Source organism: Desulfosarcina cetonica JCM 12296, assembly GCF_001311845.1.
Taxonomy (GTDB): Bacteria; Desulfobacterota; Desulfobacteria; order Desulfobacterales; family Desulfosarcinaceae; genus Desulfosarcina; species Desulfosarcina cetonica.
This window is the reverse complement of the sequence record NZ_BBCC01000022.1, coordinates 1-54,153: the sequence shown is the minus strand read 5'-3', so window position 1 is coordinate 54,153 and position 54,153 is coordinate 1. Positions and strand designations below refer to the sequence as shown.

At 56.0% G+C, this 54,153-nt stretch carries 45 protein-coding genes and 5 pseudogenes; 24 read left to right on the top strand and 26 right to left on the bottom strand.

All coding sequences use genetic code 11. The annotated features are described in order from the left end of the window. Together nuoB and JCM12296_RS07540 are read right to left on the bottom strand one after the other, a co-directional pair. Positions 1 to 617: NADH-quinone oxidoreductase subunit NuoB (gene nuoB, locus JCM12296_RS07545; protein WP_157067441.1), on the bottom strand; the 617-nt coding region annotated here is incomplete at its 3' end. Beyond that, a pseudogene (locus tag JCM12296_RS07540) lies at positions 596 to 951 on the bottom strand (NADH-quinone oxidoreductase subunit A). The gene nuoB and the pseudogene JCM12296_RS07540, both read right to left, overlap by 22 nt. 569 nt (positions 952 to 1,520) lie before the next feature. Between JCM12296_RS07540 and JCM12296_RS07535 the strand changes: the two are divergent. The 3 genes from JCM12296_RS07535 (at position 1,521) to JCM12296_RS07525 (ending at position 4,730) form a co-directional block, all read left to right on the top strand. Continuing rightward, positions 1,521 to 2,804, top strand: a complete 1,284-nt coding sequence (locus JCM12296_RS07535; RefSeq protein WP_054691347.1) for a sigma-54 interaction domain-containing protein — start codon at positions 1,521 to 1,523, stop codon at positions 2,802 to 2,804. Between the two features lie 164 nt (positions 2,805 to 2,968). Then, on the top strand, positions 2,969 to 3,274 hold the full coding sequence (locus JCM12296_RS07530; protein WP_054691346.1) for a hypothetical protein: 306 nt from the start codon (positions 2,969 to 2,971) through the stop codon (positions 3,272 to 3,274). A 127-nt stretch (positions 3,275 to 3,401) separates the two neighbouring features. Then, the gene (locus JCM12296_RS07525; protein ID WP_218188001.1) at positions 3,402 to 4,730 is read left to right on the top strand and encodes a 4Fe-4S dicluster domain-containing protein; all 1,329 of its coding nucleotides are present in this window, start codon (positions 3,402 to 3,404) and stop codon (positions 4,728 to 4,730) included. Here the strand turns inward: JCM12296_RS07525 and JCM12296_RS41500 are convergent. The 4 genes and pseudogenes from JCM12296_RS41500 to macA all read right to left on the bottom strand — a co-directional run bounded on the left by JCM12296_RS41500 (position 4,721) and on the right by macA (position 9,499). After that, positions 4,721 to 5,380: a TolC family protein gene (locus JCM12296_RS41500; protein WP_218188000.1), complete on the bottom strand. Its 660-nt coding sequence runs from the start codon at positions 5,378 to 5,380 to the stop codon at positions 4,721 to 4,723. The two genes, JCM12296_RS07525 and JCM12296_RS41500, sit on opposite strands and share 10 nt — an antisense overlap. A 76-nt stretch (positions 5,381 to 5,456) precedes the next feature. Next, a pseudogene (locus JCM12296_RS50280) lies at positions 5,457 to 6,134 on the bottom strand (TolC family protein); the annotation flags it as partial. A gap of 12 nt (positions 6,135 to 6,146) precedes the next feature. Beyond that, the gene (locus JCM12296_RS07515) at positions 6,147 to 8,096 is read right to left on the bottom strand and encodes a MacB family efflux pump subunit (protein WP_054691345.1); all 1,950 of its coding nucleotides are present in this window, start codon (positions 8,094 to 8,096) and stop codon (positions 6,147 to 6,149) included. Positions 8,097 to 8,302: 206 nt separating this feature from the next. Then, positions 8,303 to 9,499, bottom strand: coding sequence for a macrolide transporter subunit MacA (macA, locus tag JCM12296_RS07510; protein WP_054691344.1), 1,197 nt, complete (start codon positions 9,497 to 9,499; stop codon positions 8,303 to 8,305). 721 nt (positions 9,500 to 10,220) lie between these two features. Here macA and JCM12296_RS07505 point away from each other — a divergent pair. From JCM12296_RS07505 to JCM12296_RS43760, 11 genes are all read left to right on the top strand, one after another. Next, complete coding sequence (locus tag JCM12296_RS07505; RefSeq protein ID WP_054691343.1) at positions 10,221 to 10,826, top strand: hypothetical protein; 606 nt, start codon at positions 10,221 to 10,223, stop codon at positions 10,824 to 10,826. A gap of 195 nt (positions 10,827 to 11,021) precedes the next feature. Continuing rightward, complete coding sequence (locus JCM12296_RS37955) at positions 11,022 to 11,750, top strand: hypothetical protein (protein WP_157067440.1); 729 nt, start codon at positions 11,022 to 11,024, stop codon at positions 11,748 to 11,750. Further along, a complete protein-coding gene (locus JCM12296_RS50275; protein WP_054691342.1) occupies positions 11,747 to 12,052 on the top strand; it encodes a toll/interleukin-1 receptor domain-containing protein in 306 nt (101 codons plus the stop codon). Before JCM12296_RS37955 ends, JCM12296_RS50275 begins: the two co-directional genes overlap by 4 nt. Further along, positions 12,016 to 15,291 (top strand): WD40 repeat domain-containing protein, encoded by a 3,276-nt coding sequence (locus JCM12296_RS07495; protein ID WP_340147749.1) that lies wholly within the window; start codon positions 12,016 to 12,018, stop codon positions 15,289 to 15,291. The genes JCM12296_RS50275 and JCM12296_RS07495 overlap by 37 nt, the downstream gene beginning before the upstream one ends. Continuing rightward, on the top strand, positions 15,269 to 15,574 hold the full coding sequence (locus JCM12296_RS50270) for a hypothetical protein (protein WP_422698620.1): 306 nt from the start codon (positions 15,269 to 15,271) through the stop codon (positions 15,572 to 15,574). The genes JCM12296_RS07495 and JCM12296_RS50270 overlap by 23 nt, the downstream gene beginning before the upstream one ends. After that, positions 15,561 to 15,764, top strand: coding sequence for a DUF397 domain-containing protein (locus JCM12296_RS07490; protein ID WP_157067439.1), 204 nt, complete (start codon positions 15,561 to 15,563; stop codon positions 15,762 to 15,764). The genes JCM12296_RS50270 and JCM12296_RS07490 overlap by 14 nt, the downstream gene beginning before the upstream one ends. A 473-nt stretch (positions 15,765 to 16,237) precedes the next feature. Further along, positions 16,238 to 16,882, top strand: a complete 645-nt coding sequence (locus JCM12296_RS07485; RefSeq protein WP_054691339.1) for a hypothetical protein — start codon at positions 16,238 to 16,240, stop codon at positions 16,880 to 16,882. 714 nt (positions 16,883 to 17,596) lie between these two features. Continuing rightward, positions 17,597 to 18,610, top strand: a complete 1,014-nt coding sequence (locus tag JCM12296_RS07480; protein WP_054691338.1) for a hypothetical protein — start codon at positions 17,597 to 17,599, stop codon at positions 18,608 to 18,610. Between the two features lie 11 nt (positions 18,611 to 18,621). Further along, entirely contained in the window at positions 18,622 to 19,329 is a 708-nt protein-coding gene (locus tag JCM12296_RS07475) for a hypothetical protein (RefSeq protein ID WP_172683802.1), read from the top strand. Between the two features lie 951 nt (positions 19,330 to 20,280). Next, on the top strand, positions 20,281 to 20,541 hold the full coding sequence (locus tag JCM12296_RS07465) for a hypothetical protein (protein WP_054691335.1): 261 nt from the start codon (positions 20,281 to 20,283) through the stop codon (positions 20,539 to 20,541). After that, positions 20,538 to 21,179, top strand: coding sequence for a hypothetical protein (locus JCM12296_RS43760; RefSeq protein WP_054691334.1), 642 nt, complete (start codon positions 20,538 to 20,540; stop codon positions 21,177 to 21,179). The genes JCM12296_RS07465 and JCM12296_RS43760 overlap by 4 nt, the downstream gene beginning before the upstream one ends. Positions 21,180 to 21,246: 67 nt before the next feature. On the opposite strand, the pseudogene JCM12296_RS51330 reads toward JCM12296_RS43760, so the two are convergent. The 8 genes and pseudogenes from JCM12296_RS51330 to JCM12296_RS47195 form a co-directional block, all read right to left on the bottom strand. Next, positions 21,247 to 21,432 (bottom strand): annotated as a pseudogene (locus JCM12296_RS51330) (VanZ family protein); the annotation flags it as partial. Positions 21,433 to 21,538: 106 nt separating this feature from the next. Then, positions 21,539 to 22,441 (bottom strand): hypothetical protein, encoded by a 903-nt coding sequence (locus JCM12296_RS07450; RefSeq protein ID WP_246804055.1) that lies wholly within the window; start codon positions 22,439 to 22,441, stop codon positions 21,539 to 21,541. A 115-nt stretch (positions 22,442 to 22,556) separates the two neighbouring features. Beyond that, a pseudogene (locus tag JCM12296_RS47210) lies at positions 22,557 to 24,043 on the bottom strand (efflux RND transporter permease subunit). After that, positions 23,946 to 24,641 carry an efflux RND transporter permease subunit gene (locus tag JCM12296_RS47205; RefSeq protein ID WP_281491954.1) on the bottom strand — a complete coding sequence of 232 codons (696 nt, stop codon included), beginning with the start codon at positions 24,639 to 24,641 and terminating at the stop codon, positions 23,946 to 23,948. The pseudogene JCM12296_RS47210 and the gene JCM12296_RS47205 overlap by 98 nt, the downstream one beginning before the upstream one ends. Next, positions 24,542 to 25,714, bottom strand: a complete 1,173-nt coding sequence (locus tag JCM12296_RS47200; protein WP_281491953.1) for an efflux RND transporter permease subunit — start codon at positions 25,712 to 25,714, stop codon at positions 24,542 to 24,544. The genes JCM12296_RS47205 and JCM12296_RS47200 overlap by 100 nt, the downstream gene beginning before the upstream one ends. 8 nt (positions 25,715 to 25,722) lie before the next feature. After that, positions 25,723 to 26,934: an efflux RND transporter periplasmic adaptor subunit gene (locus JCM12296_RS07440; protein WP_054691331.1), complete on the bottom strand. Its 1,212-nt coding sequence runs from the start codon at positions 26,932 to 26,934 to the stop codon at positions 25,723 to 25,725. Between the two features lie 25 nt (positions 26,935 to 26,959). Next, a complete protein-coding gene (locus tag JCM12296_RS07435) occupies positions 26,960 to 28,150 on the bottom strand; it encodes a TolC family protein (RefSeq protein ID WP_054691330.1) in 1,191 nt (396 codons plus the stop codon). A 552-nt stretch (positions 28,151 to 28,702) separates the two neighbouring features. Next, positions 28,703 to 31,174, bottom strand: coding sequence for an HD domain-containing phosphohydrolase (locus JCM12296_RS47195; RefSeq protein WP_157067438.1), 2,472 nt, complete (start codon positions 31,172 to 31,174; stop codon positions 28,703 to 28,705). A 433-nt stretch (positions 31,175 to 31,607) separates the two neighbouring features. Here JCM12296_RS47195 and JCM12296_RS07425 point away from each other — a divergent pair, with 433 nt between their 5' ends. The 6 genes from JCM12296_RS07425 to JCM12296_RS07390 all read left to right on the top strand — a co-directional run bounded on the left by JCM12296_RS07425 (position 31,608) and on the right by JCM12296_RS07390 (position 38,379). Next, a complete protein-coding gene (locus JCM12296_RS07425) occupies positions 31,608 to 32,972 on the top strand; it encodes a rhodanese-like domain-containing protein (RefSeq protein WP_083455932.1) in 1,365 nt (454 codons plus the stop codon). Then, complete coding sequence (locus tag JCM12296_RS07420) at positions 32,969 to 33,355, top strand: hypothetical protein (RefSeq protein WP_054691328.1); 387 nt, start codon at positions 32,969 to 32,971, stop codon at positions 33,353 to 33,355. Before JCM12296_RS07425 ends, JCM12296_RS07420 begins: the two co-directional genes overlap by 4 nt. Before the next feature lie 374 nt (positions 33,356 to 33,729). Beyond that, a complete protein-coding gene (locus tag JCM12296_RS07415; protein ID WP_054691327.1) occupies positions 33,730 to 34,512 on the top strand; it encodes a hypothetical protein in 783 nt (260 codons plus the stop codon). Between the two features lie 193 nt (positions 34,513 to 34,705). Beyond that, positions 34,706 to 35,833, top strand: a complete 1,128-nt coding sequence (locus JCM12296_RS07410) for a hypothetical protein (protein WP_054691326.1) — start codon at positions 34,706 to 34,708, stop codon at positions 35,831 to 35,833. A gap of 39 nt (positions 35,834 to 35,872) precedes the next feature. Then, a complete protein-coding gene (locus tag JCM12296_RS07400) occupies positions 35,873 to 37,462 on the top strand; it encodes an ankyrin repeat domain-containing protein (RefSeq protein ID WP_083455931.1) in 1,590 nt (529 codons plus the stop codon). Between the two features lie 602 nt (positions 37,463 to 38,064). Next, entirely contained in the window at positions 38,065 to 38,379 is a 315-nt protein-coding gene (locus tag JCM12296_RS07390) for a hypothetical protein (protein WP_054691322.1), read from the top strand. A 173-nt stretch (positions 38,380 to 38,552) separates the two neighbouring features. Here the strand turns inward: JCM12296_RS07390 and JCM12296_RS07385 are convergent, their stop codons facing one another. Together JCM12296_RS07385 and JCM12296_RS07380 are read right to left on the bottom strand one after the other, a co-directional pair. After that, positions 38,553 to 40,253: a methyl-accepting chemotaxis protein gene (locus JCM12296_RS07385; protein WP_083455930.1), complete on the bottom strand. Its 1,701-nt coding sequence runs from the start codon at positions 40,251 to 40,253 to the stop codon at positions 38,553 to 38,555. 129 nt (positions 40,254 to 40,382) lie between these two features. Further along, the gene (locus tag JCM12296_RS07380; RefSeq protein ID WP_083455929.1) at positions 40,383 to 40,934 is read right to left on the bottom strand and encodes an RNA polymerase sigma factor; all 552 of its coding nucleotides are present in this window, start codon (positions 40,932 to 40,934) and stop codon (positions 40,383 to 40,385) included. A 29-nt stretch (positions 40,935 to 40,963) separates the two neighbouring features. On the opposite strand from JCM12296_RS07380, the gene JCM12296_RS43740 reads away from it, so the two are divergent. Then, complete coding sequence (locus JCM12296_RS43740) at positions 40,964 to 41,242, top strand: hypothetical protein (RefSeq protein ID WP_246804054.1); 279 nt, start codon at positions 40,964 to 40,966, stop codon at positions 41,240 to 41,242. A 150-nt stretch (positions 41,243 to 41,392) separates the two neighbouring features. On the opposite strand, the gene JCM12296_RS07370 is transcribed toward JCM12296_RS43740, so the two are convergent. From JCM12296_RS07370 to JCM12296_RS07345, 5 genes and pseudogenes are all read right to left on the bottom strand, one after another. Continuing rightward, on the bottom strand, positions 41,393 to 41,800 hold the full coding sequence (locus JCM12296_RS07370; RefSeq protein ID WP_054691319.1) for an anti-sigma factor family protein: 408 nt from the start codon (positions 41,798 to 41,800) through the stop codon (positions 41,393 to 41,395). Between the two features lie 157 nt (positions 41,801 to 41,957). Further along, positions 41,958 to 45,588 (bottom strand): annotated as a pseudogene (locus JCM12296_RS51325) (DUF748 domain-containing protein). Between the two features lie 15 nt (positions 45,589 to 45,603). After that, positions 45,604 to 45,906: a pyridoxal-phosphate-dependent aminotransferase family protein gene (locus JCM12296_RS41485; RefSeq protein ID WP_218187998.1), complete on the bottom strand. Its 303-nt coding sequence runs from the start codon at positions 45,904 to 45,906 to the stop codon at positions 45,604 to 45,606. Beyond that, positions 45,903 to 46,685: a pyridoxal-phosphate-dependent aminotransferase family protein gene (locus tag JCM12296_RS07350; protein ID WP_218187997.1), complete on the bottom strand. Its 783-nt coding sequence runs from the start codon at positions 46,683 to 46,685 to the stop codon at positions 45,903 to 45,905. The genes JCM12296_RS41485 and JCM12296_RS07350 overlap by 4 nt, the downstream gene beginning before the upstream one ends. Positions 46,686 to 46,749: 64 nt before the next feature. Continuing rightward, positions 46,750 to 47,433: a hypothetical protein gene (locus JCM12296_RS07345; protein ID WP_054691315.1), complete on the bottom strand. Its 684-nt coding sequence runs from the start codon at positions 47,431 to 47,433 to the stop codon at positions 46,750 to 46,752. Positions 47,434 to 47,615: 182 nt separating this feature from the next. On the opposite strand from JCM12296_RS07345, the gene JCM12296_RS07340 reads away from it, so the two are divergent. Next, positions 47,616 to 48,743 (top strand): DUF362 domain-containing protein, encoded by a 1,128-nt coding sequence (locus JCM12296_RS07340; RefSeq protein ID WP_054691314.1) that lies wholly within the window; start codon positions 47,616 to 47,618, stop codon positions 48,741 to 48,743. After that, on the top strand, positions 48,740 to 49,066 hold the full coding sequence (locus JCM12296_RS07335; RefSeq protein WP_054691313.1) for a DUF6122 family protein: 327 nt from the start codon (positions 48,740 to 48,742) through the stop codon (positions 49,064 to 49,066). The genes JCM12296_RS07340 and JCM12296_RS07335 overlap by 4 nt, the downstream gene beginning before the upstream one ends. A gap of 25 nt (positions 49,067 to 49,091) precedes the next feature. On the opposite strand, the gene JCM12296_RS07330 is transcribed toward JCM12296_RS07335, so the two are convergent. The 5 genes from JCM12296_RS07330 to JCM12296_RS07315 form a co-directional block, all read right to left on the bottom strand. Further along, positions 49,092 to 49,580: a cyclic nucleotide-binding domain-containing protein gene (locus JCM12296_RS07330; protein WP_172683798.1), complete on the bottom strand. Its 489-nt coding sequence runs from the start codon at positions 49,578 to 49,580 to the stop codon at positions 49,092 to 49,094. A 262-nt stretch (positions 49,581 to 49,842) separates the two neighbouring features. Then, the gene (locus JCM12296_RS47190; protein WP_281491952.1) at positions 49,843 to 50,388 is read right to left on the bottom strand and encodes an AI-2E family transporter; all 546 of its coding nucleotides are present in this window, start codon (positions 50,386 to 50,388) and stop codon (positions 49,843 to 49,845) included. Continuing rightward, the gene (locus JCM12296_RS47185) at positions 50,322 to 50,912 is read right to left on the bottom strand and encodes an AI-2E family transporter (RefSeq protein WP_281491951.1); all 591 of its coding nucleotides are present in this window, start codon (positions 50,910 to 50,912) and stop codon (positions 50,322 to 50,324) included. The genes JCM12296_RS47190 and JCM12296_RS47185 overlap by 67 nt, the downstream gene beginning before the upstream one ends. Positions 50,913 to 50,940: 28 nt before the next feature. Beyond that, positions 50,941 to 51,918: a thioredoxin-disulfide reductase gene (trxB, locus tag JCM12296_RS07320; RefSeq protein WP_054691311.1), complete on the bottom strand. Its 978-nt coding sequence runs from the start codon at positions 51,916 to 51,918 to the stop codon at positions 50,941 to 50,943. A 2-nt stretch (positions 51,919 to 51,920) separates the two neighbouring features. Then, on the bottom strand, positions 51,921 to 53,378 hold the full coding sequence (locus JCM12296_RS07315; RefSeq protein ID WP_054691310.1) for a 30S ribosomal protein S1: 1,458 nt from the start codon (positions 53,376 to 53,378) through the stop codon (positions 51,921 to 51,923). Between the two features lie 295 nt (positions 53,379 to 53,673). Here JCM12296_RS07315 and JCM12296_RS07310 point away from each other — a divergent pair, with 295 nt between their 5' ends. Next, positions 53,674 to 54,123, top strand: coding sequence for an Hsp20/alpha crystallin family protein (locus tag JCM12296_RS07310; protein WP_054691309.1), 450 nt, complete (start codon positions 53,674 to 53,676; stop codon positions 54,121 to 54,123). Positions 54,124 to 54,153: the final 30 nt, after the last annotated feature.

Sequence of the window (54,153 nt, the reverse complement as noted above, 5' to 3'; positions counted from 1 at the left end):
TCGAAAAACACCGGCGGGGTCGCCGAACGGCCCCGGATGGCCGTGCCGTTCATGCCCGGTCCACGCGGGTCGCGGCTTTTGGTGATGCCGTCCACCAATATCGGCTGATCGGTACCCTGACTGCCGCCCCCCAGATGAAACACCGGCCGGGCCGGCTTCTCCTCCAGGATTTTCTCCTGCAGCTTGACCAGGCCGGCCAGCACCGCCTCGGGCCGTGGCGGGCATCCGGGAATATAAAGGTCCACCGGCAGGATCTGATTGACCCCCTGGACCACGCTGTAGGCATCGTACATGCCGCCGGTGTTGGAACATGAGCCCATGGAGATCACCCACTTGGGTTCGGCCATCTGCTCGTACAACCTTAGCACCACCGGCGCGATCTTCTTGAAAACCGTTCCGGAGATGATCAGCAGATCGGCCTGGCGGGGCGACGCGCGCAACACCTCGGCGCCAAAGCGGGCGATGTCGTAGCGAGCGGTGAAAACAGTAGACTCCTCCACGAAACAGCATGACAGGCCGAAGAACATCGGCCACAGGCTGTTTTTGCGCGCCCAGTTAAGAACGATGTCCGCACCGGCCAGCGCCGTGTCCGCTGTCAGTTGGGGTGCGAGCCCCATTCAAGGCCTCCTTTCAACCAAACATAGGCCAGACCGGCCAGCAGGACGAGGATGAAATACTGAATCTGGAACCAGCCGAGCCAGCCCAGGGGACGGCCGGCCACGGCCCATGAGAAGATGTAGGCGCCTTCCACATCGAAGAGCAGGAAAAAATCGCCACCATAAAAAAGGGTACCGGATAGCGCAGGCGCGCCTCGCCGGTGGGGATGATGCCGCTTTCGTAGACCCGCAATTTCTCGGGGTCCGGCCGGTGGTCGCCCAGCCAGTGAGAGAGAAAAAGCAGCACGCCGGTCAGGCCGATCACGACCACTCCGTAAAGGATCAGGCTGAACATGCCGGGTTGCCAGGGAGATAATAGGCCGTGCATATCAACAGGCTGCATTCAATTCACCTTTGCGCGTCACGGGCGGATGGATGGGTCGACGGATGTGGTGGAGAGATCAAAGGCCACGGTGGATCGGGTTGCCAGTGGTGAGAATATTAAACGGCGCGATGGGGTTTTGTCAAGGCACCATGTGCATCGGCCGGGACCGCCGCAATGCGAATTTACCCCCCAGCGGGTGACCTTGGGAAAACGTGGATACGCACCCATTATTGATGAACTCGTAAAAAGTCGCATTTTCGACGGATTCGTAAAGAGCCCGAGATCAAGGCTTGCGAAGCCTGAGGAATGAGGCGTACTTTTGCGTACGCCGCAGTGACGAAGGATACGCGTAACGCCGATATCGGGCTCTTTACGAATCCGTCATTATCGGTTGGCGGATGAGTCCGACAGCCGCCCTGCCATGTTGTATTATCCCGAATCGGTACTAATTTGGTTTATCTGAAAAAGGCCCACCCATAACGGGTGTGGCAGGCTGACACAGTCAATATCGTCAAATGAAGCAAGCGGATGGAGCCCCCATGGTCGATACCCCGCCACCGCCCGAAATAGACCTTCTGACAGAGAAATGCCAGCTTCTGGAAAGCCAATGCGCCGCGTATGTGCGTTCCCTGGAAACCGCCAACCAGGATCTGGCTGCCGAGGTGGCCCGGCGGAAAACCGCCGAAGCCGCCATTCAGAAAACCAATGCCGACCTGGAGCGCCTGGTTGCCGAGCGAACCCGGGAGATCCGGTTGCTCAAGGATCGCCTGCACGCGGAAAATGTTATTCTCAAACAAGAGCTGGCCGACTCCCAGACCTATGGCGCCATCATCGGAGAAAGCCAGGCAATCAAAGCGGTGGTCACCCAGATCGCGCAGGTGGCCCCCACCGATGCCACGGTCCTGATCCACGGCGAGTCCGGTACCGGCAAGGAGCTTGTGGCGCGTGAGATTCACAAACGCAGTCGCCGCAGCGACAAGCCCCTGATCAAGGTCAATTGCGCCACCATCCCCAAGGACCTTTACGAAAGCGAATTCTTCGGCCACATCAAGGGCGCCTTCACCGGGGCGGTCAAGGACCGCATCGGTCGTTTCGAGGCTGCCGACGGGGGCACCATCTTCCTGGACGAAGTGGGTGAAATCCCCCTGGACCTGCAAAGCAAACTGCTGCGCGTACTTCAGGAAGGGGAATACGAGCGGCTCGGCGAAGACTACACCCGCAAGGTGAACGTGCGTATCATCGCCGCGACCAACAAGGATCTTCCGGCCGAGGTCAATGCCAGGCGGTTCCGCGACGATCTGTTCTACCGTTTGAATGTATTCCCCATTCAGGTGGCACCACTCAGGCAGCGGCCAACCGATATCCCGCTCTTGACCCGGCATTTCGCCGGGAAGATCGCCAAAACCCTCCATCGGCCCTGCCCCCGGTTGACCCAGGCCAACATTATCGATCTACAAGCCTATGATTGGCCGGGCAACGTGCGGGAACTGGAAAACGCCATCGAACGGGCCATGATCCTCAGCAACACGAACGACCTCCATTTTGCGCCGATCATCGGCGGCGGCCCCCCCGCCTCCGCCACACCAGCGGCGGCCACACAAAAGACGGCCATCGATGGAACGGTACTCAGCGAAACCGAACTGAAGCAGTTCGAGCGCCACAATACGATCAATGCCCTGCAACGCTGCCGATGGAAGCTGTACGGCCATGACGGGGCCGCCAGGCTGCTGGGCATCAAACCGACGACCCTGATCGAACGCATGAAGCGCATGCGGATCATCAAACCCTGCAACCCCGGCCTCCGCTGTCCCCCAAAATCCTGACGGATGGCCTCAATATTTTGAGCAGCCCAATTCCTTGAGCCCCCGGCAGCGGGCCAAGATTATTCGAATTCAATATGATCTAAGCATATTATCCCGCCTTCAAAACTTGGCTTGATCCTTGTTTCACCAATAGTCATCGCCCCCTGAGAAAGGGACACCAATAAATGGAAATCATGAACCTGGAAATCAGTATTCTCTATTTTTTGTGTCAAACCGATCTTCATCGGGATCCGGCCGGCACCGGCCTGTATGAATCCGTCGTGCATGCGTTCGCCGACATTCCCCAGGATGATATCCGCACCATCATCGACGGGATGGTCGCCAACCGGCTGATCAGCCTGAATTCATCGGGAACCCGGCTGACCGTTACCGCAGAGGGTGTCCTTCACCTGCAGGCATCGCTGCCCTGCCGGATTCACGCCTTTGATGGCTGCCGCTGCGGGCTGCCGGATCCCCCGTTGGTTGCATAAGGAGGTTCGCCAAAATTGAACCCCAGAAGGTTTCTGATATAGTAAGTCATGGTTCAGGCACGCTTGCCCAGGCCGGCGTGCCCTTTCTTCATGCAACGATCAATCCGGTTTTTGCCGAGGAAAAGCCATGGCTCACATCGTCTCCCGATCCGCCTATGAACGTCTCACCGAACGTCTCAACCGCTTTCCCCAGGGTGCCCCGCCGTCGGAACTGCTCACCCGCATCCTGAAAATGCTCTTCGACGAAAAGGACGCCCAACGGGTCTCCCTGTTGCCGATCAAGCCTTTCACCGTGGAAACGGCCAGTCGCATCTGGCGTCTTCCGCAGGCAGAGACCCGTCGCATCCTCGACCGTCTGGCCGACAAGGCGCTTTTGGTGGACATGCAGGTGCACGGTGAGATGAAGTACGTTCTGCCGCCGCCCATGGCCGGTTTCTTCGAGTTCGCCATGATGCGTGTACGCACGGATATCGATCAAAAGCTGCTGGCCGAATTGTTCTACGAATATCTCAACGTGGCGGAAGATTTCGTGCGCGCGCTCTTCACCGAGGGAGAAACCCAACTGGGACGCGCCTTTGTGGACGAGAACGCGCTATCCGAAACCAATGCCCTTTTCGTGCTGGATTGGGAGCGGGCCAGCGAAGTGATCCGAACGGCTTCCCACCGGGGCATCAGCACCTGCTACTGCCGCCACAAGATGCTGCACCTGGACCGCGCCTGCGACGCCCCCCTCGACACCTGCATGACCTTCAACACCGCTGCGGCCTCACTGATCCGCCACGGCCATGCCCGGGCGGTGACGGTTTCGGAATGCATGGAACGGCTGGCCATGGCCCGCGAGCATCATCTGGTGCAATTCGGCGAGAACGTGCGCCAAGGCGTCAACTTCATCTGTAACTGCTGCGGCTGCTGTTGCGAGGCGATGCTGGCCGCACGCCGCTTCGCCATCATGCATCCGGTACACACCACCGGGTTCCTGCCCCGGGTCGACACGGGCAGCTGCAACGGCTGCGGCAAGTGCGTGGACCGTTGCCCGGTGGCGGCCATGTCCCTGGTGTCGGCCAATGATCCGCACCATCCCAAGCGCAAGGTCGCCCAGGTGGATGCCGAGCGCTGCCTGGGTTGCGGGGTCTGCCTGAGCGCTTGCACGAAAACCGCCAGCCTGACCCTGGAACGTCGTCCCCGGCGCGTCCTGACCCCCCTGAACACCATCCACCGCTCCGTCATCATGGCCGTCGAACGGGGCAAACTGCAGCATCTGCTCTTCGACAACCGCGTGCTGTGGCACCACCGCGCGCTGGCCGCCGTGGTCGGCGCCATCCTGCGCCTGCCGCCGGTCAAGCGGGCCCTGGCCACGGATCAGTCAAGTCCCGTTATCTGGAAGCCCTGGCCCTGCACTATTCTTGACGGATTCGTACAAGGCCCGATATCGGCGCTACACGTTCATCACTCTTGATCAGCGTCGGTGGACGGATCGCCGCCCAGCGCCTGATAGAGGGTCATCATGTTCTGCAGTTGGTTGTAGCGGTTCTTGGCCAGGGCCAGATCGGCCGTACGACGGGTTTGCTGCTGATCCAGCCAATCCTGGACCCCGGTCTCACCGGCCCGGTAGCGGGTCTCGGCCATCTGTTCGGCGGTTTTGGCAAGCGTAAAGGACCGCCGCAGGGCCGTTTCCTGCTGCAGGTAATGCGTCCGCGCCGAAAGGGCATTCTCCACATCCTGCAACGCCTCGTACAGCGTCTGGCGAAACTCCACCACCGCCTGTTCGGTGGCGGCCTCGGCGATTTGGGTGTTCAGCCGGGCCTGATTCCACTGCACGAACGGCAGGGCCAAATCGGCGCCCAGGGTGGCCACCGGGTTTTCGAGAAGTCTCACCAGATGGGTGCTGCTGGTGCCCAGGGACGAGGTCAAACTCAGGCTGGGATAGTAGCTGGCGCGGGTCGAATTCTCGTCTTCCAGGGTGCTGCGCAGGCGCATCTCGGCCGCCTTGAGATCCGGCCGATGGGCCAGCACCGCTGCGGGGATCCCGGCGGCCAGGGCCGGCATGGGCATCTCGGTGAGCCGCAGGGGATCGGCCATGACCTTGCCGGGCGCTTGGTCGAACAACACCGCCAGGGCGTTTTCGCGCTTCGGCCATCTGCTGCAGCAGGTCCGTCAGATCGGCCTTCTGGCTCTCCACGTCCTGCTCGGCCTGCACCAGCTCCAGCCGGGAGACCGATCCGGCCTGGTATTTGATCCGCACCAGGTCCAGGGAGCGTTGCGTGTAGGCGATCCCCTCCCGACTGGTCAGGATCGACTGGTTGAGATAGGCGATCTGCCAGTACAGATCGGCCGTCGTCCCCACCAGGGTGAGCGCCGTGTTGGCACGGTCCTGCTCGGTGGCCCGGGCCTCCCATTCGGCGGCATTACGACTGCTGGCCAGCTTGCCCCATAGGTCCAGTTCCCAGCTGAGGCGGGTCGTGGTCGATCCGCTGCGGCTGTGTTCGCCACTGTCCAGATCCCGTTGGGTACTGCCGCTGGCGCCCACGGAAAGATCCGGCGTCCGGTTCGTCGCTTCGAGCCCGGCCGTCAGGCGCGCCTTGCGCACCTTGATGGTCGCCGCCGCCAGATCGTTGTTGCGCAAAAGGACGTCGGCGATCAATTGGTCCAGTTGGGGATCATCGAACACCCGCCACCAGTGGTCGGCGGAAAGGACCGTCTCGCCGGTGACCGGCCGGGTCTGCCAGGCGGCCGGCAGGTCAAGGTTTTGCCGCACATAATCCTTGCGAATCAGGCCGCCGCAGCCCACGGTGGCAATGGCCAGCAGGCCGGCCAACACAAGCCACGCCTTTTTCCAATCTATTTTTGCGGAGATATTCATCTTCCTTCATCCCTATTCCCGGGCAAGCGCATCGATGGGATCCAGCCGCGCGGCATTGCGGGCGGGCAGGAAACCGAACAACACACCGATAAAAGTCGAGCAGGTAAACGCCAAAACGATCGACAGGGGCGAAAAGCGCATGCTGATCGAACTGACGAAATGGGAGAAGACCGCCCCGACGCCAAAGGAGAGCAAAATGCCGAACAGCCCGCCGATCATGCAAACCATGACCGCCTCGATCAAAAACTGCTGCAGGATATCGGTTTGGCGGGCACCCACGGCCATGCGGATGCCGATCTCGCGGGTGCGCTCGGTCACGGAGACCAGCATGATGTTCATCACCCCGATGCCGCCCACGACCAGGGAGATCACCGCGATGGACGCGATCAGCAGCGTCAGGGTCGAGGTGGTCTTCTCCACGGTTTTGAGGATGCTGTCGGAACTGCGCGTGAAAACATCCTTGGTGCCGTGACGGGTGGCCAACAGGTGCTCGATGCCCGCCTGGGCGATTTCGTTGGACATGCCGTCGGCCACGCGCACGGTGATGGAACTGAAGTACTGCTGGCCGGAAATCCGATACATCACCGCGGTATAGGGCATCCAGACGTTGAGATTTTCATCCTTGAAGGCGGAGTCCTTTTCGGCCGCCACGCCGACGATGACGATGGGTACATTGCCGGCCAGCACGGTCTCGCCGATGGGATTTTCACCGCCGGGGAACAGTTTTTTCTTGGTGTTCTGGTCGATCACCGCCACCTGGGAAAGGCCCGTGACATCCCGATCGAGCAGTGCCCGCCCCTGTTCCATGGCGATGTCCTTGACCCGGAAGTAAGCCGCGCCAACCCCTTGGATGGAAGCACTGGCGACAATGCTGCGATAGCGCAGCTCTTGGCTGTCCCGGATATTGGGCGTCAGGCTGTCCACGTAAATCTGGGCACGCAGCGCCGCCAGATCCGCCGGGACCAGGGTCTCCACACGGCCGGAGCGCACATCCCCCCAACCGGTGCCGGGATAGATATCGATGGTGTTGGTGCCGATGGCATTGATATCGCTGATCACCTTCTGCTGGGCGCCCTGGCCCACGGCCACCACGCTGACCACCGCAGTGATGCCGATGATGATCCCCAGCATGGTCAGGAAGGTGCGCAGCCGGTGGGTGGTCATGGCCAGCCAGGCCATGCGAAAGGCCTCCAGGAAGAGTCCGAAGCGGGTCACCCATCGGCTGCTGGTTTGGGACGGGGAGATCCCCTGCACCTTGCCGGTGGCCACAAACGGGGCCTTGGGGTTGGGTTCATCGGAGACGATTTCGCCGTCCTTGATGGTGATGATGCGCTGGGCCTGGCTGGCAATGCTGGCATCGTGGGTCACCAGAACGATGGTGTGGCCCTGGGCATGCAGCTCGCGCAGGATCACCATCATCTCCAGGCCGCTTTTGCTGTCCAGGGCGCCGGTGGGCTCGTCGGCCAGGATCACTTCGCCACCGTTCATCAGCGAACGGGCGATGCTGACCCGTTGCTGCTGACCGCCGGAAAGCTGACTGGGGCGGTGGTGGCCGCGGTCCTCCAGACCCAGGCGCTGAAGCAAATGTTTGGCGCGCGCCAGGCGATCCTGCTTGCCCACCCCGGCGTAGACGGCCGGCATTTCGGTATTGCCGACCGCATCCAGATGGGAAAGCAGGTGGTAGCTCTGAAAAATGAATCCGAAGTGGTCCCGCCGCAGGGCGGCGCGCGCATCGCTGTCGAGGCTGCCGGTTTCCTTGCCGTCCACCCGGTAGCTGCCGGCGGTGGGCCGGTCCAGGCACCCCAGGATGTTCATCAAGGTCGACTTGCCCGATCCGGACGCCCCCATGATGGCCACCATCTCACCGGCCTGGATGGTGAGGTTCAAGCCCTTGAGAATTTTAACCGGCGCCTCACCGGCCTGGAAGGCGCGTTCGAGATTGCTGATTTCGAGCAGTGCCATACTGGTGCTCCCTTTACCGAGGTAACCGCATGTGAGTCGTTGTTCCACGTTTTGCACGGTGACGATGCGCAATCATGTCAAATACCCAACGACAAATGCCAATTGGTGGTATTTTATCCATTTAAGATCGACACGATCCTTCAATTGACATTTGAATTTTGGCCTTTGGCATTGATTTAACCAAGACCGCCGGTCCCCCTGTCCATCTACCGCATGGGTCCGCGGAACCGACGGGGCCGACTGACGGCATTGTTCTTCTCCGCCGTCGCCGAATCGCCGACGACCACCGCGTCGCCTTCCTTGAGCCCGTCCAGAACCTGAATGTAGATATTGTCCTTGAGGCCGGTTTTGATCTCCCGCGTCTCCACATGGCCCGCCTTGAGCACCCGCACCGTGTAACGGCTATTGCCCCGGTTGTCCCCCAGTACGGACAGGGGGATGCACAGCGCCTGCTTGGCCTCACCCAGCACGATGGAGACCTGGGCGGTCATGAAGATACGCAGCCGGTGACCGGGATTGGGCACGTCGAACTGGCCGTTGTAATAGGTGGCCGAGGCGCTGATCGTCTTGGCCGAGGTGTCGCTATCGGTGATCGTTTCCGGCGCCGGGTCCACCGAGCGCAAGGTTCCCGTGTAACTGCGGTCCGGGTCGCCCAAAACGTGAAAGAAAACCGGCATGCCCGGCTTGACCCGGATTACATCGGCCTCGGAGATCAGGGTCTTGACAGTCATCGTGTCCAGGTTGGCCAGAATCAGGATGGTCGGCGCCGACTGGGTGGAGACCACGGTCTGGCCTTCATCGGTGACCACGGCCACCACCACGCCGTCCATGGGTGCCACGATCTGGGTATAGCCCAGATTGGTGCGCGCGGTGTCGACGGAGATTTTCGCCTGGGTGATCTGGGCATCCAGGGCCGCGATATCGGCGCGCGTGCTGGCAAGGCTGGCGGCGGCGCTTTCCAGGTCCGCCTCGGCACCCGCATCGCCCCGACGCAGGGTTTGCTGACGCCGGTAGGCCAGCTCGTACTGCTGCAGCAGAGCCGCCTTAGCCCGCTTTTGGGCCGCAATGTTCTTCAGGGCGGCCTCGGCGTCCCGAAGGTCGTTCTCTTTGACCGACGGGTCGATCACCGCCAGGAGTTGTCCCTTTTTCACGGAATCCCCCAGCGAAACCTTCAGGGACTGCAACTGCCCCGACACCTGGGCACCCACATTCACCTGCTGGAAGGCGTTGAGCACACCGGTAGCGGAAACGGTTTCCTGGACGTCCCGTTTCCCGGCCGGCACGGTCACGTAAACCGGCTGCTCCGGCGGCGCCAGCCAGGTCCGAACGAGCCATCCGCCTGCCGCCACCACAGCCAGCAGCACGAGAATGGTGATCAATGAACGTTTTCCCTTTTTCTGCATGTCGATAGCTTCCCTTTTTGCTTGGGTACGCCATCATTAACGGGTGTTCCGCCGGAATCCTGCGCAAAAAAAATAAAAAAAGGGGACGGCGGGAAAAATCCGGGGATCGGGTGGTGGTTACTCAAAATCAAGCGGGCTGGCGGCGTCTTTAATGGTACGGCTTTCGATTGTGTGGGTGTAAATCATGATGGACTCATAAAAAGTCGCATTTCCGACGATTCGTAAAAAGCCCGAGATCAAGGCTTGCGAATCCGGAGGAATGAGGCGTACTTAGCGTACGCCGCAGTGACGAGGGGTGAAGCGTAACGCCGATATCGGGTTTTTTACGAATCCGTCAATCATGGTTGTGCGCACATCGCTGTGGCCAAGGAGTTGCGGAGTTGAGCTTTGGGGGTTTCTTTTTTGTTGTAAATTGGGTTGTTTTTTCGTTTACTTGTTGAAGTTCATGCCGAGCTCCCTTTTTGTGTTCCTGAATTTCGTAATAAATTGCAATTGCATCTGACGCTTGCCTGATTTGCCTGGCGGACTGTTTCTTCTCCTTCAGCTTATTGCCAAATGGAATCAGGCTTTGCGGGTCGGAATGAATGTGTCCATATTTTGAGCAAAAATTCTAAATAGTAACACAACCACTTTCTATAATTGAAGTGGTGCTGCTTAGGAATGCCTTTTGCGGTTAAATATGCATCATTAGGATGCTTGTAGCTGGTTTGGAATAGCTTTCATGGGTTATCTCAATTCTCCTTTGATTAGAGGTACTAAAATGGAACAATTCAAACTTGATAATCTTATATATTTGGACGTTGAGTTTATAGCATTAAAATATGAGGAAATTACCGGCAATGCACCATCATCACAGCTCACAAGGACCGAAGGTATGAAAGCCGGTTTAGGAATTCCGGTATTATCTGCAGGGGTCCACACCCAAGAGACCAGAAGCTATCAACTGTCATCATTGGGAATGTTGAAAAGGATATGGATGGACTTAGAAAAATATTCTTCATTTGAAAAGAATATTCACGCTACGATTGAAAAGCCACAAATATTCTGGGTTCAAGGACATATTACAGTATCGATTTGGGGTAACCCAAAAGACAAAGACGAAAAATATAGCTATTTCCAAATGTTGGATAAGGATAATACTGATTTCTCGCTTGTTACGAAAGGTGAATATACCAGCTCAGGATATGATTCTCTTCTTGAAATTTCACCTGCTATACAAAACAATATTAATATTCCAGTCAATGCTTTGGTAAAGATATTGTATCATAGCACTGTTGGAAAAAGTTTCGTTTCAACACCATTCTTAATTTTTGAGAAAAAAAAATAAAAATTTGAACATCACATCGCTCAAGCAGACCGGGAAAAGCGGTGGCATTTTGAACTGTCTTTTATCTTTCAGAGCTTTTAAAACGTCTTTAGGCATTTGTTCCCGGCTCGCTTAGCTACTCGTTGGCCTCAACCGCTCTACCGATATGACGTGCCCAAAAGACCACCAAATAGGTGCAGTTGAGAAAGTGACTTCATGCAGAGTTCCAATTCAGACAGCAACACAACACGAGGATTTTTTGTAACCACCACAGCCAACTTAGATGTGAGCCGTTTTGAGGGTGTTTACGCTTTTTGCCACGATGGTTGGCTTGGTGTGTTGACACTCAACATCGACTCAGAGGATCGGCTGGAAGCGCATTATGACTGCATGCGTTTCAGACGCAGATTTGCAGGTAGAGGAATCGTGGACCCCACTGACCCAAAGCAGTTAAAGGTTGTACTACATAGGTATAATGAAGCCCCCAGGCAAGTTTTTAACGGATATTTATCCGGCAAAAGAGATGAATTCATCGCCGGTTTAACTTGGTGGCGTTCAGTTCCATTTGGATTCTTTGCACGAAAATCCCCCCTACGTTCGTTTACTCGATACCGGACGCCCAACGACCGACTGATCCGAACCGATTTTTTTGGACTTTATACAGTCTGGCATCAATATGGACGAGCAACAATAGAAATCACTCCCCGGCCGAGAGGACTCGGAGCTACCTATCGCAACGATGTCGTTGGCGTTGGCAAGATTACCATTCAGGTGGGTGGAGAACATGATCATGAGTTGATTTTTGACCTCCCCTCGGGAAATCAATCCGGGCAGGCAAGAGGCTACTTTTTCACCAGACCCAAGAACGGTGCCGCAGGAGTCGTCGATTGGGGCTCCCATAAGAGCGGCTTTTATATGATTAAATATTGCTCGATCGACCTATGAATGTAACTTCTGAACGATTTACACGAACTGGGCTCATCTTTGTAAGCCACGCGTCCTCGGACAAGTGCCAGCTGATTGACCTAGGGCTCGTGACGGCCCTGTCCGACCGGGGATTCAAAAATATCTTCTTCACTTCGGAACCTGAGAGGGGAGTGACTATAGGCGACCCGTGGGAGGAAGCTCTCTATGATCAGTTGAAGAGTGCGGGGGCAGTGCTGTTCTTTCTAACTCCTGTTTCCTTTGATTCAAATGGTGCTTTGCTGAACTGGCACTGGCGCGTGCATTTGGCAAACCGATACTGACTCTTAGACGTCACGGAGAGGAACTGACTCATCCGCTAACCGATCACTTACAGATTGAGAGCATTGGAGGCGATGGCGCTGTCGATAGAATCTGCGCCTGGCTCGCGCGGCACATCAATCCTCAAGAGGCTTTATGGCCGAAAGGCAAGTGTCCTTATCCTGGGCTCAATTACTATTCCAGCGCGATGGAAGCCGTTTTCTTCGGCCGTGAAGAGGCTATCAGAGAACTGCGGGAGGTGTTTGCTCCCTTTCAACACTCCGCACGGTCCCACCGAATAGTTGCGGTTTCAGGGCCATCAGGTTCAGGCAAGTCATCTTTAGTTCGAGCCGGCCTTGCTGGGAAGCTTGCGCGACAGCCAGGTTGGACGGTGCTTTCTCCGTTTCTTCCCGGACTGGATCCTCTGCAACGTTTAGCCGTAGCGATTGTTCAAGCCAGACGGACTCTTGGTGCCGAGAAAAACGCGGCCTCCATTCTCGAAGAGTTGCGCGATGGAAGCATCAGCCCGTTTGAACCATTTTTCGAACATGGGGACCCGGATCTTACATACCGACCTCAAGTCGTAATCGTTATAGATCAGTTTGAGGAATTGGCAACTGCAACGGGAGAGCAGACAGCCGGCATTTTTCTGGAGGTCGTCAATAAATTGGTTACGGGAGAGGCACCGATATGGCTGCTTCTTACGATAAGGAGCGAGTTTTTGAGCCACCCTGAACGATCTAATGCCATCATTCAGTTTCTCGGAGTTCGGCACTTGAATTATGTCCTGCTGCCTCCGGCAAACAATAGAGATCTTCTCGAAAGAATTATCCGAAATCCGGCAATTATGGCAGGCTCTGCGGTCGATCAGCCATTTGTAGATAGAGTGGCAAAGGATATGATCGAGACATCTGCAGATGGTGCGGCTCTGCCACTGCTGGCATTCGCTCTGCAACTTGCCTGGGAGCATATGGAGCAAAGACTTCGGGGCACTCCAGACAGGCGCATGTTGATATTGGAGGACTATTTAGGGACAGGCGGTTTGCGGCAGGTGGTTACAGAACGTGCGCGGCACGCGACGAGGCGGCTGGCGCTGGTAGGATGTCAAGATGCGGTTTTTCCCACTTTGGGGAGGTTTGTGGTACCTTTGAGCCTGAAAGATCGGCCGGTGAGGCGAAGGTTACCCATTGACTCCCTTAAAGACAATGCTCTAAGGGTTGCTCGCGAGTTTGAAGAACAACGCTTGATCCGAGTAGTTGACGAGGATGGAGACGCGACCTTCGATATTGTCCATGAAGCCATTTTCGAAACATGGACAGATTTCCGTGACTGGCTGACGCAAAACAGTGAATCGCTCGAAGATCTGACCGAAGTTGAGCGCCGAGCCCGGACGTGGGAAGTGCAGGGAATGGCTTCTGAAGATCTCTTACGCGGTGCGCTTCTGCAAAGAGTAGTTGGATTGCCCCAGGTGGTCGAGCATCCGCTACTTAACCGGTTCGTTTCAGAAAGCATAAAAGAAGATAGAGAGAACCGGTGCACTACCATTCGGCAGAAGGCGGACCGCCTCGCCGAAGAGGCCATGAGCCTGCTGCGTCATTCTCCCAGGGAAAGTCTGCGTCACGTGGTCGAAGCGGCATTGGAATGCGAGCAAGGTGAAGTTGTCCCACCCCAAAGGCTTCAGGAGGCACTGGAGCGGGTATCTGCTATTGCCAGAGAGCTGGGTTGCCGTCGCCTGCATAACTCGGCAGTTCGTACGGTCACTATCAGCTCCACCGGATGTATGGCAACGGGAGGGGATGATAGGGTGATAAAGATACTGAACGGTATCTTTGAAAGCAGTGCTCGACAGATGGCAACGCTCAAAGCAGGAATTACTTCTCTCGCCTTTGTCTCTGGCGGGACATTGCTCGTGAGCGCAACCGAAGACGGTAAAATCACGCTTTGGAACCTGAGTAATGACTCGTGTCTGCAGGAGGCCGATGTTTCACCGGATATTATCGTCTCGCAAGCATACGATGCTGATTCTCAGGTTTTGGCCTGTTTGGCGGAGTCGGGAAAATTGAGTCTATGGCAACTTCCTGATTTGAAGTTTTTAAAAGAAAAAGTCGCGCATTCAGGATACGGCAGCGCTTGTGCTTTCGATAGAGATAGTAAACGCATATTGACAGCAGGCGCTGACGGCAAGCTCATCGGATGGCAAGTACCGGAACTGGGAAAAACAAATCAAGTTGAAGCACACGCGGGTCCAGTATGTGCGCTGGCGCATCACAACGGACACATCGCCACATGCGGAATAGATGGATCCATACGGCTCTGGAATGGAAGATTCGACCCCATTTGCATGCCGATTTCAGTTCACCCGGTTTCAGTCTCGGCCCTATGCTTTTCGGCGGACGCTCATACCGTTTACAGCGGCGGCTTCGACGGTGAAATCCGACAATGGCGACTGGACGGCAGTGAAAGGGAAGAACCGCTTGTGGGACATTCCGGATCTGTCTGCGGTTTCACCCTCGACCCCGAACAAGACGTTTTGGTCTCATACGGCACGGATCGCACCGTTCGATATTGGGTGGGGCATGGCCAACTGCTCGCCGAATCGGAGTTTGACTTTGGCGAGCCGATTAACGTCCTGGTATGTTTGGCTGGGAGCAAATTATTAGCTGCAGCTGACAATCGTATCGTCTTGATTTCAATGAGTACTGGAATGACCGAAAGTGTCTGGGAGGCACACCAAGATTACGTCTGGGGACTCGCTGTAAGCCCGGACGGAAGCATGATCGCAAGCGCCTCCGCCGACGGTACCGTCGGCCTTTGGAGCGTGGATGGAAAATTGATCAATGATAAACTGCTGACCGATCACGAAGATGATGTCATCGATGTGACCTTCACGCCACAGGGCGATTCCATACTGAGCGGGGGTGCGGATGGCGCAATTAGGATTTGGAGCCATGACGGACGTCTCTTGAATCATTCCGCTGGGTTTCACGACGGCCAAATAAATGCGATTCGCTGCTTTGCCATCAACGGTCAAACACGAGTGATTTCCGGTGGTAATGACGGATTCCTCCGGTTGTGGAAAATGAATGGCGAACGCGTTGCAAGCCGTGAAGGTCACCAAGGTGGGGTGCGAAACTTGGCAGTTTCAAGAGACGGCACCAAACTTTTCAGTGTGGGAGAGGACGGACTGCTTAGGGCATGGAGCATCGATCTTAGCGAATCCCTTGGGATGGTTCCGGCTCATGAGGCATGGCACGCCGAATAGTAGCAGACTTCAGCGGAGGTGCGGTGTCCGTAGGAGCCGATGGGATCGTGAGAGGCTGGACAGCGGATCTGGTCCCTTTGGGAGCCCGACTCATGCTCACACGGGTGGGGCTTGGGCTCTGGATCTGAGCCAAGACGGAAAGGAGGTGGTAACAGGCGGTAATGACGGTATAGTCAGGGTTTGGCGTGCAGGAACCTGGCAATGGCAATTGAAAGAATGTATTAGAAGGCTGGAGCAACTTAGAGCAAACAGTGATGAAGGAGGTCGCCATGGAATATCGTAAAAACTTGGCTGGAGAATTCTTTAAGGCATCTTTCAGCGGGGATGGCGGTTGTGTGGAGGTGGCATTCCGTAACGGAAAGGTGCTGATGCGTGATTCAAAAGACCAGGATGGTCCCGTACTAACTTTCACAGTCGCGGAGTGGGAGAACTTCATCAAAGGCGTTAAGGCATATGAATTCGATATAGTGTAAAGAAAAGATGCCCGTCGTTCACCCTTTCTCAAAAAGATTGGGCCAGGGCTTCACCTCTGGCCCAACAAAACGCGGAGGTCGGATGGCCGGACGGGATCGGCCGGGCAAGCTCGGATCAGACCAAGCTTTAGATTTTACATGTGAATCACCCTGATGGGTCGGTGTTCTTCAAGTTTAGAGTGGCCATTTTGCCATGCAGATGGTTACGTTAAGAATGGGCTTTTCAGAAAGCCAGGGAAAACGATCTCAGCCACGTGGAAAAATAAAGACATTCACCTCAGCAGTAGACGTAAAGAACTGACCAACCAAAAATTGAACCGGACGGCGGGACAACGTGAGTAGCATTCCCCTGAAGACCATTGGCCCGCCGCCGGTTAATTTGCCGTGTTAGCCGGGTGAATACCATGTTTAAACTATCTCAAAAGATTCTACTCTTAATTCGCCATGGGCCAGTAGACAGAAGCGCTGGAAGTATGGACGAGAAACAAGGTCTTGACCCGAGAGGCATCGAGTTGGCCTATGAAACATCATCCGCCTTAAGTGAGCAGCTTGATGTGGAAGAAATCAAACACGTAAAATTATGGTGCTCTGAATATAGACACGCCAGAGAACATGCAGGGACAGTTAAAAAAGCTCTCGAGGACCGAAGCATATCTGTAGTCGCCAGCACAAAGGAAAATCTTAATCCCTCGGTGTTTCGACGTTGGAGCAGAGAAAACGTGACGGAGTTTGCCAGAGATATCAAAAGTATGCTCAAGATCATCAATGAGGATGGAGCTCTTGTAATCGTAGGCCATCAACCTCAACTCGGGTGGCTCTGCGAGCAATTTCATGGAGCAATTGCCATAGCACGATCAGAGATAGTCTGCCTCTGCTTTAGCACGACGCATGTATGGAACAGCCTGAAATGGACTCGAAGTCATTTACTTTGGTCCATAGGACCAACTGATAAAGAAACGTTCGAACAGCTTCGCGATAAAATCAAATCAAAGATGGAAACTGCAAAGTTGCTTGGAACTTTTATAATTTTTTTTCTCGGTGTCGTGCTTGGCATTTTAAGTGACGAAAAAAACTGCAGTTTCTTACTGATTCATGTGCGCATACCAGAGCCCTATTAGGCGGCCTCAGCGGGATCGCAATTGCTGAACGGAATGAAATCTACTTAGTCACAATCGCGATTTCTGTAATATGCCTTTTTCTTGCTGTAGCGTTTTACCTAATATCGATGTATGCATACGATAGGCTTTTAATGCCAACGCGCTTTTGGGCTGAAGGAATTAAAACGGGCAGTCCTCGATGGCTCCCACAAAGACCACCGAGCTCGTCGCTCTTGGTATTGCAGGTCAACATGATGCGAATCTGGCGGCTGTTATTTACACCGGCCACGGGGTTTGTAGTGGCGAGTCTGATTGGATTTGCATTGGTAGTAATGCGGGCTGATCCTTTAGAGTATATCTTAGGCATCATGGTTCTGGGGTTGGGAGTCTATTTTTATTACCGCTTTGCGAGACCTCGATTGGGGGCGGAAGATTGAGCAGACAAGGTATTAGCACTACAGCGAAACATAGATGTTATAAGATTTGGCCAGCCTTGCCCTTTTCTTTCGATGCGAGATGCAAGCGATGAAGTTGCGGCGCAGATGATATTGAATAATCTCCTTCATCTCTTCGACACTCAGAGATCTTAACGGAAGTATTAACGATAGTATTTTTCGCACCAGGAGTACCGTTCTTGACGCATTTGCATGTTTTGCGTAACATTCTTTTATGGCAAGACCACTCCGAATACGCTATCCCAATGCGTGGTATTATTTTTAAATAGAGCAGCTGAATATGATCAAAAAATTAATAACTCAGTCAGTAACGTTAATTTTGATTTCTCTTTTTTGTTTGGTTGTTTCACCCGCGTATTCCAAAGACGCGGGATCACTTATTGAAGTCACACCAATAGTAAAAGAGTATGCATTCAATGTAGTAAAACCTGTTCTTGATTCATATGGCAAGAAGGATAAATTATCCCAATTGCTGAAAGTATCAGAGATTATGACAGATCATATACTGGGTGTTCAAATAAACACCATTGAACCAAGGACGTTTATTATCTACGATAAATTGGAAACACTGAAACTTGGTTTTCTATGCACCTTCAATCTCTCATCTGAACAAAAGCAAATACTAAAAACCTGGCGTTCCAAATTTATGTTCTCGAATCCGGCAGATGTCTTTTTTGCCCCCTCTGCGAGTGACATTATAGAAACAAAGGCAGCTTTTGGTTGTTCCCATTATGCCAGATCATTTATCGCTGTTGTCAAAGCGCTACATTTGGTGCATAATCCAGAAGATATCCGTTATGCGATTAGCAGCAAGTCAGACAATTACAATCAGGCAATGGCAAAAGGAGATAAAGAAAAAACAATAAACGGTCATCAATTCGTAATCGTGAGAATTGCCGGTAAATGGATAGCGGTGAATACCTCTAAAAGCGAATGGACTCAACTGCCTGATGAGTTTACACCTGATTCTGTTGTTCCTCCGAAAAATATTTCTGTCCGATTCGCCTCATATCCTGGAGTTACATTTTTGTTTCGGAAGATTGGAAAAGACTTTAATGACGATTGTAATGATAGTTCATTGATTTCTCTAATGAATATCTACCGTTCAGGAAATGCAAACAATCAGGACTTCAAATGGGAAGAATATTCAGATGCTCTCGACCTCTTCCGGATCAAACGCGTCTTTGCGAAGAATTGGAAACAAGGGAGCTGCCAAAAAACGGCTGGGGAAACGGCGTACACGCATCACCTCAGCCGTGACGATGGCACCATTCATTTCCACACACTTAATTGATGGGGGTCGAAATGTCATATAAAGCATTGGACAGAAGTCGCTTAGAGTATCACGCCGAGCGCTATCAAAGTCTAATTCGGGACACAGAACTCGCCAAAGCCGATCGTGTGGCCTCATATATGCTGGCGGTCGTTTGGAGCTGCGGAGTCACAGGTGTCGGTAATGAGCCTCATGACACTAATTATAGCGCGTATACCTCCACTCGACCGGCTAAGATGACTGTTCCATCACATGCAGATGAAGTAAGGAAGGATATGACAAGGCGCCAACGTGGCGCCTACGACAACCGGACGAACACGACTATTAAAATAACAAACACAGAGACAGAGGGCACCGCAGGACACTGGTTGAAGAATAGGCAAATGCGCCAATTGGACATTCAACTTGATTGCGTGGCCGCCGCTTATGTCATTGACACATGGTATTTTTCAGCAAACAATTTGGTAATTATTGATTCCGATGTAACAGAAACCCTGAAGGAACTTGGTACCCCCTGGGCTAAATACCACATCGTTTGGGACCCAACGCCAAATATGCACGCTGAAATGAAGATTTTGAAATATCTCCGGTCTCAGGGAACTCCACTTGAAAATATAAATATGGGCGTATCGAAGCCGTGCTGTCTGCGTTGTCGCGAAGTTCTTGATAGAGAAAAAGTAGAGTACACTTCATATCACGATACGGCAGTGGAGGAGAGTCGCTGGGCAGCACCGTTTTAGCCTGCCAATCTGATGAGTTCAGCTTGGTCCGCAGGGATTTTTTCGGGGATACAGGTTGTACGGTTCTCAACAAACAGAGGGCGAGGGGTCGCATTTTAATTATTACTTATTGATGATCCTGGTACATTTTTGTTAAAGTCTTCGTGAGCGTGAGAAATCCCTCGAATATCTGGAGAACCAAATACTTAAGAATTAAGATGCGATGCAACACGCAGCCGGAGCCATCGTCGCGAGACCAAAAGTGCGAAAGATTTTGGTCACTCCGCTCGGTGGGGGTAGGCGATTTTCAAGAGTTGATTCGTGAGTCCCAGGGCTGTGTAGTTTATGGCATTCCGCCTCCCCCTTGGCCCCTTTTGATGCGCGTCGAGCCACCGTTGCTGATACATTACGTCTTGCCGATCTCTCTCGTCCCAATTCATAGGGTCCGTTTTCTCATGTGGCACCGCCATATGGCCTGGGCCACAACCTCCAGTTGCCCACCGGACAGATCCGAGCGAGGTACGAATATCGACCTGCTAGGGTGAAAACAGACCCCTCTCCCGTTGAATTCATGCGCTGCAGAACGTCCGCATTTACAACCGCCGCCGCACTTGTTCTCTATCCGGTAGCCCGGGTCTTTCTTGACGGGACATCGCCCCTGATTCCAGTCATAATAGTGGACCTGAGTGATGTGTCCGTACTCACCGGTCTTAGTGTCTTGGAAATACACACTTGGAAGTGAATCTATCGGTCCTGTGATCCCAATAATATTTTCAAGTTTGTAAAAGTCATCTCTGTAACCCATAAGTTCCGCTCCTCTCGTTCTCTAAGTTGATGGAACCGTAAAAAGCAGCGTACCCCTTGCGGGAAAGCATTTAAATTCATGAAGTCACCCTGTTTTTTGGCGACTTCCTTAGACGTCGCTTTCTAATAAACAATGAATATAAGCTACTTACTCGACGTGAAAAGTCAATGCCCCAGCGCCTGAGCGGCAATACGTTGGGGGCGGTACTTTGGCGATGTGAACGCGACGACCTGTTGATTCCCCTGCTGAAACGGGCCCCCATGCTATATGGAATTACGGTAGCCGACATGGATCGAGAACAGCAGGGACCAGCGCCGAGCAAGAACGGTCGCGTCGTCATCTTCCGGAACGATGCTCAGATTTATGTTGCCGGGGGGGAGACCCATCCCACTGATTTTTTTCTTCCGACGAGATCAAGGAGTCGTTGACCCGGAAACTGGTTGCATCCTGGTCGGGACGGCATCTGGCATCAGGCGAGGTGTTCTTCATCAAGCATAAAAACCAGACCTGGTGGTGCGGATTTCAATCGATGCAGGGAGCCAATCGCAATGTCTGGGTGGGCGTTATGGTACCGGCAGCGGATATCGTCGGTGGCGTCAGCCATAGATGGGCAACGCCCTGGGCCATCGGGACCGTGTTTGTATTGATCGCCGTTGCACTGACCTTTTTCATGATCCGCCGTTACGGCAAATCCTTAGTGAATAAATTGATTGACGATCATCGGCGCGGCGGATATTCCTTAAAATTTCTCATCCCATTCACAAACAGGAGGAAAACCATGTCAACATATTCATTATCCACTTTTATGGGTTTGATGTTCGCTACCGTAGCGATCAATAGTTTTGCGGCGCCCCCGCCAACGTACCTTCAGATTAAGGAATTCAAAAAGTGCTTAGAGACTCAGAAAATCGACACCTGGGAAGGATGGTGTATTCCTGCCGAGAAGCCGGAGAGCTGCCCGGAAGAGAGTTGGGAACAGCTGAAAGCGCTGACCGGAAAAGAGAAACTACCCGACTGCCCTTCCAAAGAAAATTTAGTAACACCCCAGAACTTTGTCGTAGATTAGTGCCGTCCAAAAGGAGAAAATAACCGGCACCCAGCGCCGTTCCCATGGTGTTGGCGATCACGTCCGTCAGGGAAGACGAGCGGCCCGGTATGTCGTATTGCAGCAGCTCGATCAACAGGCTGATCCCCATGCCGGCCGCCATAACGAGCAGCGCGGCTTTATCGTGGCGGAGTACCTTTTTTCCCGCAAAGAGGTAACTGATGAGCAGATAGGCGAATGGCGCGAAGCCGACGACGTTGACGATGAAGATCATGCGCCTCGCATTTGTGTTGATAATGGCGGTTTTTAGCGCCTGCCGAGCCCCCTTTGCTGAATATGACGACGATAATAAACACGGCATGGTGGAAGGGCAACTAGGATTACGCATCCATTTTATCGAGATCGGCTGAAAGCTTGCGGACAGATCGGGTGAATTCGGTTTTGAATTTCTTCTCTTCCTGGCTGGTGAAGGCTTTAAAATCAAACAGATCCAGGGAGCGGACGGTGTTCAGCAGGTCCAGAAGGGAAGACTCTACAAGGGCGCTGCAGGCTGACATCCTGGCTTCCCTGTTTCCGGTTTTTTCGGGCAGGGAAGCTGTGAATTTTTCTGGCTCAGTTTGAAAACGAAGGTTGAGGAAGGTCGTCAGAAGACGGAACAAGGCATCCACCCTGTCCGTCCGGATCAGGGTGGGAGAATGGAAAAAGGAATGTTTTTCCTCCACGCTGACGTCGGCGCGTTCAAGATAGATTACCTTTTCAAACCAGTTCACGGTGTAGGCGATAATGTCTTCCCCGGACCATTTATCTTTTTCCCAGGCATGGGCGCGAACAGCTTTTGTCATCTCTTCGATGCAGATGTCATGGGTCGCATAGTTGAAACTGCCCAGCAAGGCGCCTTCCTGGAAAATATCGATGCCCGGCCGGTGCGCATGTTCTGAAATCTCTGCGTATAGGATACGGCTTTCCTTGCCAGGTCTTTGGATGATGATTTTATATGACGGTTGATCTTTGTCGATTCTTACCAATTCTTCCATGGCATCGGCAGGAGGAAGAATCAAAGCGGCTGCAGAAGGGGGCAGAAAGGCGGCCCACAAACCCGGACTCAAGTCTAGACGGGCCAAGGCAGACTTGAATATGGGGATGTCCTGCGCTTCCAGAGGGCTGACAGGCGTTAATGTTCCCTTTTCCAGCCGCGGAATGAAAAGGGTCATGATCTCTTCCAGGGCGGCCTGCCACCGGGCGCTTCTTGGGTCTCTTTTTTCCTGTTCAATCCATCGCGTCAACTGTGATGTCATCCGGTCCATTGCGCCGCTCCCGTTTTTTATCCGTTAAAGAATATCATCAACCTCGCTCTCATAGCATAAACGCTTGCCGCCGAATAGATTGAATGCGCATTCATCAAACGGGATGGGACGGCCCAGTCAGCTGCGGCCGGATATCGCCGTCCGGCGGCAATCCATCGACGGCAGGCCGCCGATGGATCAAACGGGAGATGTCCTCAAGCACCATGTAAAGGGACGGCACCAGCACCAGGGTGATCAGGGTGGCGAAGAGCACGCCGAATCCCAGGGAAATGGCCATGGGGATCATCATGCGCGCCTGGAAGGATTTTTCCATGATCATGGGCATCAGCCCACCGAAGGTGGTTACCGTGGTCAATAGGATCGGCCGGAAGCGCTGAATGCCGGCGTTGTGAATCGCCTGGAAATGGGTCATGCCGGCCTTCAGGTTTCGGTTGGCCAAATCGATCAGCACCAGGGAATCGTTGACCACCACCCCGGATAGGGCCACGACCCCGAACAGGCTGTTCAGGGAGAGGGCATACCCCATCAGAAGGTGGCCCAAAATGGCGCCGATGACGCCGAAGGGAATGCTGACCATGATGATCAATGGCTGGGCATAGCTTCTGAACGGCACGGCCAGGAGCGCATAGATACCGAACAGGGCCAGGAGCGAGCCGGTCACCAGGGCGCTGAGGCTCTCGCGCATGTCGGCCTGATGACCCTCGAAACTGTAAGTGAGTCCCGGATAGCGCTTGATCAGGTCGGGCAGAATGCTCGCTTTCAATTCGCGCTGAATGTTCTCCGCCTGGGCCGGCGGGTCGACATTGGCCGTCACCGAGATATCCCGGCGGCCGTTGGTGCGTTCGATGGCGGTATACGCCCGACCGGCGGTCATGGTCACCGCATCCCGCAAAAAGACCTCCCCCTCGGCGCCTGGAGGATGAGATTTTCCAAGGTGGCCTCGGTGGTGCGTTCCCCCTCGGGCAGGCTCACGCGCACGGTCACCTCGTTACGGCCGCGCTGCTGGTGAAGGGCTTCGGCACCCTGAAAGGAGTAGCGTACCTGCCGGGCCACGGACTGGGAGGTCAACCCCATGCGTTCCCCCAGGGGACGCAACTGGATGTCGAATTGGCGCTTGCCCCGGGCCGACCCGTCGTCGATATCGTGGACGATGGGAAACTGGGCCAGTTGTTCGGCCAGGGCTTCGCCGGCGGCGTCCAAGGTGTTCGTATCCGAATGGCTGAGCATGACGGTCAGGTTCTTGCCCGATCCCGGCCCGCCCATGTTGGACTCGAAACGAATGGTTTCCAGCCCGGCCATGGCCCCGGCCCGCTGGCGCCAGAGGTCGACCACCTTGGACGTGGGGATGGGTCGCCGGTCCGCGGCGGTGAGGAAAATGCGCACGGTGACGGTATTGTCCGACACGTTGCTGAGAACGCCCTTGGCCAGTTCGCCGCCGCCATGGTCACGGATCACCGCCTGAGCGGTTTCCACCAGATGGGCCTCAATGCTTTTCAGCCGCGCCTCGGCCGTCCCGTAAGGCAGGGTTGCGGAACCGTAGGCATAGTCCGACTCGCTTCGGGGAAACATCTCCAGCCCCATGCGCCCCGAGGCCACATAACCGCCCAAAGCCAACATCAAAAAAATGCCGAAGGCAACACGCCATAGCGCTGCCGGACCATGAAGGCAGGAAATCGCCGTAGCGGTTGCGCACAAACCGTTCAAAGGCCTGGCTGAAACGTTCCTGCCAGCGCTCCAGGTAATTCAAGGGCCAGATGGGCGTCTGGCGCGTCCGATGGCCCAGGTGGGCCGGCAGGATAAAAAGGCTTTCGATCAAGGAAACGCCGAAGACCGCAGCCACCACCAGGGGAATGACCTTGAAGATCTTGCCCATGAAGCCGGGAACGAACATCAGCGGCATGAAGGCAACCAGGTTGGTCAACACGCTGAACACCACCGGCATGGCCACCTCGCGGGTGCCGGCCACGGCCGCCTGGAGGGTGGGAAGGCCCTTGCGGCGCCAGTGGTAGATATTCTCACCGACCACCACCGCATCGTCGACCACGATCCCCAGGGTCACGATAAAGGCGAACATACTGATCATGTTGATGGAAAAATCGGTGGCCGAGAGAAAGATAAACGAGCCCATGAAGGAAATCGGGATTCCCAGGCTGACCCAGAAGGCCAGGCGGGTTTCCAGGAACAGGGCCAGGAAAATGAAAACCAGAACCAGCCCCTGCAAGCATTTTTGGTCAACAGCTCGGCCCGCTGGGTGAAAATCTCCGAACGATCATCCAGGAGGGCCAGGGTCAGGCCCTCGGGCAGGGAACGGTTGAGCTGTTCCAGCACGGTCTTGGCCGCACCGGCGACTTCGGTGGGCGTCTGGTCGCCGACCCGGTAGATCTCGATCATCACCGCCGGCTGCCCGTCGAATTCGGCCCAGGTGTTGGAATCCTCGAAGCCTTCACGCACCGTGGCCACATCCCCCAAGAGGATCTGGGAGCCGTCGGCCTGGGTGAGAAGGGGCAGATGGGCGTACTGGCTGGCGTAATCCCGCCGGTCCTTGACCCGCACCAGGATATCGCCGCCCTCGGTTTTCAGGCTGCCGCCGCCAAGCTCCACCGATGCATCGGCAATGGTCTCGGCCACGTCGCCCAGGGTCTGGCCGAAGCGTCGCAGGGTGGCCTGGGGGATCTCCACCTGAACCTCGTAATCCTTGACGCCGGTCAGCTCCACCTGGGTGATGTTGTCGTTTTCCAGCAATTTGTCGCGCACCGCGTCGGCTGCCGACCGCAAGGTCAACTCGCCCACGTTGCCATGCAAGGCCAGTGTCAGGACTCCCCGTTTGTGATCGGCAATAGAGACCTGGGGATCCTTTGCCTCGTCGGGAAAGGTGTCGATGCGGTCCACCTCGCTCTTGATCTCCTGCCACAGGCGGGTGACGTCGGCGCCTTCCAGGACATCGACACGGATGCTGGCGCTGCCCTCGCTGGCCGTGGAGGTGATCTCGTCGACACCCTCCAAGTCCTGGATGGCCTCCTCGACGGCCAGGATGATGCCGTTCTCGACCTCCTCCGGGCTGGCGCCGGGATAACTGACCGTGATGTTCACAATATCCAGGGTAAAATCGGGAAAGACCTCCTGCTTGACGTGCCAACCGACGATCAGACCGCCCACCACAAAAACGAACATCAGCAGATTGGCGATCACGGAGTTGCCCGCCATCCAGGCCAGCGGGCCGCGGTCCAGGTTCGAAGGGGTTTCCGTTTTCATGGGTCACCTCACTTCCCGGCCGCTGCATCGGCAGCGGACCCCGCCGCGTCATCGACCCGCTTCAGGGCCATTCCCTGAACCGGGGTGGCCAGGTTCGACATGACCACTTGTTCCCCCGCGGTCAGGCCGCTTTTGATGTAGACCTTGTCGGTGCTCTTCCAGGCCAGGGTCACCTTGCGGATATCCAGGGTGTTGTCGCTGTTGATCCAGACGGTGTCATCGTCCTGCAGGGCCGCACGCGGCAGCGCAATCACATCGTTCAGTTCCCGGCCGGTGATATCCGCATGGACGTAGTCGTCGATCATCAGCCGGGAGGCGGATGGATTCGCCATTGTTCCCAGGGGATTGTGAATGGCAATGATCACCGTGGCCATGCGGCTGGCGTCATTGAGCTTGCCGGCCACCTGAACCACCGTTCCCGTCCACTGTCCCTGGCCGGCCTGGGAACGGATGGCCACCGGACAGCCGCCCGGGTAATCCAGGTCGATCAATGCGAGCTGTTCCAGGGAGACCACCGCCTCGACCCAGAACGTATCCGTGCCCACCAGGGTGGCCAGGCTCTCCTGGGCTCCGACATAAGTGCCCACGTTGACCTGCCGCTCGACAATCATGGCGTTGAACGGCGCCTTCACCACCGTGCGGTTGAGGTTCAGCATCGCCTGACGAAGGTCGGCCTCGGCACTGGTGACAGCCGCCCGGGCCTGCTGCAACTGGGGTTTGCGCAAGGCCAGATCGGTTTGGGCAACCGTTTCGGCGGACAACTCGGACAAAAGGCGCAACTCCTCCCGGGCGATATTCTGACTGCCCTGTTCGATGGTCAGGGCGGCCTTGGCATCGGCCAACGTGCTTTGGGCTTTTTTCACGGCCACCTGGTAATCGGCCGGGTCCAGGGAGAGCAGTTCGGCGCCCTTGGCAATCCGCCCGCCGGGAACGTAGGCGTCGGCGACCGATTGGACGACGCCTGAAACCTGCGCCTTGAGGGTCACCTCACGGGCGGCAACGACCGTGCCCATGGCGGAAACCACGGCACGGGCATCACCCAGGCTGGCGGTTTGAACGTCGACCACGGCAACTTTGCGCTGGGGTGTGGATCGCTGCATCACCGGCGCGGTGGCTTTGAAATAAGACCAGGCGGCCCCGCCGGCAATGATCAGCATCAGGGGCACGAAGGCCTTGCCGACCTTGCCCCAAAAGGATGAGAGATGAGTATGTTCTGACATCGTAAGCGACTCCTGGGTGTCACGATTATCCGTTTTTAACGGTATTCGTCTGGGTTTGTGGAACCGTTTCAGTGTTGGTGTCGGTGGCTGGTGCCGGCACGCCGCCGGCCATCAGCCCGCGGGTCCAGTCACCACCCAGGGTCCGGTAGAGGCTGACCCGGTTCTTTATCAGGGTGGCTTTTTCATCCACCAATTGGCGCTCCAGCGCCTGAACACTGGTCCAGGCCGTGAGGTAGGCCAGGTAATTGTCCTGGCCGTTCATATACTGAAGGTGGGCGTCCTTCAGGGTCAACCGCGAGGCCTTCAACTGCTCCTCCAAAAGGACGATGTACTCGCCCTGGCGCGTTTCGGTAGCCAGGCTGTCCTCGACTTCCTGGATCGCCCCGGCCACGGTCTGGGCATAGGCGGTGAGATATTCATCGGCCACGGCCCGGGTGCGATCCACCTCGGCCGATCGGTAACCGGCGTCGAACACCGGGCCGGTGAGGCTGGCCGCCAGGGTAGAGACCCAGTTGCCGAGCAAAAGATCGAGTGTGTCGCTGGAAAAAGCCGCATCGGCCGACAAGGTGATGGACGGCAGACGATCGGTCCGGGCCGCACTGACCTGCCAGTCGGCTGCTTTCAGGCGCAGCCCGGCGGCGCGTATATCAGGCCGGGCGGCCAAGAGATCGGCGGGCAGGCCCGTGGCCGGCAGGGGAATCAGCGATGGCAAGGTCTCCTGGTTGACGGTGAAATCGCCGGCACCGGCCCGCCCCAGAAGAACGGCCAGGGCATTTTGCTGCTGCTGTTCGGCAAGCTGCAACGGCGGCAGCTTGGCCTTGGCCTGGGCCAGGGCTTCGCGCTGTTGGGAAATGTCCAGGGCATCGGCCTGGCCGTTGACGAAACGCAATTCCTGCAGCTTGAGCATACGCTGGTTGATGTCGATCTGATCCCTGAGGATCGCGATCTGGCGATGCAGGGAAAGAATTTCGATCCAGGCGGTGGTCACCTCGGCCGACACGGTCACGGCCGCCGCCGCCAGGTCTTCGGCGCTGGCTTTCAAGGCCAAGTTCTCGGACTGTTGCAGTGCCGCCAGCCGCCCCCACAGGTCAAGCTCGTAGGCGGCGACCAGCCCGGCGCTGAAGGTGCGGCTGTTACTGTGGGACGTTCCGGCCGCATCGGTTTTGGTTTGCTGCCAACTTTTTTCGGCACCACCACTACCATCGAGCATCGGCATGCGGTTCGCCCTGCCTGACGGGCCACCGCATCGGCCTGTTTCAAGCGGGCCCAGGCCGTGCGCACATCGAAATTGCCGGCCAGCGCGGTTTCCACCAGCCGGTTTAGCGCATCGCTGCCAAAGGACTCCCACCACCGATCGGGCGCCGGATCGCCATCCGTGTAAAGCGAGTAGGCCGCCGGCAGGCTGATGGGTGTGTTCGGCCGATCCTGGGGCACGAACATGGCGCACGCCGTAACGGTCAAGGCACTCAGGGTGATACAGATCCATTTCATCATGTCAAACTCCATCGCTAAGGCTGGCGGAAAGAAATAATTCCCCCAGATCGCGCCGGATTTGGGTTCGTCTACAAGGCGCCGCCACCGGTGTATATCGGGAATATGTGCCTGTGGCGGCAACGCGGTAGACGGGCACAAAGACAAGCAGGATGGTGGAATTATTTCTTTCCGCCAGCCGAAGGCCCCGTTGCTTGGGGCTCGCCATCTTTAACGGCTGTGCCGCCGGAATCCTGCGCAAAAAAATTAAAAAAGGGGAAAACGAATCGACCGATGTTCACGGTCGCTGTTTTGAACGGGACACGTACTTGCCGATATCCACTGCATCATTCAGCTCCGGGGCCAGATAGCGCTCGGCATACCGCCGGTGAATCCCGCTTTCCAAAAACAGATCGAAGAGGTCGGCGTCGATCTGCCGGTCGTCGCGCATGACACTCATGATCGCCAATGTCTCGCTGATGGTTTTGGATTTTTTGTAGGGCCGGTCCGATGCGGTCAGGGCTTCGAAGATATCGGCGATGGCGATCATCCGCGCCGGCACCGGCATCTCCTCCCGCTTCAGCCCCCGGGGATAGCCGGTGCCGTCCATGGTTTCGTGGTGGGCGCCGGCGAATTCAGCGACGTTGTTCAGATACTCGGGAAACGCCAGCTGGTTGAGCATGATGATGGTCTGGATGATGTGTTCGTTGATTTTAAATCGGTCCTCGGGCGACAGAGTGCCCTTGCGAATGCTCAGGTTGTAAAGTTCGCCCTGGTTGTAAAGGTTTTCGGGCACGTCCATGGTGAATCCATGGGGATTGTCCCCGAAAGGCGTGGAATCGGGCCTGGGAACGACATGCTCTGGCTTGTCGGCCAATACCGGTTCGACCACCGGCACCTCGCACGGCCGCGTGGCAGGTTTCAGCCGGGCCTCTTCCGGGGAAATACCGAGCCGATCGTCCAGGCAGCGCGTCCAGGTTCGCGAAGCGATCCGTCGGAGCCGCGCGATCTTCTCATCGTCCATGAATTCACCACCGATGTTGCATTGGGCCACGAAGGCAAAGTCGTCGGCGATCTTCTTCCGATTCGCCGCCAGCTCGGCTTGCAACGCGGCTTCATCGCCTTCGCCGGCCAGACGTTTGCGGTAGGTGTCGATTTCCGCATCGCGCAGCAGTACTTCGAAACGCATGCGGATTTCATGGATGCGGTTGTAGATCGTCTCCAGCTTCGTGGCCTTGTCCACCACGTATTCGGGCGTTGTGATCTTGCCGCAGTCATGCAACCAGGCCGCCACCTCGAATTCCCGGCGCTGATCCTCGGTGGTCATGGAGAAATCGGCAAAGGGGCCGCTTTCTGCCCGGCAGGCGGCGTCGGCAATCATCTGCGCCAGGATCGGTACCCGCGCACAATGCCCGCCGGTGTAAGGTGATTTGGCGTCGATGGCCCCGGCGATGAGTTTGGTGAAGTCGTCGAACAGTTTGCGCTGTTGATCCAGCAGCCGTCGAATCGTACGCTTCATCAACGAAAAGGCCAGGATGAGGGTATGGATCTCCTTGATGTTGGAATCGAAGGCGGCCGATTCGGAGAAGTCCCGCCGGCGAATTTTTTCGGACGCCTGCACCAGGCGGGACAGGGAGCCGGTGATCTTGCGGGAAACCAACAGGGTCAAGGGTATGACCAGTACCAGCATCAGGAGGGAAAAATAGAACACGCGGCGCCGCATTTGTCGAATATGTGACGTGAAATCGGAAAGGGGGGAGACCGTGGCCAGAATATGGTCGAATTTCAGGGATGCTTTCAATGCCGTCGAACGGACCAGATAGGTGACCCCATCAATTTGCATTTCGTGGGTCCGGTTGAGGGCCCTGGCGGGATTCTCCCGGTAATCGGCGACGATCGCCTCGACCAGCGGCTGTCCGGACGCTTTAGCGGTCGGGAAGGTCAAGGTGCGGTCCTTCTCGAGGCGGATGGGAGCGATTCCGGGATGGGCGATGATTCTTCCGTCGCGATCGAAAAGAAACAGCACGCCGTTTGCGGATACGTTTTGCTGCTTGAGGGATTGGGTGAAGCGATCAAGGGTGATGTCGGCGCCGAACACCCCGCCGCCGGCAGCCAGCCGCTGCGCACAGGTGATGCCGGGCAAGCCCGTGGAACTGAAGACATAGGGCTGGGTGAAAAATGCTTTTGGTTCACGCCGGGCCCGGATATACCATGGGCGGGTGCGGGGATCATAGTCCGGGTCCAGATCGGGGCGTGCACCGGTCACCTGTCGATGCGCATTCAGAAAATGCCAGTGCTGTTGCAATTTGCCGTCGGCATTTTCCGAGATCGTGCGCAGGACGTAGAAGGTACCCGGCGGTGCATCGAAGAGTTTCAGAAGGCCTGGATGGTTGCGCACGGCCATCAGTTGGATGAAGCTTCCATCCGCATACCCGGCGTAGGTGGAGAAGAGATCGTCGTAAAACGAGAGAAATTCGAGCATCAGCTCCGTACCCGGATGCGTCAGCCCGCCGCCCACCGGCAAGCGATGCATGCCCTGCATGTGTGCCGCCGATCCGGCCAGCACGGCGACCGAGGCCAAGGTATTCTCATAGCGTTCCAGAACCTTTTCGTTGACCTCGGAGAAGAGACGGTCGGCCAGTTGGATGGCCGCTGCCCGGCTTTCGCGGTGGCTGATCCAGAGAAACAATGCGGTCAGGCTGACCACAATGGCCACGATCAACGTGGTGATGCCAACGTAAAATGGATAGCGTTTCATTTTGATGGCCATAAAAAATTCCCGGTTCAAGGTTCACAAAAATTTGGGTCACTCCAAATTGCACGACAAAATCAAGTTTTTCAAAGGAAAAGGGATCTTGTTGGCGCTACGGGCGCAAGAAGCAGGAAAAAGCGAATGCCGGTTTGTAAAGGTTTCGCCAATAACCCCGCGGCACGGCAATCCCAATTATCAATTTGATTTTACCTGGGGCCAAGAATACACCACTGCCAGAACAGATTGTACAAGGCAAAAAATACACACCTGAATCCAAGTATGATGGACTCGTAAAAAGTCACATTTCCGACGATTCGTAAAAAGCCCGAGATCAAGGCTTGCGAATCCAGAGGAATGAGGCGTACTTAGCGTACGCCGCAGTGACGAGGGATGAAGCGTAACGCCGATATCGGGCTTTTTACGAATCCGTCAAGTATGGGGATCGAACAACATGAAAAAAAGATGGTGGTTGCCGGCATGGCTGATGATAATGTTGGTGGGTGCCGCTCCGGTGCAGGCGCTCGCCACGTTTCCGGACATCGATACCCAAGCGGTCGTTGACGCCATGAATGACCCGGGATGGGTCATTGTGGATACCCGATTGAACGACGCCTTTAACGGCTGGAAACTCGACCATATGGTACGCGGCGGTCACATTCCCGGCGCTGTCGATTTTTCGGCCAATTGGCTCAAGGTCGATGACGATAATCTGGACGCCCTTCTCTCCGAGGCATTGACCACCAAGGGAATCCTTCCCGAAAAACGGGTGATCCTCTATGACGCCAATGGCAGCGACGCCGGCAAGGTTGCCGATTACCTGTCCTCCCGGGGGTACCCGCATCTGTATCACTACGACATCAACGCCTGGGCCACGGACAAAACGCGCACGCTCGACCGCTATCCCAATTACCAACGGATCATCCCGGCGGTGGTCCTTAAGGCGGTCATCGACGGAACGCTCCCGGAAAGCTTTGAGAACAGCAAACGGATCATCATTGCGGAAGCCAGCTGGGGCGAAGAGAAAACGGCCTATGCCAAGGGCCACATACCGGGGGCCTTTCACATCAACACCGATCGAATCGAACCGCCCACCACCAAGGATCCGGTCATGTGGATGCTGGCCGACGACAAGACGCTGGCCCAATTTGCCCTGGAATTCGGGTTCACCCGTGACGCCACCGTGATTGTCACGGCAGCGGAACCCCTGGCCGCCTATCGCGTGGCCACCGTTCTGCAATATATCGGCGTCGGGGATGTCCGCGTCCTCAACGGCGGACAATTGGCCTGGACCATGGCGGGGTATGCGCTTGAAACGCGCCGCCATGACCCCGTGCCGGTAACGGATTTCGGCGGCCCCATTCCAGGGAACCCGGACGTTATCGACACCATGGAAGAAACCCGGACGGGTCTGCGGACACCGGAGACCTTTACGCTGGTGGACAACCGCACATGGCAGGAACACATCGGAGAGAGCTCGGGTTATTCCTACCATAAGAAAAAAGGACGCATACCGGGATCGGTTTTCGGTTATGCCGGGAAAAAAGACGCGTACAGCATGGACGATTTTCGCAATCCGGACAAGACCATGCGCAATGCAGCGGAAATCCTGGCATTATGGCGCAAGCAGGGCATCGATACCCGTAAGCACCTTTCGTTCATGTGCGGCAGCGGCTGGCGGGCGGCGGAAGTATACTACGATGCCGATGTCATGGGGCTTAAACCCATCAGTATTTTCAGTGACGGATGGATCGGTTGGAGCAACACCCCCGGCAACCCGATCGAAAGCGGAATACCCGAAAAATCATCAACACGATGAAGCGGACCGTCCGCATCGCCATCACGACGGCACAACTGCTTGCGATAGCGGCCCTGGCCATCGTCGAGGGGCTGTCAGGCTACCGGGCCGGGGTGATGCAGTATCTGTATTTCAAAAAAATTCATTATCTCGAAACCCTTTACAGCCCCGGACACCTGGGGTGGCACCTGGTATTTCTGTCAATCTGCGTCCTGGTCATCATCATGCTCACCAACGGCCGGCAGCGCAAACAACACCTTGTCAGGTACACCGTGGCATGTTGCGCGCTGGCGGCAGCCTACCTTGTTCCGTGGTTTCACGGACTCAATAGTTATGCCCACCTGCTCATCGTCCTCGAGGGCTGTGCCGCGGCCGAGTGTATCGGCGCGTGGGCCGCATCGTAGAGGACAGGTAATCAAATTTCATTTTGACATTACGGCAAAAAAAATCAAAAATAACAACTGATAAGGCTCTTTATTGAACCGGATCAGGATTAGGGCCAAAACCACAACATTAAAGGGATAGTGATCGCTGGCAGAAGCGAACTGACATTTCATATGCAATCGTATTTGGTAATTGGCTCACCGATGCCACGATCTTGAAAATCCCCACTCATTTTTCTAAAGCTCGCCATCCCTGGATAGTACTCTTATTCAGTATCAAGAAGCGGTATCGGCGATCCATCGTCGGTCATTAAAGATGGCAATTGCTCGCTGCGACCCCAAAATCATTTTTTTGCCATCATCCCTATAATCAACTGGTTATGGACAGACAGCAAATGTTTTCCATCCGCATCGGAATTCTATGGTTGGTCACTTTGGTGAGCGTCTTTTGGCTGCCCGAATTTTCCTATGCCCAGGAAAGTCATTGCGATCCAAGCCTTGAAGACTTGCCGGACAATCCCATGGGCTATCGTTTGAGAGGTGATCGTTGCGAAGGGATTTACATCAAAAATGTCGGTAGCACCACCCTCACGATTGCATCTTTCACCGAATGGGTTGAAGATAAGAATTTTCTTTCAGCCGAGGACGTTACCATCAAGTGGACAATGCCGCTGGACTGGCGTGTACACCTGCGTGCCCAAAGCCTCAAACGAAGGCTATATTACCGCATGGACACGATCCGTGGGGTTGGTACAGCGGCTTATGCCTGGCCGACGGACATTCTCTCGGCGCTAAAAATTAAAACCCGTGACATCGGTGTGACCGGTTGGAGCACATGTGTAATCAACGGTGCCGAGCAGTCGGTATATGTCCCCCTTAGAATTGGGCAAAAACCCAAAACGATGGGTTCGGATTGTTATCAGCTTGTCTTATTTCCAGGAAGAGAACTGATAGAAGTTTTCGTTAGTCTATCCCCCTTGGAAACAAGTGGAAATATCGGTGCGTCCCTTATTGACGGCAAAACGTTGGGATATGGCTATTACCCGGCCGAAAGAGGAATTAAAATTCCCATTTGCAACTTTCGGACACCAGGGTTTTACTATCTGGAAATTGGCGCCACGCTAAGGGGGGGAGGTACTGAGACGGTCGAGCTCTTGTTCTATCATCCTGACCGCTGAGAGCCATACCGAGATAAGGCTGGCGGAAAGAAATAATCCCCCAGATCGCGCCGGATTTGTGGTCGTCTACAAGGCGCCGCCACCGGTGCATATCGAGAATATGTGCCTGTGGCGGTAACGTGGTAGACGGGCACAAAGACAGGCAGGATGATGGAATTATTTCTTTCCGCCAGCCTAAAGGAGAGATACATTTATGCGTCGCTCTGCGGGCGAGCAAATAAAAAACTTGCTCTACCGAAAATTACAAACAATCAGCGAAGACCTGCTTGAAGGGAAAGGGCAGCTGGATTCCGAGCAAATGGCCTCTCTCGAGCGTCTAATGCAATTGGTCAAAATGCACGAAGCCGCGCCGCCCCCCCGTAAACGTTGGCCAATCATAGCGATATTCGGATTCATCCTCCTGACCTTGAGCTTTCTGCTATTCTGCCGGGTTCCCAAGACGGAAATTGAAATGGAACTAGAAGTGTCGGGAATTAGCTTCGAACTCCCTGCAAGGCAAGCAATGACAGACATCATGGAGCTGTCGGCGTTGGGTGTCTCCGGCTTAAAGACCATTCGTATCCCACGTTCCAAAGGCCGCGAGATACAGCCCCTGAGTAGAGCCGATGATTCGATCCGCTTGTCCCCCGATCAGGATGGAAAGGCATGCGGCACAATCACACTTGCCACCTTGGCCGTGCAAGAAGGCACCCGGATATCGGTGCAAGCGGCAAAAAATTTTCAACAATACCGCTTGGCCGTCAAAGAGGAGAACTTGACAATTCGCGTGAATGTCCACGGTTCCGTCAACATCGCGTTATCCGATACCCTGGCTGAAAAACATCACTTTGAAAGTCCAAAATCAATTTTGCTGCATGCTGATACCAATGAAGTCGATATAGACCTTACGCCTCCGGAATCATCAACATTGCGACTCCACCCGCAACTCTCAGCAACCCATTTATCCTTTAGCCGGATTGACGAATACATGGACGCCAACCGCACGGTGGTCCGACGCGCATCGACCATACTCTCTGGCGTTTTGTACTTCAATGCGTTGAATGACCGCAAACGGTTGCTTCGGTCTGGTGAAATACTGCAGTTCAATCAATCCGTTGGCGAGTTACGCACGCTCCAGATGCAAAATAGGAAAATTGTTCTGACCTTTCAAGGCGTGGTTCGCGGAATGTGTACGGGCTCGGGAGAAAATCTACGAAGCATAATGCCCACTTATTTGGATTGGTTCAAGGAGCGGCACGGTTTGGCCTTGCTCTGGGGGGCGACGATCTATTTTTTCGGCTTGTTCCTCGGCGCGCTACGTTGGTTGGGGATAAAGCCATGAAGCGGAATGTTTGGATGAATATCGGATTATCCATCCTTTTTGTTTTCATGCTTCCGCCCGTGGAAGGACAGCCGCAAGATCCTTATTACAAGTCTCCACAGGATAAACAGGATAAAGTCGATCGGTTTTGGTCGGACGTCCACGAACGGGAAAAAAAAACGTGAAAAAGAACGGCTGAGTGCACTGAATATAGAAAAAGCATCGCACTTGGTTGTCATCGTCCAGGGCCAATTCGGCGATGGTCCAACGGCAGGGGGGGGTATCATCTTCGGCTTCGATGAGGATCGTCTTTATATCGCGACCGCCAACCATGTTGTTCGCCGGGGCGGTGAAGTTGCGCATCATCTGCAGGTTCGTCTGCGATCACGAAAAGAGGTGCCAGATAATTTGAAATCGTTCAGTGATGCCTTCGGAGATCCTCCAGGCGCCGGTATTGGCAAAGCGTTGCCGGCTGAACCCTGTGCGTTCGAGGCAGAACTGCTCGATCGGTTTTCAGTGGAACTGGATCTCGCGGTGCTGACGGCGAGCGGCCTGTCGGCCAAGGGTGCAAGCGTTTGTCTGCTGCCCTACAATCGCGGTCCGACACGAGGCTCCCAGATGGCACGTGGAACGTCAATACTTACCATTGGTCATCCCAACGGTTACGCTTGGGCCGTCCCGATAGCTCCGGACTTCGTCACAACCATCGGGGAAAACACCATCGATTTTCAATCGAATTTTATCGCCCAAGGCTCTTCGGGTGGGGCCGTCATCGACCTGGATGGGTGTATTCGCGGTATGATTACAGCAGATTCCCCGCCGTTCGGAAGAGCTCTGCGTTTTGAGCAGATATCAGAAATGGTTCAAAAATGGCGTTATCCATTTGTCTTGCGTCCTTCCGATGAATACACCGTGCTATCCGCTGCCGTTCATGAAGGCGACATCGATAGGGTAACGTACCTGTTAAACCTGGGATGCAAACCGGATGATTCAGGATATCCGCTTGACCTGGCAATGCATGATCCACGAATGGTTGAAGTGCTTCTGTCGGCTGGCGCCAATCCGAATGCTGGCCTGGCGGCCCCCGGATTCTCGGTTTCGGTGGAAAGTCTCAAGATGCTGCTTGCAAGGGGTGTCGATATCGACAGCGAACAGGCCTTCAAAGCGCTTTATTCGGCGATTGTGTATAAGCAGGCTGAAATCGTAAAAATCCTGTTGAATGCAGGCGCTACCGTGGATTCGAAACACGGGGTCAGACTTCTTAGTGCGGCGGCACGGAAAGATCAAACGGATATCGTGCGAATGCTTTTGAAAAAGGGCGCAGGTGGGCGCACACGGATCACAGAAATTCTGAACTTGGCTCTCGAGTCCCAAAATCCCGAAATCGATGCGTTGCTATTGGCCGATATCGAATTTTTCATTACCGCCGAGCAAGCAACCCGATTCGTTCCAATAGCGGTTCAATCGGCAGACACGGCGATGTTAGCATTCCTTCTCAATCACGGCGGAGATCCCAATACGCTGGTGAGAAACAAACCAAATCCAGTAGAAGCGCTTTTAACCATTGTTCGTGGCTATGGTTTTCCCGTTTCTTTCGGCCCAAAAAGCTCGATATTTTCTTACTCCTTGTCAATGCCAATGTGGACGTAAATATGAAAGATGATCATGGAAGAAGTTTGCTCCATTACCTGATACCGGGTCCGCGTCCACCCATAGAGGCCATTCGGGCCGTGCTTCGGAAAGGCGCCGATCCCAATGCCAGAACCATCGACAGGGGTCTATCCCCGTTGCACGAACTTTCGGAGGCAAGATATTGGACGGACCATATGATCAAGGTTGCCCAATTGCTGTTGGACGCTGGCGCCGACGCCAGGCTGCGCGACAACCAGGGCCGTACACCTGCGGATATCGTCGAAAAGCGGAAATTCAGAGATCCGGTTCAAAAATCTACGCTTCTGAACATGTTGCGCCCTCGGCCGAACATATAATTAAATGATAGGGTGACAACATTTTTGTCGCTGACACCAAACAAAAATGTCCGGTCGCATCAAGGAAGCATCGTTTCTATCCTTGTTCACTTAATAGGCCTTTGCCTTGCGTCTCTTCTTGTTTAATCCAATCTATTTTTATTTCAACATTATTTCAATGAGATGGCGATTTTTCGCATCCGTCATTTGGGAAACTGCCAGATATAGGTATGCAATTTGCGGTGAGCCGGATAACAAATTTAAAAAGGAGGGCCAAGAACCCAAATGAAAATACCCTATAGACCACTTGCCATTGTTCGCGAGATTGTCAACGCAATCGGCCTCGAAGTAACATATGCCTATGAAGACCTCGTCTATGTTGAGCATAATGCTTTTTTACTTCAGATGGGAGCGTCGGGAGAAATTGTCGATCTTTATTTCAACACCGAATCGATCGTTGAAGAACGGGATAAAATAGCCGCACAACTAGGCCAAGAAGGGCAGGCCCGCCAACTCAAGATCACCCGCAAGGGCCTTTTCAGCATGAGACAAAAATCCGACGGAGAGAATATCGAAATTAAATTTTTTGATGAGACTTAGAAAGACAAAGTACGACACAGCTTCCCATAGCGATGTTGATGCCCCGTCTTCCAATTGGTTGCGTTGGCTTTATCACTAGTTTTTGTGAAACGCATGCGCAAGGGCGGCAAACCGTCCACCTTGGACCGGACCTGATGAAGGATTGGGAATCCGTCAGGTATTGCTGGCGGATCTCAAACCCTGAACTGAACGACCATTCGCTTTAATTCCTCAGAGAGCGTGGATAGTTCGTTGGCGCTGGCACTGACCGCTGTACTGCTGTCGGCCATGGCCGTCGCGGTGGTGTTCATTTCCAACACTTCCTCGGCGATATTGTTCGACACGGTCGAACTATGCGCCACATTTTGATTGACGTGCTGAATCCCTTCGGCGGCTTGGTTGACACTGGTGGCGATATCCTGCGTGGAGGCGGATTGTTCTTCAACGGCGGCGGCGATGGTATCCACGATATCGTTGATGTCGGTAATCACCGTTTCGATGCGCTTGATATCCTTGATGGTATCATCGGTGGAACTCTGGATGCCGTCGATTTTCAAACGGATGTCACCCGTGGCCGCAGCCGTCTGCCGGGCCAGTTCCTTGATCTCGTTGGCCACAACGGCGAACCCCTTGCCGGCTTCACCGGCCCGGGCCGCTTCGATCGTGGCGTTCAGCGCCAACAAATTGGTTTGCTCGGAAATCTCGTTAATGGTTTCGGTGACCTTGCCGACATCGAAGGCGGCCTTCCCCAATTCCGCCACTCGATTCGATACGGCATTGGCTTGGTTGACGGCGTCCTGGGTGATGGAGCGGCCCTTTCCCGTATTCCCGGCGATCTCGTTGATGGTCAGACTCATTTGTTCCGAGGCTGAAGCCACCATCTGAACGTTATTGGACGCCTGCTCCGAAGCAGAGGCCACGCTGGCCATATTGCCTCGCATCTCTTCGGCGGCCTTGGCGACTTGGCCGGACTTGGCGGAAGTTTCCCTGGCACCGGCGGTCATCTGGCTGGAAATCGATGAAAGCCGGGTTGAAGCCGACGTCAGTGTCTCGACACCGTGAATGACATTGGCAATCATGCCTTTAAGCTGTGTCGCCATTTTGTTCAGCGATTTGACGAAGTGACCGATTTCATCTTCCCGATCGATATGCATGGATTGGGTGAAATCCCCGGTTGCCATGGTTTCCGCAAAGGCTCCCGCTTCTCTGATCGGATGGATGATCGCCCGGGCGATCAGGATGCCCACAAGAAGACTCAGGCAGACGCCGGCGATCAGCAAGGTCATGATCACCATACGGGAGTTCTTGCCCATGTCGATGGTCTCTCTGGACGAAAGCTGGATCATGTCGTCACCCGCCGTGACCAGCTTCTCCATGTTGGATTCAAACGCATAGATATGGCTCTTGAAGGGTTTCATTTGATGGTTGGCGTCCTGGGGCGTCATGGCCTTGTCGGCAAGTACTTTGTCGGCCAGCCCAAGAAATCCGTCCACATACGCTTCATAGGCCTGGGATGCATGGGTCAGCGCCGACTTGACCGCTGGCGTCAAATGCCGATCCTTTTCCATGTAGATGGCCATGGATTTCATTTTTTCGTTGGTTAAAGCCGATGCTTTCCTGAATTTCGCCAAATAATCCTTCTGCTTATCCGGATCGCCGATGTTCAGGAAGAAATCCTTTTCATAACGGCGATGCTGCAAGGCCAACGCGCTGAGTGCATGGGCATCTTTCAGGAGCCTGAGATCCTCTGTGATCAGCTCCTCCATGGAGCCGATATCGTCTGAGATGATCCAGTAGCCGACCCCGCCGACGATGGCGGTAATGACGGCAGCAATCAAAAATCCGCCAATCAGTTTGTTGAAAACAGATACGTTTTTTAACAATCCAAGGTTCATTTGATGTCCTCGATCAATAAACGGGTGACCTGCAGAAAACTGTTGCCGACATACCTTTTGAAATCAAGGTATCGGCCGTTCCATCCAGATCATTAGCGGTCACTGCAAGCGGACCCATCATAGAAGCGATTAATCATCTTCCCTGAGCACTTCGCGCAATTTTCGACGGGCTCGCACCAAAAGGGATTCCACGGCACTGGCAGAGAGTTCCATGACCTCGGCGATCTGCCGGTAGGAGAGCTGCTGGGTGTGTCGCAGCAAAATGGCGCTGCGTTGATTGACGGGCAAACCGTCGATGGCTTTTTCCAGGCGATCCGCGTCAATGGCATGCTCGAGCAGGCCTAGGGGGGTTTCCGCGCTGGGAATATCCGGGAATTCGTCCATTAAATCAGGGCGTTTCTTGCGATAGCGATCGATACAGCGATTTTTGGCGATGCGCAACAGAAACGTCCGCAAGGCTGCTTCCGGGCGATAGCGCCCGGCGATTTGGAAGAGGCTCAGAAAAGTCTCCTGGGTGACATCCTCGGCCTCCTGGGGATCCTTTAACAACCGCCAGGCAAATCCGTACACCGCGTCCTGATGACGCCGCAGCAACGCACCGAAGGCCCGCTCATCGCCGTCGGCAACCCGGGCGACCAGGGCGGCATCGCTGGGCCGCTGGTGGCGAGGACGAAACATCATGGATGCGGTGTTTTATCCTTGGATTTGAAATGCTGCTGCAACAAAGAAAAGAATTGCGCGCCCTTCGCATCGCCCAAAAGCTGCCGCAATTTCAGGACATGCGCCTCGAAAAGGTCGCTCTTGCGCCGTCCCTGACCATCGGCCACCGCCATCAAGCGGTGCAGTGCCGCCGGGTCCACCGGCCCATCCTGGGCCAGAAGATTGATGACACTGCCGCGGGCGCGGCGCAGATCCTGATCGGCAAGATCAACCGTGGCACGGAACTGGCGGATGGACGCCAACACGGCCTGGGACTGATCGGCAGGTAGGTCCAGACGCCCGACAATGTCGACGACTTCCCCGCCACGAACGTTCCCGGTGGGAGATGGAATGCTGATAGACCAGGGTCAGGGCCACGATCACGAACCCGACATTCAAGGCCACGGAGAAGAACACCAGCATGCGTTTGGTGGTCAGCCTCATGGGAATATCCCATTGTCGGCGTAGAGGGTCTGATAAAGGTTGGCCGTGTTGTCAGGGGCCAGCCGGCTCAGGCTGGTGCCCAGCACCGCTCCGCACAGCAGGCCGGCCAGGGCGGCACCGCAAACAGCACCGCGCATGACCAGGCTGAGCTGCTGCCACCATTGTGCCAGACCGGGCCGCTCCAGCCGGGTCCGAAACACTCGCCGCGTGCGCTCGGCCAAGCCGGCCGGAACAATAACGGCCGGCAATGTGTTTAAGGCCGCCGATAACTGCCGCTGCCCATGGGCCTCCAGCCGGCACGCCGGACATCGACTGAGATGGTGATCGATTCGTTCGGCTTCCCGGGGCGGCAACTCACCATCCGCCCATGCCGTCAGTCGTTTTCTGACTTCATCACACCCCATCAAATCCCCCCTGTCTCGCCATCGTTGACCGGTCCTCCTGCCACGCAAAAAAAACTGCCCTGAATTCTATCCTTTCATCATCATCAAACGCAGCCGAGGGAGTTTTCCTGCGCAACTTTTTTTCGATATCGCGAAAACCGGCCGGTCCGGCATGGGATTATTTGAGACTGAAAATCACTTGTCCATTGCGGGCGCGGTCCTTTTTGGCTTTGGCGTCACCGGCATCGAACCGGGGCTCCACGATAAAAAGCCGTTCACGCGCCACCTGGCTGTTTTCCAGCAGGTAATTTTTGGTGTTGAAGGCCCGGGCATTGGCCAGGGCGCGGTAGTCGTCCGGCGTAACCTCGGTGTTGATACGCAGCAGCTTTTCCATATCCGCTAGGCTCAGTTCCACCGGCTTGCCGTTGTTGTCCAGCGGCACGGCAATACCCGAATCGGCAAAGGCCGCTTCGATCAGTTTGGCTCGCTCATCGGCATCCAGTTGAATGTCTTCCAGGGGGATGGCGCTCTTACCCGACTTCATCATTTCCCGGAGCTTTTCCGCCTTGAGGCGGTTTTCCAAGACAACTGCCCGCAAGGCATCGCCATCCGCCTGGGGAACCGCCGTTCCCCGGATGTCCAGTTTCAGGCCGGGCCGCTCATAAAGGATCTTGGCCACCTTGACGATCTTCTCGGCGTTTTGCGGCGAAATGTCGCTGACTCCGGGGGCGAAATCCAGGTAGCTCAACTCTTCACCACCGCCGGCCAAGGCGCCCAGGGCCGCAAAGGGCGAGGTGACGATCTTGACGATCAGGTTTTTCAAAACCGTCAGGATCACCTTGCCGATTCTGAATTTGGGATCATCCAGGTTGCCGCTCACCGGCAGATCCAGCTGGATATTGCCGTTACGGTCCTTCAGCAGGGCGATGGCCAGTTTGATGGGCAGGTTGACCGCCTGGGGGCTTTTCACGGCGCTGCCCAGGGTGAGCTGGTCGATGTAAATGTTGTTCTTGCCCTCCAGCCGCCGATCTTCCATCAGGTAGGATACGTTGAAGGTCAGCTTGCCCTTGTCGAGGATATAGCCAGGTACTTGCCCGAATATGGCGAGAAAGGACTCAGTTCGATGTCGGAAATATTGAGGTTCAGATCCACATACGGATCTTCGATCAATGGGTTGATCTGACCGGTGATCTTCACCGGTGCCTGCTTGGACCACATGCCCTCCAGAAGGACGTCGGCGCGCTTTTCGGCCATGGATTCGAGGCCGGTGACCTTCCCGCCGAGATCATGGAAACGCGCATTGAAATGGGGCTTGATATAGTTGTCGGAGTAATCCACTTCACCGCCGCTCATGCTGATCCGGTCGATCTTGATCGTCGACCGGCCTGTGGCGGACGCCGTCTTTTTCGCCGCCTGCGGTTTGGCGTCCGCCGTCTTCTGTCCGGACGCCGCTTGATCCGCCGGTGTGTCAAACATACTGATCAGGTTGACGTTGCCCTGGGGATCCACGATCACCCGCGCGAAGAAATCGGACAGGGCGATCTGCTTCACATCCATGCGCGTGGGATTCACCCCGAGGTTCAGATTGTCCAGCAAGAGGGCTTTCCACTTGAGAAAATCCTCGGCATGCGGCGGTCGATGGAGGCGAAGCGGTTGAGGCCGGCATTGCCCCGGTAAGTCATCACCGGCTCGGCCTTGCTATTTTGGCTGAGTTTCAGTTGCCCCTGGGTATTGAAAAAACCCTGGGTGACGATCATGCCGGTCTGTTCGGAGAGATAGGGCTGGAACGGCCGGACGTCCATCTGCTTGGCCTTCACGGCCAAGTCGAGGTTCAGTGGCGAAACGGTGACCTTGCCGCCGACTTGCAGTTGACCGGCCTTCTCCCATTTCAAGGAGAGGTCGACCTGACCGGCATGGTCTTTTGCCGTGGAAAGCGACTCGACGGAAAGGGCGATGGCGTCCATCTTGAATTTCACCGGGTCCTTGGGCACCTGATCTTCCACGGCAACGGTGAAACCGGCAAGCTTGAGGGCGTCCAGGTTCAGCACCCAGGGCGCACCGGCAGGCGCTGGCGTGGGTGGGGCCGTTTCCGGTTCGGCCGTTGAGGATGAATCGGCAGCGGATAATGGGGTAAATGCCTGTGCCAGGTTGAGGTTGCCATCCTTCTCCCGGCGGCAGGCGATGACCGCATCGGCGAAATCCACACGGCCCAAGGTAACGGTGTGCGCGTTCAGGTCGACACGGCTATCGGCGACCTGTAATTTGCCGAGCTTGACCAACGGGTCGTCATCCGCCGCACGCACCACATCGAGGCCGGCAAGGTCAAGGTACAGACCCGCCAGGGTAACCACCGGCGTATCCTTCTCCTGGCGGTATCGGTAGCCGCCCCCCAGGGAGAGCACGCCCGCCAGGGTTTTGAAAGCGAACCGGTCCTGGTAGTAAGGTGCATAACGGGGAATCTTGATGTCGGCCACGGCAACGTCGCCGGTCGCCTGCAACGGTGACAGGGACGCGTCACCCGTAAGGGATACCGTCTCGCCGGCATCGGTTTTCAACGCCAGTCGGTATTTGGCCGTACGGTCGGTGTTCAGGCCAAAGTTATCCACGGTCAATGCCAGGTCGTTGACCGTGGTGGAAAAGGCGCTGCGGTTGGCCCGGTCGGTGAAATGAACCACCCCCTTGGCAAGGTTCAGGTGGTCGACGGTGATCACCGGCGGTGTGCCGGCGTCAGCAGGCTCTGCGGTCTTCTCGGCGGGTGGCTGGGCGGCCGTTTTGTTGGCCGGTGTGAACGGCAGGCGCAATTCCCCCGAGGGCAATCGTTCGAGAAAAACCTCCGGCGCCGTCAGATCGATTTTGGCCAGTCGCACCTGGCCGCTCAGAACCGCCGAAGGCTGCAGTTCGGCCTGCAATTCGCGCTGGTTGAAAAACGGCGTTCCTTGGTCATCGGTCAGCTGGAGATCGTGCAGCGACAGCACCCCGTCAACGGTCAGGCGGGGTTGCCCCTCCGCATCCAGCTTGAAGTCGACAGCGCTCTTCAGGTCCGCAGCCAGGGATTTCAGGCCCAATCCCGGAGGCAAGGGAATGTAAGGCCGGTAGTGGGGCACCTGGACCGATGCCAGGCCGAGCGTGGCCAGGGTTTCCCGTGTTGCCTTGAAGGGCCGGGCATGACCGTTCAGGGAAACATCGGCATCATTGATACGCGCCGAGAGATTGAACAGGGTATCGCGGTCCGCATCCGAAGGCCGCGAGGAGAGCCCCGTGACCCCCAGATTCAGCTGCTCGACGCGATGGTTGACCGCCGCCACGCGGTCCTCGAAGGCGATGCGACCGCCGCTGAGCGTAAAATCCTCGACCACGAAACCAAATCCACTGCCTTGATCGGCGGCATCGGCGTTAGGCGCGGCGGCCGGGTCGCCCTGGCCGATATCCGAAAAGTTGAAGTGCTTTTCGTCCACGCGCACCAGATTGACGTCGGGGGCCACCAGGCGCACGGTTTTAAGCACCACCGCCCATTTGAACAGGGACAGGGTCTCAAGATTGGCATAGACTTCGCCCAATTTGACGAACGGCGCACCGGCGGTTTCGCGAACGTCCAGAGCCCTGAGGGTCACCGAGAGGGTCAGCGGGTTGACCCGCACCGCGTCAACGAACACCTGCCGATTGATGGCAGTGGCGACGTTCTTCTCCAAAACCGCCCGCAGGATGAACGGCGCGGCGATAAAACCAAAAAGAAGATAAAACACAACCACCGCCGCCAGGCCAATGGCCAGCTTCTTGTGGCGCGGGGTCCAATCGGCATACTTCTTCATCTTCATGATTTTTCCTTAAAGGGCACCGGCAACCACATCCAGTGCCCGATCAACCAAGGCCATGTCGGCCTGGCTTCCCATGTGACCGAGCCGAAAGACCTTGTCGGCCAGCGGTCCGTAGCTGCCCGCCACCACGAGCCCATCCGCACGCAGGCGTTGATCCCATTGCGCCCAGGTGAATCCGTTGGGAATCTTCGCGGCGGTGACCGTGGGTGAGGAAACGGCATCGGCGGCCGGAAAAAGGTCGATGCCCATCCCGGCCAGCCGCTGCCGGCAATGCGCGGCAACGCGCGCATGACGATCGAAACTATTCGTCAAGCCTTCTTCCAGCAGCAGTCCGGCAGCGACAAAGAGTGCCGCAACGCCCTGCCAACTGGGCGTATAGGGGAAATACCGATTCTCGACGGCCTGGTGGAAGGGTTTGAGGGCGTCGTAGCCCACATAGCCCACCGCTTCGATGATCTCCCAGCCTTGGGACTCACCGAGAGAAAACTCATGTCCGGCGGCGCGGAAAGACACTTCTGAGAGCCTCCCAGGCACAGGTCGATTTGCCAGTCGTCGGCCAGCACCGGCACGCCACCGGCACCGGCCACGGTATCCACATAGAACAGCGGAACCTGGTAGGTTTGCTTGAGGCGCCCCAGACCGTCCAACGGATTGAGGGTTCCCGACGGGGTTTCGCAGTGGACCGCCGTGATCATGCGCGGCTTGAATTCGGCGATGGCCGCTTCGATGCGCGCCAGATCGTTGATCGTCTCATCGTAGCTGAAGCCCACGATCTTCACGTCGGCCCCCAGGGATTGGGCCATTTCACCGATGCCATAGCCAAACACCCCGGTGGCCACGGCCAATACCCGATCACCGGGCACCAGGCAGCTTTTCAAGGCGCTCCACAGGGCCAGCATGCCCTCGCCGGACATGATCACGATGTCGTCGCGGGTGGTAAATATCTCTTTCAAGCGTCGTTGGGTCCGGGTATACAACTCGATGAAATCGGTTTCCAGATCGCCGGAACCGTAGCTTTCCAGATAGACATTGCGAATGGCCGCCGGAACCCGCACCGGCCCGGGAACCATGGGAATGGGGTATGTTTTCATGAAAATCCTTCCAAATAAGCTGCCTTTGGTGAATCGCTCCGGGAGAGACGATTCAACGCGTCCATCAAACCTGGATCGCACGCATCCGATCGAGCAGCGGCTGGATGCGTCGCCGGTGCTCCGGCGGGATCATCAGCACGAAGACCGGCTGATTGGCCACCAGACCGGAGGGGGCGGCGCCGAGACGTCCGGCGACATAATTCTGTCGATTTTCCGCATCGGCCAAGAATTGAATGATATCCACGAAATTGCCGGTGTATCCCTGGGCATCGACGTGCTCCAGATGTTGCAGAAAAACATCATTGACGGTCAGGATGAACGGGTCCATGTCGGCATAGCCGATCTCGCCGCAATTCCTGGCCGAGACCATGCATCGACATCCAAAGGGACGCACGGCGTAAAAGGGGCAGGCTTGATCTATCAACACGGGACAGGGGCCCGCATCGGGGTCGATCGTCTCGTCGGGCAGATCACCATCGCGGGCACAGATATCGGCCATGCGGTTGATCGATAGCTGCGGAACAAAGCGATCGGGATGGGCCTTTTGAAGGATCGGGGCCACTTGATCCAATTGACCGGTTTGAATCAGGTGGTCAACCACCAGATACCCTTCCAGGGTGGTCATGGTGACATTGGCCGTGCAACAGTGAGCGCAATATTTTTCGCAGGCCAGGTCAAAGGTTTCCACAAATTCGTCATAAAGTGCGACCATCCGCTCCAGAATGGCCAATTTGGCATTGATTTCCATCAAAGGTTACTTTCTATAAGGGGATATAAGAACACTTCGTAAAATTTTTTATACCCCAAACCGACAGCTTTTTCCAGCGTCTCAACACGCCATTCCCCGATCTTGACAACCACCGGTGGGGCCGATAGACACCTAAGGTGAGGAGACGGAATATCGGAATCAACCCCCCAAAGGAGGTGTCCATGCCCAGCAATGTCTATTTCATCGATATGCGCGCCACGCTTCAGGAAAGTTTCGTTGCCAAGATCGGCCGGCTCATGCAAGCGGCCGGTCTGGCGAAAGCGGTCAGCCCGCGGGACCTGACGGCGGTAAAGCTCCATTTTGGCGAATTGGGCAATACGGCCTTCATCCGCCCGGTTTTCATTCGTCAGATCGTGGAACACATCCGTCAGGCGGGTGGCGTGCCCTTTCTGACCGACGCCAATACCCTTTACGCCGGCACGCGCAGTGATACGCCCCACCACCTGGCCACGGCCATCGCCAACGGCTTCGCCTATTCGGTGGTCCAAGCGCCGCTGGTCATTGCCGACGGCCTGAGGGGCAAAAGCGAGACCCCCATCAGCATCAATCGGAAACATTTTAAAACGGTCTACATCGCCACGGATATCGTCGAGGCCGACGCCCTCATCTCTGTGGCCCACTTCAAGGGTCATGAACTGTCGGGCTTCGGCGGCACCATCAAGAACCTGGGCATGGGCTGTGCGTCACGCAGGGGCAAGCTCGCCCAGCACTCGGGTCTTTCACCGCTTGTCTCGGAGGAGACTTGCGTCGGCTGCGGGGAATGTCTCGATCACTGTTCCCAAAATGCCCTGGCCCTGGAAAACGAGAAAGCCCACATCGACCCGTCCGCCTGCATCGGCTGCGGCGAGTGCATTCTCATCTGCCCCAACGGCGCCATCGAGGTCCAGTGGACCGAATCGATCCCGGTCTTTTTGGAAAGCATGGTCGAGTACGCCGAGGGCGTGCTCCAGGGAAAGACCGGCAAAGTCCTTTTTATCAACTTCATCACCAACGTCTCGCCGGCCTGTGACTGCGCCTCGGCCAACGACGCTCCCCTGGTGGCGGATGTCGGCGTGGTGGCCTCCACCGATCCGGTGGCGGTCGATCAGGCGGCCGTGGATCTGGTCAATGCCCAAACGGCATTGCCCGGTACGGCGTTGACCGTCAATCTGGCGCCGGGAGAAGACAAATTCAAAGGGATTTACCCCGAGGTGGATTGGGAGATCCAGCTGGACTATGCCGTGGCATTAGGACTGGGATCACGTGCCTATACACTGATCAGACTGCCGTTGAGCGGAAGCGTGGATTGATACGCACCGTCACACATATGCTTCTGCACCTGCTGGTTCCGGGAGCCGCCGCCCGCTGGGGGTTTCCGGAGCGCTGGCAGCGGGCCTGGGGGATCATGCTGGCCACCATGGTTGTCGATCTGGACCACCTCCTGGCGACACCGATATTCGACCCCCGGCGCTGCAGCATCGGGTTTCACCCCCTGCACGCCTGGCCATGTATCGCCGCCTACCTGCTGCTGGCGGTTTTCCCCAAAACTCGTCTGATCGGCATGGGGCTGTTGATTCACATGATCCTGGACGGTATCGACTGCCTGTGGATGGGATTTTCGGCAGTCGGCTGAGACGAACGGCCGGAATTCGCCGTCGCTACCAAATTTTGATGCCGCGCCCCTTGAACGTAAGCAGGTCGTCGGTGGTACGCCGGAGCCGATCGGCCAACACATTCGTGAACACGCGGTAGATAACATAGCCGAAAGCCATTTTGTCGGCGCCGCTAAGCTGTTCGATATAGTAAATATCCGTCGCCAGGCAGACGGTATCACCCACGGCAACGGCCGAGGCCGAGCGTGGCGCACAGGCAATGGCGCCCATTTCACCAAACACTTCTCCCCGTTGCTGAAACGTGGCCACCGGTTTGTTGTCCTTCACCAGCCTGACCTTGCCGTAAATCAGAAAGTAGAGCCATGTGTCGGCGCTGTTTTGCTTAAAAATGACCTCCCCACCGGTGTAACGCCTGATCTTGCTCATGGTGAGCAGGTTGCGCAACTCGTCCTCCTGAAAAGGCTCGAATATTTCCAGTTTACGGATATCGTTTAGAACTCTCTGGTTTTCCCTTAAAAAACCGGTTTCCTGCATGGCGCCCCCCATGGATCCTGGTCAACTCGAATGGGTTGTCAACGTGTTTCATCAAGTTTATGGGGTGTATGACAATTTGCATCCCCTTTTTCTGTCGATGCCGAACAACGACACGCCCGCCCCGGATTCCGGGCCGTCCCAGGCTGTATCGGAAGACGCTCAACATCGGCAAAAAACATTAAGCATATTCCGCGCCCAAATCACTTCTTTGAGTTATACGATCAAGAAAAAAAAACCGATCAGCGGCAGGTGCGAAAAACGGTCAGGCGGGATCGCCGCGATGTTCGACCCGGGCGAACCATGCTTTGAGTACGGCGTTGATCAGGGTGGCCAGGGGAATGGCGAAAAAAAGGCCCCAGAGGCCCCAAAGGCCACCGAACAGGAGAATGGCCACGACAATGGCCACGGGATGAAGATTGACGACACCGGAAAGCAGCAGCGGTGCCAAGAGGTTGCCGTCGATAATCTGAATCACCGCATAGGCGATCATCGCCGAAGCGAACTCGCCGCTCCAGCCCCACTGAATAAAGGCGATCAGGGCCATTACAAATCCCATGACCGTTACCCCGATGTAGGGAATGATCACCGACAAGCCCACAAACAGGGAGATCAGGAGCGAGAACTGCAACCCCAGCGCCCTGAAAACCGCAAAGCTGACGGCCCAGATAATCAAAAGTTCCCAGCCCTTGCCACGGATGTAGTTGGTGACCTGAACGTTGGCTTCCTGCCACACCGATTCGGTCAGATCCATGTTGTCCGGCAAAAAACGCCGTCCCCAGGCCAGAATGGCAGCCTTATCCTTGAGCATGAAAAAACCATGAAAGGCACCAGCACCAGATAGACCACCAAATGGATCAGGCCGACGACCGACGCCAGGGAAATCGTCAGCACACGTTTGCCCAGGGTGGAGATGCCGGTATTGAGGAAATCGATGACCTGGCTCACCTGGTTTTTGGAGATCAGTTCCGGATAGGTGGTGGGCAGCTGGAGCAGTTGGGACTGAACCGAAGCCAGCATTCCCGGCAACTGCTGCACCAGTTGGCTGACCTGCTTGACCGTCAACGGCAGCAGCCACAGCATCATGACAACCATGCCCGCCATGAAAACCATGAAAACAATCGTCACCGAGGCCAGCCGCGGGAGGTGGGAGCGCTGTAGCAGCACGACGATGCCATCGAGCAGATAGGCGATGATGACGGCGATGAACACCGGCGTCAGCAGGCTGCCGACGAAGTAAACCAGCCCCGCCCCCACGAGCAGCATGAACCCCAGGATCACCCGCTGAGGATCTGAAAAATGCCTTTCCTTCCAGGTTTTGAGTAGTTCAAACATCGAATCTGAATCCGTCACGCCGGCTCATTCAGTCAGATTCCGGAGGCAGTTCGCAGGTATCGGCCTGCATGGATTTCTTGGCTTCGACGTAATAGGCCGCCGCCAGGGCCGCCGTGCAGCCGTCGGCCGCCGAAAGGACGATCTGGCGGGCAAACTTCTCACGCAGGTCGCCGATCACATAAATGCCCGGGGTGCGGGTTTCACACTTTTCGTCGGTCACCACCATGCCGTCGGCATTCATGCGCGTGCCGGCCGGAACCAGCTCGTTGTTGGGATTGAAACCGATAAAGACGAACACGCCGTCCACATCCAGTTCGCGGGTGTCGGCGGTGACGGTGTCCTTGAGGGCAACCCGCTCCACGCCGTCCTTGCCGGCATGGATCGTCGTCACCACGGTGTTCCAGAGCATCTCAATGTTGCAGTCGTTGAAAAGCCGCTGCTGAAGGATCTTGCTTGCCCGCAACTCGCTGCGCCGGTGGGCGATGTAAACCTTCTTACAGAGCTTGGCCAGATAGAGTGCCTCCTCGGCGGCACTGTCGCCGCCGCCGACGACGATCACGGTCTTGCCCCTGAAAAAGAAGCCGTCGCAGGTGGCGCAATAGGAAACGCCCTTGCCGTAAAGCTCCCGTTCGCCGGGAATGTCGAGTTTCCGGGGGCTGCCGCCGGTAGCCAGAATCACGGCATGGGTCTTGAGGGCATCCCCGTTGGCCAGCTTCACCGTATGGTAGTCGAGCCCCGGATCCAGCACCGTCACCTCCTGGGAGATCATATCCAGGTCGTAGGACTGGGCGTGTTGGGCAAACTTCATGGAAAGTTCGGCGCCGCTGATATGGATGAAGCCGGGATAGTTCTCGACTTCGTCGCTCATGGTCACCTGCCCGCCGGCGACGCCCTTTTCCACCAGAGCCGTCTTCAACGCCGCCCGCATGGCGTAGATGGCGGCGGAAAGGCCGCCGGGGCCACCGCCGATAATGACCAGATCGTAAAACGTATCGGAACCTGCCATGCTCAACCTCCGTTCTTTTTTCGGGACAGGGCCTTTTTCAGCTGGTCTCCCAGGGATCCCAGGGTGTCGCTGCTCCCCCCGGAAAAGGCCTGCCATCCCTGATCATCGGCCGCCTCGCCGGTTCCCAGGGATATTTTTCGCTCGGCCGCATTGACGTTGTCGATGGTGACCGTGATGGCGGCACCGGGTTTGAGGGACTCGATCTCGCTCGCTCTGTCCGATGCGGCGATCTTGGATTTGGGCAACAAACCGGTAATGCCCGGAGCCAGATTGACGAAGATCCCAAACCCCTCCTTCTTCTCGACCCGCCCCTGAACAGGCTTGCCCGGCTTGAACTTCTCCTGGACGTCCGCCCAGGGGTCACCTTCCGCATCCTTGATACTGAGCGAAATCCGCTTGCGATCCGGATCGAACTCCTTGACCAGGACGCTGACCTCATCCCCGGGAGCAACGACCTCCTCGGGGCGCATCACCCGCCGCGTATAACTCATTTCGCTGATGTGCACCAGGCCTTCAACACCGGGAAACAGCTCCACGAAAGCGCCGAAATTGGCACAGCGGGTCACCTTGCCCATCAGTTTGGCCCCCACCTTCACCCGCTCGTGGGCATCGATCCAGGGGTCGCCCATGGCCTGTTTCACCGAAAGGGAAATCTTTTGGGTGCCGGGCTTCTCGCCGGCCTTGATGCCCAGCACTTTGACCTGCAATCGGTCGCCCACCTTGACCGCCTGCTCGGGGGTGTCCAACCGGGACCAGCTCAACTCGCTGATATGCACCAAGCCTTCCACGCCGGGCGCCAGGCTGACAAACGCACCAAAGGGAACGATGCGAACCACGCTGCCCTCGATGACCGCTTCCGGCTGCAACTCGGCCATGAAGGCCTTGCGGCTGGCATCCAGCTCCTTTTGCAGGATCTCACGCCGGGAAACGACAATATTGCGGCCCGACTCTTCAAAGCGTTTGATCAGGAAATTGAAGGTCTGGCCCACATACACCGACGGATCTTCCACATAGGCCACGTCCATCTGGCTGATGGGGCAAAAGGCCCGCCGCTTCAGCATCTCCACCTGAAAACCGCCCTTGATCGAGGCCACCACCTTGCCCTCCACCGGGATTTTCTGGGTCCAGGCATCCTTGAGCACGTGGATCCCGCCGATACCGGAAATGGCCTTGGAGAGACGGATCTCGCTTTCGTCGGCGGCGACCACAAAAAGATCCAGTTCGTCCCCCACGGCAACCGCCAGTTGGCCATCGTCGTCCAGTAATTCGGCCCGCTCCACCACCCCGTCGACCTTGGTGCCCGTGTCCACGAACACACTGCTGCCGCCAATGGAGATGACGCGCCCCCGAATCCGGTCGCCCACCTGAATGTTTTCATTCATGCCGGCGCTGTAGGATTCGAACAGTTCGGCAAAGCTTTCTTCCGTCTCCGAAGGCGGATTTTCAAAATCGTCGTTCATCGTTGTTCTCCTGGTTCATAAAAAAAGGTACGGCAACTTCACCAAAAAATGCGCCCTTTTGCAAGCCAATTGTCGATGGTGCGAATTCTTGCTCGGCCTTTTGCGAAGCCGGCTGAAAGTTATGTCCGCCTCGGGTCGGTGCCATCGGGTCTTTGGGCCTTGACAAGCATTTTGAGATGGCTATGCTTTTCTCAAGCAGGCACCATCACCGACCCTTGACCACACTGAAAGACAACCCGCATGGCCCCATGCAGGTTCGGCCGTTTTATCCATCACCCAAATCGCGAGGAACGCCATGGCCATCATCAAATGGGACCCGTTTGGCAATATCGCCACCCTTCAGGATCGCATCAACAAACTTTTCGAAGATTCGTTCCCCCAACAGCTGGCGGATGACGGAACCTTCCCCCCCTGTGCCTGGACTCCCCATGTGGACATCTACGAAAACGAAACCGGTTTCTTCATCGAGGTTGATCTTCCCGGTGTACGCAAGGAAGATGTGATCATCGAAGTCAAGAACAACGTGATGACCATCAGCGGCCAGCGGGAGAAGGATCCGGCGCACGAATCGGCCAATTACTACCGCCGGGAGCGCATCTGCGGCAGGTTTTACCGGACTTTCAGCCTGCATGCCATGATCGCCCCCGAGGATATCAAGGCCAAATTCAAAAACGGGGTCCTGACCATCGAGATCCCCCGGCCGCAGCCCGATCCGACCCGCCAGATTTCCGTGGATATCGAATAGCTGTCACGGACGCACCGGTGGCCGCGACGC

Coding starts and splice junctions, on each gene's coding strand:
- JCM12296_RS07535 (WP_054691347.1), top strand. CDS start 1,521: ATGGTCGATACCCCGCCACCGCCCGAAATAGACCTTCTGACAGAGAAA.
- JCM12296_RS07530 (WP_054691346.1), top strand. CDS start 2,969: ATGGAAATCATGAACCTGGAAATCAGTATTCTCTATTTTTTGTGTCAA.
- JCM12296_RS07525 (WP_218188001.1), top strand. CDS start 3,402: ATGGCTCACATCGTCTCCCGATCCGCCTATGAACGTCTCACCGAACGT.
- JCM12296_RS07515 (WP_054691345.1), bottom strand. CDS start 8,096: ATGGCACTGCTCGAAATCAGCAATCTCGAACGCGCCTTCCAGGCCGGT.
- macA (WP_054691344.1), bottom strand. CDS start 9,499: ATGCAGAAAAAGGGAAAACGTTCATTGATCACCATTCTCGTGCTGCTG.
- JCM12296_RS07505 (WP_054691343.1), top strand. CDS start 10,221: ATGGGTTATCTCAATTCTCCTTTGATTAGAGGTACTAAAATGGAACAA.
- JCM12296_RS37955 (WP_157067440.1), top strand. CDS start 11,022: ATGCAGAGTTCCAATTCAGACAGCAACACAACACGAGGATTTTTTGTA.
- JCM12296_RS50275 (WP_054691342.1), top strand. CDS start 11,747: ATGAATGTAACTTCTGAACGATTTACACGAACTGGGCTCATCTTTGTA.
- JCM12296_RS50270 (WP_422698620.1), top strand. CDS start 15,269: ATGAGGCATGGCACGCCGAATAGTAGCAGACTTCAGCGGAGGTGCGGT.
- JCM12296_RS07490 (WP_157067439.1), top strand. CDS start 15,561: ATGGAATATCGTAAAAACTTGGCTGGAGAATTCTTTAAGGCATCTTTC.
- JCM12296_RS07485 (WP_054691339.1), top strand. CDS start 16,238: ATGGACGAGAAACAAGGTCTTGACCCGAGAGGCATCGAGTTGGCCTAT.
- JCM12296_RS07480 (WP_054691338.1), top strand. CDS start 17,597: ATGATCAAAAAATTAATAACTCAGTCAGTAACGTTAATTTTGATTTCT.
- JCM12296_RS07475 (WP_172683802.1), top strand. CDS start 18,622: ATGTCATATAAAGCATTGGACAGAAGTCGCTTAGAGTATCACGCCGAG.
- JCM12296_RS07465 (WP_054691335.1), top strand. CDS start 20,281: ATGCCCCAGCGCCTGAGCGGCAATACGTTGGGGGCGGTACTTTGGCGA.
- JCM12296_RS47200 (WP_281491953.1), bottom strand. CDS start 25,714: ATGAAAACGGAAACCCCTTCGAACCTGGACCGCGGCCCGCTGGCCTGG.
- JCM12296_RS07440 (WP_054691331.1), bottom strand. CDS start 26,934: ATGTCAGAACATACTCATCTCTCATCCTTTTGGGGCAAGGTCGGCAAG.
- JCM12296_RS07435 (WP_054691330.1), bottom strand. CDS start 28,150: ATGCCGATGCTCGATGGTAGTGGTGGTGCCGAAAAAAGTTGGCAGCAA.
- JCM12296_RS47195 (WP_157067438.1), bottom strand. CDS start 31,174: ATGGCCATCAAAATGAAACGCTATCCATTTTACGTTGGCATCACCACG.
- JCM12296_RS07425 (WP_083455932.1), top strand. CDS start 31,608: ATGAAAAAAAGATGGTGGTTGCCGGCATGGCTGATGATAATGTTGGTG.
- JCM12296_RS07420 (WP_054691328.1), top strand. CDS start 32,969: ATGAAGCGGACCGTCCGCATCGCCATCACGACGGCACAACTGCTTGCG.
- JCM12296_RS07415 (WP_054691327.1), top strand. CDS start 33,730: ATGTTTTCCATCCGCATCGGAATTCTATGGTTGGTCACTTTGGTGAGC.
- JCM12296_RS07410 (WP_054691326.1), top strand. CDS start 34,706: ATGCGTCGCTCTGCGGGCGAGCAAATAAAAAACTTGCTCTACCGAAAA.
- JCM12296_RS07390 (WP_054691322.1), top strand. CDS start 38,065: ATGAAAATACCCTATAGACCACTTGCCATTGTTCGCGAGATTGTCAAC.
- JCM12296_RS07385 (WP_083455930.1), bottom strand. CDS start 40,253: ATGAACCTTGGATTGTTAAAAAACGTATCTGTTTTCAACAAACTGATT.
- JCM12296_RS07380 (WP_083455929.1), bottom strand. CDS start 40,934: ATGATGTTTCGTCCTCGCCACCAGCGGCCCAGCGATGCCGCCCTGGTC.
- JCM12296_RS43740 (WP_246804054.1), top strand. CDS start 40,964: ATGCTGCTGCAACAAAGAAAAGAATTGCGCGCCCTTCGCATCGCCCAA.
- JCM12296_RS07370 (WP_054691319.1), bottom strand. CDS start 41,800: ATGGGGTGTGATGAAGTCAGAAAACGACTGACGGCATGGGCGGATGGT.
- JCM12296_RS07350 (WP_218187997.1), bottom strand. CDS start 46,685: ATGAAAACATACCCCATTCCCATGGTTCCCGGGCCGGTGCGGGTTCCG.
- JCM12296_RS07345 (WP_054691315.1), bottom strand. CDS start 47,433: ATGGAAATCAATGCCAAATTGGCCATTCTGGAGCGGATGGTCGCACTT.
- JCM12296_RS07340 (WP_054691314.1), top strand. CDS start 47,616: ATGCCCAGCAATGTCTATTTCATCGATATGCGCGCCACGCTTCAGGAA.
- JCM12296_RS07330 (WP_172683798.1), bottom strand. CDS start 49,580: ATGCAGGAAACCGGTTTTTTAAGGGAAAACCAGAGAGTTCTAAACGAT.
- JCM12296_RS47190 (WP_281491952.1), bottom strand. CDS start 50,388: ATGCTCAAGGATAAGGCTGCCATTCTGGCCTGGGGACGGCGTTTTTTG.
- JCM12296_RS47185 (WP_281491951.1), bottom strand. CDS start 50,912: ATGTTTGAACTACTCAAAACCTGGAAGGAAAGGCATTTTTCAGATCCT.
- trxB (WP_054691311.1), bottom strand. CDS start 51,918: ATGGCAGGTTCCGATACGTTTTACGATCTGGTCATTATCGGCGGTGGC.
- JCM12296_RS07315 (WP_054691310.1), bottom strand. CDS start 53,378: ATGAACGACGATTTTGAAAATCCGCCTTCGGAGACGGAAGAAAGCTTT.
- JCM12296_RS07310 (WP_054691309.1), top strand. CDS start 53,674: ATGGCCATCATCAAATGGGACCCGTTTGGCAATATCGCCACCCTTCAG.